The 56,010-nt window shown below is 71.1% G+C and carries 50 protein-coding genes and 1 riboswitch (2 of these 51 only partly in view); of the genes, 34 read left to right on the plus strand and 16 right to left on the minus strand.

All coding sequences use genetic code 11. The features are described from left to right. From J2S22_RS14645 to J2S22_RS14670, 6 genes are all read left to right on the plus strand, one after another. Nucleotides 1–945 carry the 3' portion of an amino acid ABC transporter substrate-binding protein gene (locus J2S22_RS14645; protein ID WP_272778055.1) on the plus strand. The gene continues 81 nt to the left of window position 1, outside the view, so only the last 945 of its 1,026 coding nucleotides appear in the window; its start codon lies off the left edge, out of view; its stop codon occupies nucleotides 943–945. Between the two features lie 153 nt (nucleotides 946–1,098). Beyond that, complete coding sequence (locus J2S22_RS14650; protein WP_272778054.1) at nucleotides 1,099–2,256, plus strand: alpha/beta hydrolase; 1,158 nt, start codon at nucleotides 1,099–1,101, stop codon at nucleotides 2,254–2,256. Nucleotides 2,257–2,544: 288 nt separating this feature from the next. Beyond that, nucleotides 2,545–3,423, plus strand: coding sequence for a manganese catalase (locus tag J2S22_RS14655; RefSeq protein ID WP_272778053.1), 879 nt, complete (start codon nucleotides 2,545–2,547; stop codon nucleotides 3,421–3,423). A gap of 209 nt (nucleotides 3,424–3,632) precedes the next feature. Next, a complete protein-coding gene (locus J2S22_RS14660) occupies nucleotides 3,633–5,003 on the plus strand; it encodes a caspase family protein (RefSeq protein ID WP_272778052.1) in 1,371 nt (456 codons plus the stop codon). A gap of 101 nt (nucleotides 5,004–5,104) precedes the next feature. Further along, nucleotides 5,105–6,307 carry an MFS transporter gene (locus J2S22_RS14665; RefSeq protein WP_272778051.1) on the plus strand — a complete coding sequence of 401 codons (1,203 nt, stop codon included), beginning with the start codon at nucleotides 5,105–5,107 and terminating at the stop codon, nucleotides 6,305–6,307. 151 nt (nucleotides 6,308–6,458) lie between these two features. Continuing rightward, entirely contained in the window at nucleotides 6,459–7,601 is a 1,143-nt protein-coding gene (locus J2S22_RS14670) for a transporter substrate-binding domain-containing protein (RefSeq protein ID WP_272778050.1), read from the plus strand. A gap of 166 nt (nucleotides 7,602–7,767) precedes the next feature. Here J2S22_RS14670 and J2S22_RS14675 read toward each other — a convergent pair whose 3' ends face one another. Further along, nucleotides 7,768–8,061 carry a hypothetical protein gene (locus J2S22_RS14675; protein ID WP_272778049.1) on the minus strand — a complete coding sequence of 98 codons (294 nt, stop codon included), beginning with the start codon at nucleotides 8,059–8,061 and terminating at the stop codon, nucleotides 7,768–7,770. A gap of 201 nt (nucleotides 8,062–8,262) precedes the next feature. Between J2S22_RS14675 and J2S22_RS14680 the strand changes: the two genes are divergently transcribed. Further along, nucleotides 8,263–8,922, plus strand: a complete 660-nt coding sequence (locus J2S22_RS14680) for a 3'-5' exonuclease (protein WP_272778048.1) — start codon at nucleotides 8,263–8,265, stop codon at nucleotides 8,920–8,922. 18 nt (nucleotides 8,923–8,940) lie between these two features. On the opposite strand, the gene J2S22_RS14685 is transcribed toward J2S22_RS14680, so the two are convergent. Both J2S22_RS14685 and J2S22_RS14690 read right to left on the minus strand, forming a co-directional pair. Then, complete coding sequence (locus J2S22_RS14685) at nucleotides 8,941–9,552, minus strand: GNAT family N-acetyltransferase (RefSeq protein WP_272778047.1); 612 nt, start codon at nucleotides 9,550–9,552, stop codon at nucleotides 8,941–8,943. Nucleotides 9,553–9,557: 5 nt separating this feature from the next. Beyond that, nucleotides 9,558–11,915, minus strand: a complete 2,358-nt coding sequence (locus J2S22_RS14690) for an Orn/Lys/Arg family decarboxylase (protein ID WP_272778046.1) — start codon at nucleotides 11,913–11,915, stop codon at nucleotides 9,558–9,560. Between the two features lie 262 nt (nucleotides 11,916–12,177). On the opposite strand from J2S22_RS14690, the gene J2S22_RS14695 reads away from it, so the two are divergent. Then, a complete protein-coding gene (locus J2S22_RS14695) occupies nucleotides 12,178–12,996 on the plus strand; it encodes an LssY C-terminal domain-containing protein (RefSeq protein WP_272778045.1) in 819 nt (272 codons plus the stop codon). A 176-nt stretch (nucleotides 12,997–13,172) separates the two neighbouring features. On the opposite strand, the gene ugpB is transcribed toward J2S22_RS14695, so the two are convergent. Beyond that, nucleotides 13,173–14,531 (minus strand): sn-glycerol-3-phosphate ABC transporter substrate-binding protein UgpB, encoded by a 1,359-nt coding sequence (gene ugpB / locus J2S22_RS14700; RefSeq protein WP_272778044.1) that lies wholly within the window; start codon nucleotides 14,529–14,531, stop codon nucleotides 13,173–13,175. Between the two features lie 245 nt (nucleotides 14,532–14,776). Here ugpB and J2S22_RS14705 point away from each other — a divergent pair, with 245 nt between their 5' ends. After that, nucleotides 14,777–16,018 carry an ABC transporter substrate-binding protein gene (locus J2S22_RS14705; RefSeq protein WP_272778043.1) on the plus strand — a complete coding sequence of 414 codons (1,242 nt, stop codon included), beginning with the start codon at nucleotides 14,777–14,779 and terminating at the stop codon, nucleotides 16,016–16,018. 164 nt (nucleotides 16,019–16,182) lie between these two features. Here the strand turns inward: J2S22_RS14705 and cobF are convergent, their stop codons facing one another. The 3 genes from cobF to J2S22_RS14720 are packed head-to-tail and all read right to left on the minus strand — an operon-like array spanning nucleotide 16,183 to nucleotide 19,102. Then, nucleotides 16,183–16,980: a precorrin-6A synthase (deacetylating) gene (cobF, locus tag J2S22_RS14710; protein WP_272778042.1), complete on the minus strand. Its 798-nt coding sequence runs from the start codon at nucleotides 16,978–16,980 to the stop codon at nucleotides 16,183–16,185. After that, nucleotides 16,977–17,849 (minus strand): hypothetical protein, encoded by an 873-nt coding sequence (locus tag J2S22_RS14715; protein ID WP_272778041.1) that lies wholly within the window; start codon nucleotides 17,847–17,849, stop codon nucleotides 16,977–16,979. The genes cobF and J2S22_RS14715 overlap by 4 nt, the downstream gene beginning before the upstream one ends. Next, nucleotides 17,849–19,102 carry a BLUF domain-containing protein gene (locus J2S22_RS14720; RefSeq protein ID WP_272778040.1) on the minus strand — a complete coding sequence of 418 codons (1,254 nt, stop codon included), beginning with the start codon at nucleotides 19,100–19,102 and terminating at the stop codon, nucleotides 17,849–17,851. Before J2S22_RS14720 ends, J2S22_RS14715 begins: the two co-directional genes overlap by 1 nt. 99 nt (nucleotides 19,103–19,201) lie before the next feature. Beyond that, a riboswitch (cobalamin riboswitch) is annotated at nucleotides 19,202–19,406 on the minus strand. 185 nt (nucleotides 19,407–19,591) lie between these two features. Between J2S22_RS14720 and recA the strand changes: the two genes are divergently transcribed. The 4 genes from recA (at nucleotide 19,592) to J2S22_RS14740 (ending at nucleotide 27,298) form a co-directional block, all read left to right on the plus strand. Beyond that, on the plus strand, nucleotides 19,592–20,674 hold the full coding sequence (recA, locus tag J2S22_RS14725) for a recombinase RecA (RefSeq protein ID WP_272778039.1): 1,083 nt from the start codon (nucleotides 19,592–19,594) through the stop codon (nucleotides 20,672–20,674). A 404-nt stretch (nucleotides 20,675–21,078) separates the two neighbouring features. Further along, on the plus strand, nucleotides 21,079–23,190 hold the full coding sequence (locus tag J2S22_RS14730) for a hypothetical protein (protein WP_272778038.1): 2,112 nt from the start codon (nucleotides 21,079–21,081) through the stop codon (nucleotides 23,188–23,190). Between the two features lie 147 nt (nucleotides 23,191–23,337). Beyond that, on the plus strand, nucleotides 23,338–25,989 hold the full coding sequence (gene alaS, locus J2S22_RS14735) for an alanine--tRNA ligase (protein WP_272778037.1): 2,652 nt from the start codon (nucleotides 23,338–23,340) through the stop codon (nucleotides 25,987–25,989). A gap of 76 nt (nucleotides 25,990–26,065) precedes the next feature. Beyond that, nucleotides 26,066–27,298: a cyclic nucleotide-gated ion channel gene (locus tag J2S22_RS14740; RefSeq protein WP_272778036.1), complete on the plus strand. Its 1,233-nt coding sequence runs from the start codon at nucleotides 26,066–26,068 to the stop codon at nucleotides 27,296–27,298. Nucleotides 27,299–27,332: 34 nt separating this feature from the next. Here J2S22_RS14740 and pcaQ read toward each other — a convergent pair whose 3' ends face one another. After that, a complete protein-coding gene (gene pcaQ / locus J2S22_RS14745) occupies nucleotides 27,333–28,295 on the minus strand; it encodes a pca operon transcription factor PcaQ (protein ID WP_307155840.1) in 963 nt (320 codons plus the stop codon). A gap of 277 nt (nucleotides 28,296–28,572) precedes the next feature. Between pcaQ and J2S22_RS14750 the strand changes: the two genes are divergently transcribed. The 5 genes from J2S22_RS14750 to J2S22_RS14770 all read left to right on the plus strand — a co-directional run bounded on the left by J2S22_RS14750 (nucleotide 28,573) and on the right by J2S22_RS14770 (nucleotide 33,056). Next, nucleotides 28,573–30,111 carry a DASS family sodium-coupled anion symporter gene (locus J2S22_RS14750; RefSeq protein WP_272778035.1) on the plus strand — a complete coding sequence of 513 codons (1,539 nt, stop codon included), beginning with the start codon at nucleotides 28,573–28,575 and terminating at the stop codon, nucleotides 30,109–30,111. Between the two features lie 78 nt (nucleotides 30,112–30,189). Next, nucleotides 30,190–31,029, plus strand: coding sequence for an alpha/beta fold hydrolase (locus tag J2S22_RS14755; RefSeq protein ID WP_272778034.1), 840 nt, complete (start codon nucleotides 30,190–30,192; stop codon nucleotides 31,027–31,029). Further along, entirely contained in the window at nucleotides 31,026–31,634 is a 609-nt protein-coding gene (locus J2S22_RS14760) for a DUF4286 family protein (protein ID WP_272778033.1), read from the plus strand. The genes J2S22_RS14755 and J2S22_RS14760 overlap by 4 nt, the downstream gene beginning before the upstream one ends. Before the next feature lie 13 nt (nucleotides 31,635–31,647). Continuing rightward, nucleotides 31,648–32,484 (plus strand): alpha/beta fold hydrolase, encoded by an 837-nt coding sequence (locus J2S22_RS14765; protein ID WP_272778032.1) that lies wholly within the window; start codon nucleotides 31,648–31,650, stop codon nucleotides 32,482–32,484. A gap of 2 nt (nucleotides 32,485–32,486) precedes the next feature. Further along, the gene (locus J2S22_RS14770; RefSeq protein WP_272778031.1) at nucleotides 32,487–33,056 is read left to right on the plus strand and encodes a carboxymuconolactone decarboxylase family protein; all 570 of its coding nucleotides are present in this window, start codon (nucleotides 32,487–32,489) and stop codon (nucleotides 33,054–33,056) included. Nucleotides 33,057–33,068: 12 nt separating this feature from the next. Here J2S22_RS14770 and J2S22_RS14775 read toward each other — a convergent pair whose 3' ends face one another. Together J2S22_RS14775 and J2S22_RS14780 are read right to left on the minus strand one after the other, a co-directional pair. Next, nucleotides 33,069–33,548, minus strand: coding sequence for a DUF3455 domain-containing protein (locus J2S22_RS14775; protein WP_307155841.1), 480 nt, complete (start codon nucleotides 33,546–33,548; stop codon nucleotides 33,069–33,071). 275 nt (nucleotides 33,549–33,823) lie between these two features. Then, nucleotides 33,824–36,046 carry an NADP-dependent isocitrate dehydrogenase gene (locus J2S22_RS14780; protein WP_272778029.1) on the minus strand — a complete coding sequence of 741 codons (2,223 nt, stop codon included), beginning with the start codon at nucleotides 36,044–36,046 and terminating at the stop codon, nucleotides 33,824–33,826. 664 nt (nucleotides 36,047–36,710) lie between these two features. Between J2S22_RS14780 and J2S22_RS14785 the strand changes: the two genes are divergently transcribed. From J2S22_RS14785 to J2S22_RS14800, 4 genes are all read left to right on the plus strand, one after another. Continuing rightward, nucleotides 36,711–36,920 (plus strand): cold-shock protein, encoded by a 210-nt coding sequence (locus J2S22_RS14785; RefSeq protein WP_272778028.1) that lies wholly within the window; start codon nucleotides 36,711–36,713, stop codon nucleotides 36,918–36,920. A 121-nt stretch (nucleotides 36,921–37,041) separates the two neighbouring features. Continuing rightward, nucleotides 37,042–37,392, plus strand: a complete 351-nt coding sequence (locus J2S22_RS14790; protein WP_272778027.1) for a YkgJ family cysteine cluster protein — start codon at nucleotides 37,042–37,044, stop codon at nucleotides 37,390–37,392. Between the two features lie 43 nt (nucleotides 37,393–37,435). Next, a complete protein-coding gene (locus tag J2S22_RS14795) occupies nucleotides 37,436–38,632 on the plus strand; it encodes a TrmJ/YjtD family RNA methyltransferase (protein ID WP_272778026.1) in 1,197 nt (398 codons plus the stop codon). Between the two features lie 128 nt (nucleotides 38,633–38,760). After that, complete coding sequence (locus J2S22_RS14800) at nucleotides 38,761–39,321, plus strand: cytochrome b (protein ID WP_272778025.1); 561 nt, start codon at nucleotides 38,761–38,763, stop codon at nucleotides 39,319–39,321. Between the two features lie 90 nt (nucleotides 39,322–39,411). Here the strand turns inward: J2S22_RS14800 and J2S22_RS14805 are convergent, their stop codons facing one another. After that, the gene (locus J2S22_RS14805; protein WP_272778024.1) at nucleotides 39,412–39,735 is read right to left on the minus strand and encodes a DUF1476 domain-containing protein; all 324 of its coding nucleotides are present in this window, start codon (nucleotides 39,733–39,735) and stop codon (nucleotides 39,412–39,414) included. A gap of 342 nt (nucleotides 39,736–40,077) precedes the next feature. Between J2S22_RS14805 and purC the strand changes: the two genes are divergently transcribed. The 4 genes from purC (at nucleotide 40,078) to purQ (ending at nucleotide 42,945) form a co-directional block, all read left to right on the plus strand. Further along, nucleotides 40,078–40,845 carry a phosphoribosylaminoimidazolesuccinocarboxamide synthase gene (gene purC, locus J2S22_RS14810; protein WP_201160186.1) on the plus strand — a complete coding sequence of 256 codons (768 nt, stop codon included), beginning with the start codon at nucleotides 40,078–40,080 and terminating at the stop codon, nucleotides 40,843–40,845. Between the two features lie 416 nt (nucleotides 40,846–41,261). After that, nucleotides 41,262–41,837 (plus strand): Uma2 family endonuclease, encoded by a 576-nt coding sequence (locus J2S22_RS14815; protein ID WP_272778023.1) that lies wholly within the window; start codon nucleotides 41,262–41,264, stop codon nucleotides 41,835–41,837. Nucleotides 41,838–41,975: 138 nt separating this feature from the next. Next, nucleotides 41,976–42,218, plus strand: coding sequence for a phosphoribosylformylglycinamidine synthase subunit PurS (gene purS, locus J2S22_RS14820; protein ID WP_272778022.1), 243 nt, complete (start codon nucleotides 41,976–41,978; stop codon nucleotides 42,216–42,218). Nucleotides 42,219–42,249: 31 nt separating this feature from the next. Further along, nucleotides 42,250–42,945, plus strand: a complete 696-nt coding sequence (gene purQ, locus J2S22_RS14825; RefSeq protein ID WP_272778021.1) for a phosphoribosylformylglycinamidine synthase subunit PurQ — start codon at nucleotides 42,250–42,252, stop codon at nucleotides 42,943–42,945. A 56-nt stretch (nucleotides 42,946–43,001) separates the two neighbouring features. Here purQ and J2S22_RS14830 read toward each other — a convergent pair whose 3' ends face one another. Then, complete coding sequence (locus J2S22_RS14830) at nucleotides 43,002–43,646, minus strand: glutathione S-transferase family protein (protein WP_272778020.1); 645 nt, start codon at nucleotides 43,644–43,646, stop codon at nucleotides 43,002–43,004. A 260-nt stretch (nucleotides 43,647–43,906) separates the two neighbouring features. On the opposite strand from J2S22_RS14830, the gene J2S22_RS14835 reads away from it, so the two are divergent. The 8 genes from J2S22_RS14835 (at nucleotide 43,907) to J2S22_RS14870 (ending at nucleotide 52,566) form a co-directional block, all read left to right on the plus strand. Then, the gene (locus J2S22_RS14835) at nucleotides 43,907–44,680 is read left to right on the plus strand and encodes a motility protein A (RefSeq protein ID WP_272778019.1); all 774 of its coding nucleotides are present in this window, start codon (nucleotides 43,907–43,909) and stop codon (nucleotides 44,678–44,680) included. A 33-nt stretch (nucleotides 44,681–44,713) separates the two neighbouring features. Next, nucleotides 44,714–45,541 carry an OmpA/MotB family protein gene (locus J2S22_RS14840; protein ID WP_272778018.1) on the plus strand — a complete coding sequence of 276 codons (828 nt, stop codon included), beginning with the start codon at nucleotides 44,714–44,716 and terminating at the stop codon, nucleotides 45,539–45,541. A gap of 222 nt (nucleotides 45,542–45,763) precedes the next feature. Then, nucleotides 45,764–47,689, plus strand: a complete 1,926-nt coding sequence (locus J2S22_RS14845) for a potassium transporter Kup (RefSeq protein WP_272778017.1) — start codon at nucleotides 45,764–45,766, stop codon at nucleotides 47,687–47,689. A gap of 225 nt (nucleotides 47,690–47,914) precedes the next feature. Then, nucleotides 47,915–49,843: a potassium transporter Kup gene (locus J2S22_RS14850; RefSeq protein ID WP_272778060.1), complete on the plus strand. Its 1,929-nt coding sequence runs from the start codon at nucleotides 47,915–47,917 to the stop codon at nucleotides 49,841–49,843. 220 nt (nucleotides 49,844–50,063) lie between these two features. Then, nucleotides 50,064–50,399, plus strand: coding sequence for a rhodanese-like domain-containing protein (locus J2S22_RS14855; protein ID WP_272778016.1), 336 nt, complete (start codon nucleotides 50,064–50,066; stop codon nucleotides 50,397–50,399). 141 nt (nucleotides 50,400–50,540) lie between these two features. Continuing rightward, nucleotides 50,541–50,828 carry a DUF3551 domain-containing protein gene (locus J2S22_RS14860; RefSeq protein WP_272778015.1) on the plus strand — a complete coding sequence of 96 codons (288 nt, stop codon included), beginning with the start codon at nucleotides 50,541–50,543 and terminating at the stop codon, nucleotides 50,826–50,828. Nucleotides 50,829–50,859: 31 nt separating this feature from the next. Continuing rightward, complete coding sequence (locus tag J2S22_RS14865; protein WP_272778014.1) at nucleotides 50,860–51,981, plus strand: polyamine ABC transporter substrate-binding protein; 1,122 nt, start codon at nucleotides 50,860–50,862, stop codon at nucleotides 51,979–51,981. Nucleotides 51,982–52,101: 120 nt separating this feature from the next. Beyond that, the gene (locus J2S22_RS14870; RefSeq protein WP_272778013.1) at nucleotides 52,102–52,566 is read left to right on the plus strand and encodes a hypothetical protein; all 465 of its coding nucleotides are present in this window, start codon (nucleotides 52,102–52,104) and stop codon (nucleotides 52,564–52,566) included. Between the two features lie 42 nt (nucleotides 52,567–52,608). Here the strand turns inward: J2S22_RS14870 and J2S22_RS14875 are convergent, their stop codons facing one another. The 4 genes from J2S22_RS14875 to J2S22_RS14890 all read right to left on the minus strand — a co-directional run. Continuing rightward, complete coding sequence (locus J2S22_RS14875; protein ID WP_272778012.1) at nucleotides 52,609–53,547, minus strand: lipid A biosynthesis lauroyl acyltransferase; 939 nt, start codon at nucleotides 53,545–53,547, stop codon at nucleotides 52,609–52,611. A 10-nt stretch (nucleotides 53,548–53,557) separates the two neighbouring features. Next, a complete protein-coding gene (locus J2S22_RS14880; protein ID WP_272778011.1) occupies nucleotides 53,558–54,580 on the minus strand; it encodes a zinc-binding dehydrogenase in 1,023 nt (340 codons plus the stop codon). Nucleotides 54,581–54,625: 45 nt separating this feature from the next. After that, on the minus strand, nucleotides 54,626–55,387 hold the full coding sequence (locus J2S22_RS14885; protein ID WP_272778010.1) for an SDR family oxidoreductase: 762 nt from the start codon (nucleotides 55,385–55,387) through the stop codon (nucleotides 54,626–54,628). A 151-nt stretch (nucleotides 55,388–55,538) separates the two neighbouring features. Continuing rightward, on the minus strand, nucleotides 55,539–56,010 hold the final stretch of the coding sequence (locus J2S22_RS14890) for a beta-ketoacyl-ACP synthase (RefSeq protein WP_272778009.1). 806 nt of this gene lie beyond the right edge of the window; the window shows 472 of its 1,278 coding nt (coding positions 807–1,278); the start codon falls outside the window, past its right edge — the gene reads right to left on this strand; the stop codon is at nucleotides 55,539–55,541.

The following is a 56,010-nucleotide window of genomic DNA, read 5'->3' on the forward strand; positions in this document are numbered from 1 at the left end:
ACCCTCGACGCCGTCAAGGCGCGCGGCACCCTCGTGTGCGGCGTCAGCGAGGGGCTTCCCGGCTTCTCGGCCAGGGACGACAAGGGCGCCTGGAAGGGCTTCGACGTCGACTTCTGCCGCGCGCTGGCGGCGGCGATCTTCGACGACCCGGCCAAGGTCCGCTTCGTGCCGCTCGACGCCGACACGCGGTTCGCCGCCCTGAAGGCGGGCGAGATCGACGTGCTGTCGCGCAACTCGACCTGGACGCTCGCCCGCGAGGCCGAGCTGAAGATCGTGTTCCCGGCCACGACCTACTACGACGGCCAGGGCTTCATGGTGCGCCGGAGCCTCGGCGCGCAGTCGCCGCTCGACTTCAAGGACGTCAAGGTCTGCGTCCGCGAGGGCACCACCAATGTCCGCAACGCGACCGACTGGTTCCGGGCGAACGACGTCAAGGCGACGCTGGTCCCGGTGGCGAACGCGCGCGAGGCCGCGCGGGGCTACGACGAGGGCCGCTGCCAGGTGCTGACCAGCGACATCTCGCAGCTCCACGCCGAGCGCGCCGGCCTGAAGACGCCGGCCGATCACGTCATCCTGCCCGACGTGATCTCCAAGGAGCCGCTCGGTCCGGCGGTGCGCCAGGGCGACGACCGCTGGGCGCTCCTGGTCAAGTGGGTGCACTTCGCCATGCTGAACGCCGAGGAGCTCGGCGTGACGGCGCAGACGCTCGACCGCGCCCGGGCATCCGAGAAGCCCGAGATCAAGCGCCTCGTCGGCACCGACGGCGATCTCGGCGGCCAGCTCGGCCTGACCCGGGACTGGGTGGTGCGGATCGTGCGGCATGTCGGCACCTACGGCGACGTGTTCGAGCGCAATGTCGGAACGGCGACGCCGCTCGGCATTCCGCGCGGTCTCAACCATCTGTGGACCACGGGCGGAATTCAGTACGCGCCGCCGCTGCAGTAAGGCGACGGTAAGGTTTTAGGACGACCACGCGTGACGTTCTGCGAGCCCGATGATCGGGCTCGCCCTGCTCTCGCCGCGATCGGAGACCAGGAAAGAGACGGGGAACGACCGTGGCGCTCGGGGCGTCGCGGTGGCACGCGGGATACGAATTCGATGGAGTCGAACCACACGGCGATGTCGCGCCGGGGATTTGTGCGCGCCTGCGGCGCGGCGGGAGCCGCGCTGGCGCTCGCCGGCTGCGCCGGCATCGGCACCGATGCGCCGGCCTACGACGCGTCCGCCCTGACGACGCAGCCGACCCTGATGGTCGCCACCAACCGTCGTGCCGCCAACGGCGCCCAGGCGGCGCCGTGGTTCGGCACCGAGCGCGGGCCGATGACCATCGCGCGCGCCCGCCTCGTGCCGCCCGACTCCAGCCGCTTCTCGCTCGCCTCGGTCGGCCTGTCCGACTGGAAGCTCGCGGGAATCGACCGGGTCGGGCAGGTCGACGACCTGTTCCGCGGCATGCCGACCGGGCGCGACATACTGCTCTACGTCCACGGCTACAACACCACCTTCGAGACCGCCGCGCTCGACGCCGTGAAGCTCTCCGACGGCGTCAGCTTCCGCGGCGCCACCATGCTGTTCTCGTGGCCGTCGCGGGCCAAGCTGCTCGACTACGGCTACGACCGCGAAAGCGCGATGTGGTCGCGCGACTCGCTCGAGCGGGTGCTCGACCAGATGATCGTCAGCCCGACGGTCGGTCGCATCAACATCGTGGCGCACTCGATCGGCACCATGCTGACGCTGGAGGCGCTGCGTCAGGTCTATGCGCGCCGGGGCGACGATCTCGTCACCCGCATCGGCGCCATCGTGTTCGCCTCGCCCGACATCGACATGGACGTGTTCGTCTCCTCGGTCGGGCGGATCGGCGGCCTCGCCGAGAAGATCACCGTCGTGACGGCGACCAACGACCGCGCGCTCGCGGTGTCGCGGATCATCGCCGGCGGCGTCACCCGGGTCGGGGCGGCCGAGAAGGCGCAGCTGGAAGGCATCGGCATCCGGGTCATCGACGCCTCGGAGACGGGCTTCGGCGTGATCAACCACGACCTGTTCCTGTCGAACGAGTCGATCCGCGGCGTCATCCGCCGCGCGATCGAGCAGGGAACCTACGGCAGCGTACCGATGTCGGGCGGTCCGGTGCCGGGCGGTCCCGCCGGCAGCTATGGCGGCAGCGCCTACGGTGGTGGTGGCGGATACGGCGCCGCCACGTCCGGCAGCGCCCATGCGGAGCCGCCGCGGCCGGGCGCCGCCGCGCTGCAGCCCTACTGATCACACCGCGTCCAGACTGCATCTGATCACGACGCCGCCGGCGCGCCGGGCGGTACGGCCGTGCGACCGCGCCGGTGCCCGAGCGCCGCGCCCGGTCTCATCATGCCGTGGCGAAGCGCGGACGGGCTTCGCCGCCGTTCCGTCGCCGCACCGCGCCCGCCCGATTCCGCCCTCCGACCGCTCGACGCACGGAACGCCGCTCCCGACTTTGGATTGATCTCACGGCGAGGCGAGCCCGCCACATCCGGACAATCCATCGCGTACGACGCGCAGACGAGGAGAACGGCTTTGTTCCTGCATCAACGCAAGCTGCAATACAACGCCCGGCCGGACGCGCCGGACCCGATCTTCGCCAAGATGCTGCAGGAGCCGCTCGGCGGGCAGTGGGGCGAGATCAGCGTGATGATGGCCTATCTGTTCCAGGGCTGGAACTGCCGCGGCCCGGCCAAGTACCGCGACATGATCATCGACATCGCCACCGAGGAGATCGGCCATGTCGAGATGCTCGCCACCATGATCGCCCGCCTGCTCGAGACCTCGCCCGTCGAGGCGCAGGAGGACATGGCGAAGAACTCCCTGGTCGGCGCCGTGATGGGCGGGGCCCGTATCGAGGACGCGATCGTCGCCGGCATGAATCCGCAGCACGTCATCGTCTCCGGCTCCGGCTCGCGGCCGACCGACTCGATCGGCAACCCGTGGACCTCGACCTACATCGTCGCCAGCGGCAATCTCCTCGCCGACTTCCGCTTCAACGTGACGGCCGAGAGCCAGGGCCGCCTGCAGGTCTGCCGGCTCTACAACATGACCGAGGACAAAGGCGTGCGCGACATGCTGTCGTTCCTGATCGCGCGCGACACCATGCACCAGAACCAGTGGCTCGCCGCCATCGCCGAGCTCGAGGCGGAGGGCTTCGACGAGACGCCGGTGCCGGCCAAGTTCCCCCAGGAGCTGGAGAAGGGCGACGTCGCCTACCAGTTCATCAACGCCTCCGACAGCGGCGAGAGCAGCAAGGGCCGGTGGGCCAAGGGGGCCTCGGTGGACGGCAAGGGCCAGTTCAGCTTCACCAAGATCAAGCCGCTGACCGACGACGACGGCCGGCTCGGCCAGGTCGATCCGCGCACCTACGGAACGCCGGCCGTGCCGGTGCCAGCCAAGGCCGCCGAGTAGCCTCCGACTCGGTCGTCCGGGGCAGGGGATCGGCCCGCGCGGCCGGTCCCCGCTCTCTCGTGCCGCACCCGCATTGTCGACGCTGCGGGTGCTCGTTATGGTTCCGTGCCGGCCCGTGATCCGCATTCCTGCGGCGGGCCATCCGCACGGGGCGCCTGATGCCGAGTTCCATCGGACCACGACCCAGCCGGGCCGCGATCCGGTCTGCCTTGCTCGGTCTCCTGCTGATCGCCGCCACGGCCTTCGCCCTCCTGGCTCCGGCCCGGGCCGCGCGGGCCAGCGAGGCGCGCACCGCCCTCGTCGTCGGCAACGGCGCCTACGGCTTCGCCCCGCTCGCCAATCCGGCGAACGACGCGACCGACGTCGCGGCGGCGTTGCGCGGCGCCGGCTTCGACGTGACGCTTCTCACCGACACGGACCGGGCGGCCCTGGAGGCGGCGGTGCGGCGCTTCGGCCAGCGGCTGAAGGAGCGCGGTGGCGTCGGCCTCTTCTTCTTCGCCGGGCACGGCGTCCAGGTCGGCGGCGAGAACTACATCGTCCCGGTCGGTGCGCGCGCGCCCGCCCCGGAGGAGCTGAGGTCGGCCTCGCTCGCCGCCTCCGAGGTGGTGGACGCCATGGCGGAGGCCGGCAACGCGCTCAACATCGTGGTGCTGGACGCCTGCCGCGACAACCCGATTCCCGGCACCGACACCAAGGGGCTGTCGCGCATCGACAGCGGCGCGCGGCTGTTCGTCTCCTTCTCGACCTCCCCGGGGGCGGTCGCACTCGACGGCGAGGGACGCAACAGTCCCTACAGCAAGCATCTCGTCCAGGCGCTGCAGACGCCGGGCCTCGCGCTCGAGGACACCTTCAAGCGCACCCTCAAGGGTGTGTACCAGGAGACCGGCGGCCGGCAGACGCCGTGGCTCTCGTCCTCCTTCTTCGGCGACTTCGTCTTCCGCGACGCTCCGGCGGCGGGCGGTGCATCGTCCACCGCGGACCGGCGGGAGCGGCCTGCGGTCCGTCCGGGCGTCGCCCCGCAGGTCGCCGGCATCTACCGGGCGGAGGGCCGCAACCCGGACGGCACGCGCTACCGCGGCATGGCGGCGCTGCAACCGGACGGCGCGCGCATGCGCTTCACCTGGTGGATCGGCAACCAGGTCTATCGCGGGACCGGCGAGTTCGCCGGCCGCATGCTGGTGGTCGACTGGGGCGAGAAGCATCCGGTCGTCTACACGCTCGATTCCGGCCCCGTGCTCGAGGGCGAGTGGGCCGACGGCACGGCGACCGACCGGCTCGTCCCGTTCGGCCTCGCCGCCGGCACTCCCGTGGCACCCCCGCAGGGCCGCTATCGGGTCGCCGGGCGTAACGCCGACGGCAGCCGCTACAGCGGCAGCGCGACGCTGCGGCCCGACGGCGACCGCATCCGGCTGAGCTGGCGGGTCGGGTCGGGCTACCAGGGTACGGGGCGGCTCGCCGGCAACGTGCTCACCGTCGACTGGGGCGGGGCGACCCCGATCGTCTACGGGCTCGGCGCGGACGGCATCCTCCGGGGGCTGTGGGACGCCGGCCGGGCCGAGGAGGTTCTGACCCGCGAGTGAGCCGGTTCGAGCGGCGGTCATGCCGGCCCTGCCATACGGAGGCCCCAGGGCCTGCCGCGATGTGCTATCGGACCCGCGTCCGCCGCGCGCTGGAGACCCCCGTGTTCCGAAACGCCGACGTCAACCGGCTGGCCGTGCATGCCGGGCTGCGCCAGTTCGCCTGGGGGCTCGCCGGGATCTTCTTCTTCGCCGTGCTGCTGCGGGCCGGTCTTTCGCCGGCCGCCGCCTTCCTGGTCCTCGCCGCGATGCTGGCGCTGCGCTTCGCCACCCGGCCGGTCGCCTTCGCCCTGATCCGCGGCTTCGGCGTGCGAACCGCCATGCTGGTCGGCTGCGTTCTGTTCGCTGCCCAGTTCCCGGTGCTGGCGCTGGTCGATGCCGGCCGGATGTGGACCATCGCCGCCTATGTGCTCGCGGTGGCGCTCGCCGACGTCACCTACTGGACCTGCTATCACGCCGTGTTCGCGGCGGCCGGCGATCTCGGCGAGCGCGGCGCCCAGGTCGGGGTGCGCACCGTCGTGATGGTCGCGGCCGACACGGTCGCCCCGGTGGTCGGCGGCCTGCTGCTGACCTGGCATCCGGCCGCCGCCTTCGCGGCGGCGACCATTGTCGCCCTCGTCGCCATCGTGCCGTTCCGGGCGGTTCCGGCGCCGCCCGTCGACCTCTCCGGCGATCACGGCGTTGCGCCCTTCCGCGACGGGGTGCGGCTGTTCGCCACCGACGGCTTCCTGATGTGCGGCTTCGCCGTCACCTGGGGCCTGATCATGTTCGAGGCGTTCGACCGCCGCTTCGACGCCTTCGGCGGGCTTCTCGGCGCGGCGGCGCTCGCCGGGGCGGTCGGCGGCCTGCTGCTCGGCCGGCTGATCGACGCCGGCCACGCGGCGCGGGCCGTTTGGCTCAACCTCGCCGCCATGACGGTCGTGGTGCTGCTGCGCGTCGGTCTCGCCGGCACGCCGACCGGGGTCGTGGTCGCGGCACTCGCCTCGATGGCGCTGTTCGGCCTCTACGTGCCGACCGTGATGACCGCCGTCTACAACGCGGCCAAGACCTCGCCCTGCGCGGTGCGGTTCCACTATCTGGCGGAGGCCGGCTGGGACCTCGGCGGCATCGCGGCCTGCCTGGTGACCGCCGGAGCGCTCGCCGCCGGCGTCCCGGCGCGGCTCCTGCTCCTCCTGGCACTGCCGGCGCTCGCCCTCCAGGCCTGGTGGCTGCAGCGGCGCTACGCCGACGAGAACGACGCGCGGCAGCAGGTCGCGGCGGGTGGCGATACGCATCACAGTACCATCCTGGCCGGCCGAATCGATTGAGCGGATCGGCGGCGTCGGTCGCCCGGCGCCCTCGCGAAGCGTCCGGGAGCCTGCGGCAGCGCGGCCGTGCGACCGGGCCCGTGCGTCACGATCCTGCAATCGGTGATCGGCAGCGTGCTCCGCCACCATCGTCGCAGACCCGGATCGTTCGATGCCCAGCGTCCTTCGCTCTCTGCTGCCCGCCGTTCTTCTGATCCTCTCGGCTCTCGCCGCGTCGCCCGCCCCGGCCCAGCCGGCCGCTCCGACCCCCTCGACGCCGCAGGGCGCCGCGGCCCCACCGGAGCTGAAGGTGGCGACCCGGGTGCTGCCACCGCTCGTCGTCGACCAGCATGGCCAGCTCGGCGGCTTCAGCATCGACCTGTGGAACGCGATCGGCGAGCGTCTCGGCGCCAGGACCGCGCTCCAGGTGGCGCCGGACGTGCGGGCGCTGCTGGAGATGGTCCGGTCCGGCAATGCCGACTTCGGCATCTCGGCGATCTCGATCACGGCGGCGCGCGAGAAGGAATTCGACTTCTCGCAGCCGATGCTCAATGCCGGCCTGCAGATCATGATCCGCGGCCAGGGCGCCGGGCAGGGGCAGGACGGGGAGGCCGATCCGCTGCGCGACCTGCTCGGTCTCCTGTTCTCGAAGGCGATCCTGGTCTGGCTCGGCATCGCACTGCTGCTGATCCTGGTGCCGGCCCACGTCGTCTGGCTGCTGGAGCGGCGGCAGAAGGACGGCATCATCCCGACGCCGAGCTACATTCCCGGCATCTTCCATGCGCTCTACTGGGCGGCCGGCACGCTCGTCGCCCAGGGCGAGCAGCAGCCGCGCCAGTGGCTCGCCCGCATCGTCGCGCTGCTGTGGATGTTCACGGGTGTCGTCTTCGTCGCCTTCTACACGGCGCAACTGGCCGCCACCCTCACGGTGCAGCAGATCCAGAGCGGCATCCGCGGTCCCGACGACCTGCCGGGCAAGCGCGTCGCCACCACGCGCGGCAGCACCGCCGCCACCTATCTGCGCCAGATGAACGCCCAGGTGATCGAGGTCGGGCGCATCGACGAGGCCTTCACGGCGCTGGTCGACCGCGAGGTCGACGCCGTCGTGTTCGACGCGCCCGTGCTGCAGTACTACGCGGCGAATGCCGGCAAGGGGCGGGTCCAGATGGTCGGCCCGCTGTTCCGCAAGGAGGACTACGGCATCGTCTTCCCGCAGGGGAGCGCGCTGCGCAAGCAGGTCAACGCCGCGCTGCTGGCGTTGCGCGAGGACGGCACCTACCAGCAGCTCCACGACAAGTGGTTCTCGGTCAAGTAGCCGTGTCTCGGACGGCCTCCGGCTGTTCGATCCGGTGGCCACTGTCGGGCGGCGCGCAGCCCCGAACCCGAAAACCAGCCCGGGCCGGAAAGCTCGCCGTCGGTCCCCCGGGGCTCGACGTCGGCGCGCCCCGGACCGGCGGCGAACGGATCGCCCGAGCCGGGCCTCAGGCCGCGCGCCCGGAATAATGGCCGAGCGGACCGTGCCCGTGCGGCCGGTGATGGTGCGGCCCGTGACGGTGCGCGAACAGCTGCCAGGCGGCGGCCGCGATGGCGGCGACGATCAGGAGCGCGGCCGCGGCCAAGCCGATCTGCGACCAGTCCACGGCCGGAAGGTCCTCCGGGTGCTTCGCCACCAGAAAAGCGAAATGGGTGAGCCGGGCGACGAGGAACAGGCCGCCGATGCTGCCGACGAACACGAGCAGGCCCGCGACGAGTCCGGGTGTCCGATCCGCGTTCATTCCGAAACCTCCGGGATCGACCGGGCCGCTTCGGGCGGCCCGAAGACGATCAGGATGCTAAGCCACGCGGGTGAGGCCGCACATCCGGAGTTTTTGGGAGGCAGCGGCGCATTTTCGAACGGGTGGCCCCACACCGCCGGCCTGCGCAATAATGGTCCGTGATCACGACAGCGGCGGCGACCGGCCGCCAGGGAGGCACGGATGCACGCGCCGGGATTTCTGGATTGTTTCGATCGGCTGGTCGCCTTCGACGCGGAGACCACCGGCAAGCGCGCGCCGGAGGTCGCCTTCGTCCGACGGCAGCCCTCCGGCTGGCGGGCGCCCGGCCTCGTCATCGAGGTCGGCTTCGTCGAGCTCGTCCGCGACGGCGACGGCTGGCGCAAGGGCGACACCTGGCGGACGCTGGTCAATCCGGACGCGCCGATCGAGCCCGCCGCCATCAAGGTGCACGGCATCAAGCCCGCCGACCTGAAATCGGCGCCGCGCTTCCCGGCGATCCTCGACCGGCTGCGCGACTTCGTCGGCGAGGCGCCGATCGTCGCCCACGCCTCGGAGAACGAGCAGAGCTTCCTCGACTACGAGTTCGCCCGCGCCAAGGCGATCGGCTGGGGCGAGAGCGCCTACGAACCGACCCGCTACGTCTGCACCCAGCGGCTCTATGCGCACCTCTTCCCCGGCGCCTCGACCTCTCTCACCGCCATGTGCGACCGCCTCGCCCTCGACGCCAGCGCCCGCGACGACCGCCACGGCGCGCTGCTCGACGCCGACATGACGGCCGACGCGCTGATCCTGCTCGAGCGGATGCTCAAGGACGGCGTCGCGGCCAGCGCCGCGCCGCGCACCTGGACGTTCGGCGGCTGAGGGCGGGCGACCGGAACCTCAATCGTCGTCCGGCGGCGGAACCAGCCAAGCGTCCGGCGGTGCCGTCCCGCCGGCGCCGAGCGAGCGCTGGACCATCACGACGTCGGTCCACCGGCCGTATTTGTAGCCGACCGCCGGCAGGTATCCGACCTGGCGGAAGCCGCAGCGCTCGTGCAGCCGGAGCGAGGGCGCGTTGGCGGAATCGATGTAGGCGATCATCTGCCGATAACCTGCCGCCGCGCAGGCGTCGATCAGGGCCGGCAGCAGGATTCGTCCGATGCCGGCGTGCAGATGGTCCGGATGGACGTAGATCGAGTGCTTGACCGTGTAGCGATAGGCCGGGCGCTTGCGAAACAGCACCGCATAGGCATAGCCGACCACGCCGCCGCCCTTCTCGGCGACCAGATGCGGCAGGCGGTGCCTGCGCATGTTGCGCCGCCGCCGCTTCAGGTCGTCCGGCAGCAGCACGCCGTCCTGTCCCAGGAAAGACGGATCGAGGCCGCGGCGGACGTGGTGCCGGTAGATCGCCAGCATGGTCTCGATGTCGGCATCGGCGGACGGGCGGATGCGGATCGGCTCCGGCGTCGCGGTGGCGGCGGTCGCGGCCGCCGACGGGGCGGGGTCGGGCATGGACGTCACTCGCGAACCACGTAGGTATGGAAGCGGATCGCACCGCTCGCATCGATCTCGCGATAGACGCCCTGGATCTCGGCCTCGAAGCCCGGGAACAGGTTTGCGCTGCGTTCGAATGTCCTCAGATAGTCGATCATCGGGGCGGCCCGGTCGTCCAGGCGCTCGCCCGGGACCACGGTGGCGATGCCGGGCGGATAGACGACGAACAGCGTCGTCGCGATCCGCCCCTGGATGGCATCGATCGGCAGGTAGTCGACATTGTTGCGGACGAGCTCGCGGGCCGCCTCCCGCGGCGTCATCGCCGGCTCCGGCAGATGGCCGGTCGTGAACTGCGCCCGCTGCAGGGCGCTCACGTCGGCGGACCGGAAGAAGGCGTGCATGTCGGCACACAGATCCCGCAGCCGCACCCCGCGATAGCGTCGCGGCCGCGCCGCGACGAACTCCGGCATCGCCTGGTCGAGCAGGACGTTGTCGTCGTGTAGCCGCTTGAACGCGACCAGCGCGCTGACGAGCGTGCCCGCCTTGCTGGCCTCGACGCCCGGGGTGAGGAGGAAGAGCAGCGAGTTGAGGTCGTTCTTCTCGGGCACCACGCGGTTCTCGCGCAGATACTGGGCGACGATCGGGGCCGGGACGCCGTGCGGCTCGTACTCGCCGGTCACGCGGTCGAAGCCCGGCGTCAGCAGCGTCAGCTTGTTCGGATCCGTGATGGCGAATCCGGGCGCGACATGGGAGAAGCCGTGCCACGCCGCGCCGGGCTCGAGCTCCCAGAACCGCGCATGGCCGGCGAGCGCGTCGGTGGCGACGCTCTCCCAGGCGACCTCGTGGAAGCCGCCGCCGGTCGCCGCGTCGGGAAGGCGGACGCGGTCGGGCACGAACGGATCGAAGAACCAGCGGCGCGCCGGGTCGGCCTCCTTGCGCTCGAACTCGGCCCGCACCGCCCGGAGCTTCTTGCGCAGCTCGATGCCGAGCCGGATCGTGTCGTCCCACAGGACCTCGCCGGAGCGGCCCTTCATCATCTGGGCGCCGACGTCGAGCGAGGCGAACAGCGGATAGAACGGCGATGTCGAGGCGTGCTGCAGGACGCTCTCGTTGAAGCGCCGGTGCTCGACGCGACGCCGCTGGCCGCGGATGTGGTTGTCCTTCACGTGGATCTGCGAGGCCTGCGAGAAGCTGGCGAGCTGCTTGTGGGTGGATTGCGTGGCGACGATGCCGGGCGCGCTGTCGTCGAGCCCCTGCAGCCCCATGGCGAATCGGCCGGCGTAAATGGGGTGGAACTTCATGAAGCCGGCCCAGGCCTCGTCGAACAGGATGTAGTCGCACAGCGGCGCGAGCCGCGAGAGGACGAGCTGCGCGTCGTGAATGGTGCCGTCGTAGGTGCACTGCTCGATCACGGCGGCCCGGAACGGCCGCTCGCGCCGCCACGCCTCCGGGTCCCTCACCAGCGGATTGCGGCGGATCGCCTCCCGGATCGCGGTCTCGTCGAGCGCCTCGGGATGGATCGGCCCGATCAGGCCGTAGGCGTTGCGGTCGGTCGGCAGGTAGACCGGGATGCCGCCGCCGAGCAGCAGCGCGCCGTGATGCGCGGCCTTGTGGTTGTTGCGGTCGAACAGCACGAGGTCGCCCTCCGCGACGAGCGCGCCGAGCACGATCTTGTTCGAGGCCGAGGTGCCGTTGAGGACGAAATAGGTCCGCTCGGCCCCGAAGATCGCGGCGGCCTCCTTCTGGGCCTGCAGGGCCGGGCCCTCGTGGGTGAGCAGGTCCCCGAGCTCGAGCACCGAGTTGTCGAGGTCGTCGCGGAACACCGCCTCGCCGAGATGCTCCATGAAAATCCGGCCGACGGGGCTGCGGCTGTAGAAGATGCCGCCGTTGTGGCCCGGGCAGGTCCACAGCTGGTTGCCTTCCTCGGCGTAGTCGACCATGGCGCCGAAGAACGGCGTCTTCAGCGTCTGGGCGTACTGGGTGAGCCGGCTGACCAGGTTGCGTGCGATGAACTCCGGCGTCTCCTCGGCGAGGAAGACGTAGCCGTCGATGAAGTCGAGCACCTCGACCGGCACGTCCTCGAAGCGGGTGCGGCGGACCAGGAGCACGATCGGCATCTCCAGGCCGCGCCGGCGCATCACGTTGATGAGCGACGCCGCCTTGCCTTCCAGCCCCTTCTTGCCCCAGTCGACCACCAGGCAGCCGATGGCGGCATCGGTCTTCACCGCCATCTCGGCGTCCTCGATCCGGCGCGCCCGGACGACCTGGAAGCCGGAGCGCTCGATCGCCGTGATGATCTGCTGGATGCGGAGCCCTTCGAGGTCCTCGGCGTCGAAGCTCGGGGCGGAGAACAGGAACGTGAACCGCTGGATGAAGTTCATGATGGGTGCCGCTCTCGGGGTGGGCCGCACCGTCCCGGGTGAGCATGACAGACGTGTGACGGGTGGGAGCGCCTCTGCTACGCTTGCCGCGGCGACCTGCGATCCGGGCGGGCCGGACGGAGCCGGCCACCCTGCGCCGACCGGCTCACGACGCGATCGGGGGCGGTCGTGGGGGCGGGCGATCAGGCGACGGTGGTCCGGCACGGCGGTCCGGCACGGCGGTCCGGCACGACGGTCGCGCGGGGCTCACGGGGGGCTCGGGGTGAGACGGCTGATTCGGCTGATGCAGCGCCTGCTCGTCCTGGCGCTCGGCGTCCTTACCGTCTGGCTTATCGTCTTCGTCGTGTTCGACACGGCGGACCAGCGGCTGCCGTGGATCGCCGCGGTCGCCGTCACCTATGCGGTCGCCGCCTACGTGATTCTGCCGCGGGCCGTGCGCACCGGCCTGAAGATCCTGCAGCGCAAGAGCATCCCGAGCTTCACCGTGACCGGGGACGGCCTGCCCGCCGATCCGGTCAATCTCGTGCTGGTCGGCACGCTGGCGGAGCTGCGCGAGGCCTTCTCGGCCGCCGGCTGGACCGAGGCCGAGCCGCTCACCCTGACGAGCTCCTGGCGCATGGCGCGGGCCTTCGTGCTGAACGAGCCCTATCCGGCGGCGCCGTTCAGCACCCTGCATCTGTTCGGCCGCGGCCAGGACATCGGCTTCCAGCGGCCGATCGGCGACAGCCCGCGCCAGCGCCATCACGTCCGCTTCTGGGCGCTCGGCCTCGAGCGTGCCGAGATGCCGCTGTCCACGCCGGAGTTCTGGCTCGGCACCGACCGGCCGCCGGAGGGCGACCGCGTGCTCTGGGTCGGCGCCGCCACCCGCGACACCGGGCTGTCGCTGACCCGGCTGACCTTCCAGATCACCCACGCGACCGACGACGACACCAACGCGGAGCGCGACTTCATCGTCGCCGAGCTGACCGAGCGGCGGCTGATCGAGGACGTCACCTGGGTCCGCGCCGGCGAGGCACTGCCGGTCCGCCGCGTCAACCACTACACGGCCGACGGCGAGATCACGGTGGCGCGGCTGGCGTGAGCATGGCCATCGTTCCGGGGCGGCGTCATCGGGGCAGGCCTTCGCCCGGCCCGGCGACAGGCTCCGCGCCGAACCCGGACTCCAGCCCCACTCTCGGTGTGTGTCGCTGGAGTCCGGGTTCGCGCGCTGTCGCGCGCGTCCCGGAATGACCAGAAACGGATCACGCGGCTCTCGCTTCACCTCGCGCCGGACGCGCTGAGGTTCTGGGCGGCGAAGTCGCGCAGAACGGCGTTGCCGCGGGCCACGGCGGACGTCAGTGCCGCGGCCGGGGTCTTGGTGCCGGCGAGCGCCTGCTCCATCTCCTCCTCGACGATGTCGCGGATCACCACGTAGGAGCCGAGCCGCAGCCCCTTGCGGCCGGCGGCGGGCGGCTCGAGGCCGAGCTGGCGGATGGCGATGTCGGCGCCCGGGTTCTTGCCGTAGAAGCCGCTCTTGCGGCTCGCCTCGTACGCCGCGCGGGTGATCGGCAGGTAGCCGGTCGTCTGGTGCCAGCGCGCCTGCACGGCCGGCTGCGACAGATAGGCGAAGAACTTCGCCACCCCGGCATATTCGGCGTCCGGCCGGCCGCGCAGCACCCACAGGCTGCCGCCGCCGATCAGCGGCGGGTGCGGGGCGCCGCGCACGTCCGGCCAGTAGGGCAGCGGGCCGAAGCCGACCTTGAAGGTGGCATTGTTCAGCATCTCGGCCCGCGAGGCCGACGAGCCGAGAAAGATCGGGCATTCGCGGCCGAGGAACTTGGCCTCCGCCTTGGTGGCGCGGCCGCCATAGGCGTAGAGGCCGGCCCTCTGCCACGCCACCAGCGCCTCCAGGTGGCGGAGCATCAGCGGGTTGTCGAGGGCGAGCTCGGCGTCGAGCCCGTCGAAGCCGTTGCCCCTGGTCGCCACCGGCAGGCCGTGGACGGCGGAGAAGTTCTCCACGTTGATCCACGACGGCCAGTCGGTGGTGAAGCCGCAGGTCTGGCCGGCGCCGCGCAGCCGCTTCGCCGCCGCCTCGACCTCCGGCCAGGTCTTCGGCGGCGCCTCGGGGTCGAGCCCGGCCGCCTGGAACTTGTCCTTGTTGTAGAAGAGGATCGGAACCGACGAGTTGAACGGGATGGAGAGCATCTTGCCGCTGCCGTCGGTGTAGTAGGCGGCGACCGCCGGGATGTAGGCGGCGGGATCGAACGGCGCCTTCTCCTGGCGCATCAGCGCATCCACCTCCACGACGGCGTCGCGCCGCGTCATCATGGTGGCGGTGCCGACCTCGGCGATCTGCACGATCGCCGGCTGCTCGCCGATCCGGGTGGCGAACAGGGCGGCCAGCATGGTCTGGGTGTAGAGGCCCTTGAACACCGGCACGATGCGATAGTCCGGCTGCGAGGCGTTGAAGCCGGCGACCAGGTCGTCGAGCGGATAGGCGAGCTCCCCCGGCATGCCGTGCCAGAACTGGATGTCGAGGGCGCGGGCCGGCCGCGTCGCCGCGGCGACGACGAGCAGGGGCCCGGCGAGCAGAAGCCCGGCGATCAGAAGGCCGAAGATCCGCTTCGACGACCGCATCGGTCCCACAGGACGTCCTCCCCTTGCGCGCCGCGGCGGCGACGGCCTGGCCGTGGTCCGCGAGCGGGGCGATCCTACAGGAGACCGGGCCGGGACCGGAACACCGCCGTTCGGGCGGCCGGCCGGGCTGCCCAAGATGATGGCATGCCAAGGGCGAGCCGGCTTGCTAGGATCGGCCGGTCATTCCCGGTCCGTTCCGGACGTCGCGGGACGGACGTGCACGCGTTTCTGCAGGATCATTGCCCATGTCGTTCCAATCCATCGCCCGGCCGAGCCGCCGCCGCGTGCTGGCCGGGGCCGCCGCGGCCGGTGCCGTTCTCGCCGCCCCCGCCGTCGTGCGGGCCCAGTCCAAGGCCCTCAAGGTCGCCGTCGTGCTGCCGCGCTCGGGCCTGTTCGCCGCCGCCGGCCAGGCCTGCCACCGCGGCGCCGTGGTGGCCCCGAAGGTGCTGGCCGACCTCGGCTTCGCGGTCGAGCTGATGCATGTCGATTCCGAGTCGAACGTCGACATCGCCCGCACCCAGGCCGAGCGGGCGATCTCGGAGGGCGCGCAGTGCGTGGTCGGCGCCTTCGAGTCCGGCGCGACGCTGGCGATCGCCCAGATCTGCGAGCAGCGCAAGGTGCCGCTGATCGTCAACATCGGCTCGGTGCCGCAGCTCACCGAGCAGGGCTACACGTATCTGGTGCGCAACTTCCACACCAACGTGATGGTGGTGACGAGCGGCCTCGCCCTCGTCAAGGCGCTGATCGCGGCGACCGGCGTGCAGTTCAAGACCGCCGTCTTCGTCCACGCCAACGACACCTTCGGCACCGCCCAGCGGGCCGCGATGGACAAGCTGTTCCCGGCCTCGGACATGCCGTTCCGCCTGCTCGAGTCGATCGCCTACGACCCGAAGGCGCAGGACCTCGCCGTCGAGGTGACCAAGATCCGGGCGCTGGCGCCCGAGCTCGTGCTGTCGACGACGCGCTCCTCCGACGCCATCAAGCTCATCCGCGACATGGTGCGGCAGCGCTTCGAGCCGAAGGCGATCATCTCGCCCGGCTCGCCCGGCCTCTACGACGAGGAGTTCTACCAGGCGCTCGGCCCGCTCGCCGACTTCCACATCACCAACCTGCCGTGGGCGAATCCCAAGTCGGCGGTGACCCGGGCCCTCGCCGCGGCCTTCAGGACGGCGCATCCGAGCAACCGCTTCGAGGTCGACTGCTTCAACGCCGGCTTCACGTTCGAGGCCATCATGGTGGCGGCGGACGCCTTCAAGCGCGCCGGCACGGCCGAAGGCCCGACCCTGATGAAGGCCGTGAAGGCGACCGACATCGCCGAGCACGTGATGACGGGCGGCCCGATCCGCTTCGACGAGAAGGGCCAGAACAACAACATCCAGGCCGCCGTGGTGCAGAACCGCAACCGCACCCCGACCGTGGTGCTGCCGCCCGAGTTCGCCGTCGCCGCGCCCGTCGTGCCGATGCCGCCGTGGCAGGGCCGCGCCTGACGCCGTCGGGCGCCGGCCGGCGCCCGACGCATGATGGTCGGCGGGCGCCCGCGACAGCGGCTCGCCGCCTGCGACCGTCCCGCGGGCGGCGGCGCGGCTCGGTCGGTCCCGCAGCGTGCCGGCTGCGCTTCGTCACGCCGTGACGGCGCGGGCCGGCCGCGCGGTCAGGGCGTGCGGGGCTTCTTCAGCACGAACACGTCCATGACCCAGCCGTGCGCGTCGCGGCAGGCCTGCCGCTCGCGCGCGATGGTGTCGATCACGTCGCCGACGCGGCCGGCGACCAGCCGCTCGTCGGCGGTGCCGAGGCAGGCGCCCCAGAACACCTCGTGATCCGGATCGACCGCCCGCAGGCCGTCGCCGCGGTCGAGCATCACCACCACGGTCTCGGCGCCCGCGGTTCCGGCGACATCGGCCGCGCCGGCGGCGAGGCGGCGACCCGTCGTGATCAGGATCGAGCCGCCGATCTCGGCGAGCGGGATGCGGTGCTTCGCGGCGAGCGCCTGCACGCTGCCGATGCCGGGGACGACGTCGAAGGCGAGCGCGATCTCGCCCGCCGCTTCGACCCGGTTCAGCACCCGGATGGTGCTGTCGTAGAAGGCGGGATCGCCCCACACCAGGAAGGCGCCGCGCTCGCCGTCGCCGAGCTCCTCGCGCAGCAGCCGCGTGAACGTCGCGGCGAGGCCGGTGTGCCAGTCGGCGACGGCGCTGCCGTAGTCGCCGGTGTCGCGCCGGGCCGGCACGGCATAGGCGACGGTGCGCAGCGGCCGGTCGCCGGCGAAGCGGGCGCAGATCGCCTGCCGCACCTGCGCGAGCTCGGCCTTGCCGGCGCCCTTCTCGGGAACGAACACCACGTCGGAGCGGCGGAGCGTGTCGATCGCCTGCAGGGTGATCTGGTCGGGATCGCCGGAGCCGATGCCGACGACCGACACGGTGCGGACGGGGCGGGGAGGGGGTTGTGTCATGCGGCCGGGGTCTCCTCGAAGGGGCGCGCCGAAACCAGCGGGCCGAGCGCGGTCCAGACCTCCGCGGCCCACAGCTCCGCCGCGCGCTCGTCCGCCTCGGCCGTGTGGCCGGGGCGGGCCGGCGGACCGGGGCGCCACGTCACGCGCCGGCCGAGCCGGCGCGCCGTCTCGAAGTCGACGCTGCCGGGCAGCGGCGCGAGATCGACGATCACGGCGCGGTCCGGCAGGCGGGCGAGGATACGCCCGTCGACGAAACTTGTGAGATCGGTCGAGACGACCAGATCGAGCCGCGGCGCCAGCGCCGGCAGGTCGGCGAGGCGGTGCGGCACCGCGCCTTCCGCCTGCAGGCGTGCGTGATCCTCGGCGGTCGCGGCCGTGACATGGGTGCGGGCGCCGTGGGCGATGAGCCGGCGGACGAGTGCCGCGGCGTGCGCGTCCTCGCCGAGCACGCAGGCCTGCCGTCGCAGGTCGGCCGGGCCGCCGGCCTCGCGCCCGGCCGCGGGAGCGACCACCGGGATGCGGGGGCCCGGGCAGCCGTGCCCGAGCGTCATCGGCGGCGGGTCGGGTTCGGTCGTCAGCCCGGGCCCCGTGGCAGCACACCGGCCGGAGCGCCGCGCCGCGGCGTCCGGATGCGCGCCGCGCAGGACGATCCAGGTCGCCGCCGCCTCGAGCCAGCGCAGCACGGCACGGCCGAGCCGCTCCCGCAGGCCGGCCGCCCGGGTCCGCGGCCGCGGCGGTCGCGGCGCGATCGCCGCCGAACGCCGCGTGTGAAAGCCGGCGGCTCCGCCGGCGCGCGGCATCGCCGCCGGGGAGCCGGCCTCGCCGCCGCGGTCGGCGGCGCGGGCGGCGCGATCGGGCACGGTGTCCATCAGCGCACCCAGAACCAGCCGGGTGGGATCTCCGCCGGACGGCGCGGCGGTTCGGTCTCGGATCGGCCGGCCGGGCGGCCTGCCGGAGACTGCCGCGCGGCCCGCCGCCCGAGCAGGTCGGCGGCCTTCTCGATCGCGTCGGGCGCCGTGGTGAAGGCGGCATCGGCGCCGACGATCGCGGCGAGGCTGTCCGGGCGGTCGAGCGCGATGCGGCCGCCGACCAGCACGACGAGATCGCGGGCGCCCGCCGCGGCGCGGGCGGCCCGGATGTGCGCGGCGACGCCGTCGAGCGCGGCCGGATGGCGGGCGATGTCGCCGAGCAGCAGCACGAGCACGTCGCAGGGCTCCGCCCGCACCGCCGCGCACAGATCCGCGGCGTCGTGCGGGAAGGCGACCTCGACGCACCAGCCGGCATCGCGGAAGACGTCGCCGACCAGCGTCACTCCGAGCACGCTCGGCTCCGCCCGGTGGGCGGCGACCAGCGCGGTGCGGGCGGCGGCCGCGGGCGATCCGTCCGGCGGCACCGCCGCGCCGAGCCGGCGGGCGCCCTGCTGCAGATGCGCGAGCGCCAGCGTCGTCTCCATGTCGCAGCAGTGGTCCGCCTCGCGCCAGTCGCCGATCCGCCGCGCCGCCGGCTCGATGATCGCGCCGCGCAGCGTCCGCAGGTCACGGCCGGCGCGCAGCTCGCCGTCGAGCAGCGATTCCACGGCCCGGCCCGCGCCGGCCATCGCGCAGGCGGCGAGGTCGGCCACGATGGCGTCGAGGTCGCTGCCGCCCGCCTCCGGCGCGTCGGCGCCGCGGCCGAGGATCTGCAGGTCGCCGAACATCCGAACCGGCGTCGGGCTTTCGCCGAGCAGCTCGGCGGCCGCCAGCCGCGGATCGGTGCGCGCCGCGCGCCAGATCGCCCGCACCGCGTCGGGCGGTCCTTCGAGCCAGTGGAAGACGGTGCCGCGGTCGTGCAGCAGCAGCCCGCCGATGCCGAGGCCGCGGAGCCGCTCGCCCGTTGCCGCGAGCCCGGCCTGCAGGGCGGTCGCGTCGGCCGCCGCCGCCCGGGTGCGGAAGGCGAGCGAGAGCAGGGCGCCGGGCGGCGGCGGCTCCGGTTCCGCGGTCGGATGGAGTGGGGCGAGTGCGTCTTCGGCCCGCGGGCCCTCGGCGCGCGGGCGTCCGGCCCCGGTGCCGGGAGCGCCGGAGCCTCGCGGATCCGGGGCTCGCGCACCCGGTCCTTCGGTCGAATCGGTGGTGTCGGTCGGCATCGAGATCCCCGCCTCGCTGCGGCGGGGAGAGGGCGGGCGCAGGGACGCGGACGCGCAGGACGGCGCCCACCCATGCGTTCCGCCGGTGCACCCCGCCCGTGAACGTCGTCCGTCGTGGCAGGTCTCCTGGCTCGCGGGTCGTCACCCCTGTCTCGCCTTCCCGACGGCATCCCGTCAGTGGCTTCGGTCGACAGCGGCTCGCCGCTCACAGTTGCGGGGGCAGCTCCGGATTCGCGCGACGCTCACCGGATTCCCTCTTCGCCTCCGGGATCGCACCCGGAGGACCACGACCCGGCAATTCTCCACCCCCGGAGGCCGGCGTCAAGCCGGAGCGCGGCAATCTGCGGTGGTTCCGCGTCAGGGTTGGTAGCGAAGGCGGTGGCGCCTTCGGGAACATATTGCGAACGGAGAACAGATGGTGTACATAGGGACATGGAGGCGCGGCTTGCGTTGTCGACCCTCCGAATCCCGGGCATAGAGGAGGCGTTGATGGCGTCGGCCCCCCTGCGAGTCGTAGAGAATACCTCCATGGACAAGACCAAGGCCCTGGATGCCGCGCTCACCCAGATCGAGCGCGCCTTCGGCAAGGGCTCGATCATGCGGCTCGGCAAGTCGACCAAGCCGCTCGAGGTGGAGACGGTGTCGACCGGCTCGCTCGGCCTCGACATCGCGCTCGGGGTCGGCGGGCTGCCGCGCGGCCGCGTGGTCGAGATCTTCGGGCCGGAATCCTCGGGCAAGACGACGCTGGCGCTGCACACCGTGGCCGAGGCGCAGAAGAAGGGCGGCATCTGCGCCTTCGTCGACGCCGAGCATGCCCTCGATCCGGTCTATGCGCGCAAGCTGGGGGTCAATCTCGACGACCTTCTGATCTCGCAGCCGGACACCGGCGAGCAGGCGCTGGAGATCGCCGACACGCTGGTGCGCTCGGGCGCCGTCGACGTGCTGGTGGTCGATTCGGTCGCCGCCCTGGTGCCGCGCGCCGAGCTCGAGGGCGACATGGGCGACGCCCAGCCCGGCATGCAGGCGCGGCTGATGAGCCAGGCGCTGCGCAAGCTGACGGCGTCGATCAGCCGCTCCAACACCATGGTGATCTTCATCAACCAGATCCGCATGAAGATCGGTGTGATGTACGGCTCGCCCGAGACCACGACGGGCGGCAACGCGCTCAAGTTCTACGCCTCGGTGCGGCTCGACATCCGGCGCATCGGCGCCATCAAGGAGCGCGACGAGGTCACCGGCAACCAGACCCGCGTCAAGGTGGTGAAGAACAAGCTCGCCCCGCCGTTCAAGCAGGTCGAGTTCGACATCATGTACGGCGAGGGCGTCTCCAAGCTCGGCGAGATCATCGACCTCGGCGTCAAGGCCGGGCTGGTCGAGAAGTCGGGCGCCTGGTTCTCCTACGACTCGACCCGCATCGGTCAGGGTCGCGAGAACGCCAAGGCGTTCCTGCGCAACAATCCCGACGTCGCCGGCAAGATCGAGCAGGCGATCCGTCAGAACGCCGGCCTGATCGCCGAGCAGATCCTCGCCGGCGAGCCCGAGGCGGACGACGAGGAGGGCGCGGAGGAGTAGGCCTCCCGCCTTCGAGCCGCCGCCTCGCGGGCGGCGCCGGTATGGACGACCGGAGCGCGATCCACCCGCAGCGGGACGGAGCGCGCTCCGTCCTGTCTTCGAGAGCTGAGCCTCCGTGGTGGGATGGCCAGCGGACGTCTCCGCCCGGCGGTCCCCGGACCGTGGGCGGAGACGTTCGGACCCGCCGTGGTCCGGAGGCGGTCCCGCGATCCCGAGGTCCGCCCCGCGACGTGGTCGCGTTCTGATCCGCGGCGCGCGAGCCCGCGGCAGTCGATCCGGGCCCCGCTCCCCGCCCCCCAGGTCCCCCGTTGCCTCGGAGACCCGCCGCCTCGGCGCCGGGAGGCCGGGCGGGTGCCCGGCCCGTCGGGATTGCCCCGCGGACGCTCCTCCGCTAGGCCGGCGGCATGTGGACGACACCCCGAGCTTCGGCCGATCCGGCCGCCGTCCGGCCGGCCCGGCCGGCCGGCGTCTTCGGCGCCGGCGGGCCGGCGGCCGAGCCCCCGGTGCTCGGCGGGCTGTGGAGCACCGCGACCGCACGGCCCGGCGCGGCCCCGCCCGCCGGCCCGTCCCGGCTCGGCGCGCTCGGCTGGATCGCGGTCGCGGCCGTGGCGGCGATCGCCCTGGCCACGGCGGTCGCGACGTTTCTCGCCTATGCGGCCGCTCCCGACGCGCTGTGGGTCGACGTCCACCACGACCGCAACGGTCATTTCGGCTTCGGCCTCGACCTTGCCCTCGCGCTGCGCGGCGGCGACCCGGTCGCCTTCGTGTCCCACCTCGCCAAGGCGGTGGTGTGGCCGCCGGTGAACGGCCTCGTTCTCTCCGGCGTGCTGCTGGTCGGCGGCCTCGACCACCGGCTCGCCATCCTGCCGAGCCTCCTCGGCTGGAGCGCCACCGTGATCCTGACCGCGATGCTGGCGCGCCGGCTGCTCGACCCGCCCCGGACCGGATCGGCCGATCCGGCACCCGCCGCCGGCGCGTCCGCCGCCGTCGCGGCGGCGGTCGCCGGGGCGCTGGCGCTGTCGAGCCCGGCCTTCGCGCTGCTCGGTGCGGACGTCATGCTGGAGGGACTCGGCGCCGCGCTCTCGGCCCTGGCGCTGCTCTGTTTCGCCCGCGCCATGGACGCCCCCGCGGACCGGGCGCGCTGGCGCGCCCTCGGGATCGTCCTCACCGTCCTGTTCTTCCACAAGGGCAACTACTGGGGCCTGGTGCTGGTCGCGCTCGCCGTGACGGCCGCGATCGGCGCCCGCGCGCCGCTCGGCCGGCTGCTCCGCGATGCTCTCGCCTGGGCCGCGGCGCGGCGGCCCGGCCGCGTGCTCGCGGGACTCGCCCGGGACCCGCTGCTGATCGCCGCGTTCGTCCTCGCGGTGGCGATCGCCGCCCTCTACCGCCGCGGCCCGACCAGCCTCGACCTCTTCGGCCGCAGCGTCTCCCTCTACCCGCCCGAAAACCTCGTCACGGTCGCCTATGCGTTGGTCTTCGCCCGGCTGGCGATCGCCTGGATCCGGCTCCGCCCGGCGCTCGCGCCGCGCCTCGGCGTGCCCGGCCTTTCGATTCTCGCCTGGCACGTGCTGCCGGTCGCGGTGTCGTTCCTGATCCCCAAGCGGCTGTCGGCCTTCCTGTGGTTCATCGGCCCGTCAAACGCGCCGGCCGGGTCCGGCTTCGACCCGCTGCAGGGCGCGACCTACTATGCCGGCGTCGCCGCGACCGCCTTTCACGCCAGCCCCGGCGCGGCGATCGCCGCGGCCGCCCTGTTCGTCGCCGGCCTGCTCGGCTGGCGCCGCTGGAGCCCGGGCGGTCGCGCCGCCTTCGTCCTCGCCCTGGTCGGCGCCGCCGGCGTGGCCGTCCATCCGTACCATCAGGGCCGCTTCCTCGCCTCCTGGTTGTTTGCCGTCTGGATCGGAGCCGGCGCGGGCGCCGGCCTCCTGGTCGGCCTCGCCGCCCGGCAGGCGCCGCTCCTCCTGCTGCGGGCCGGGCTGGCGGTGGGGCTCTCCACCACCGTCCTGGCCGCGGCGGTGCTGTGGCGGGCGCCGCCGACCACGGCCGTCCTGGCGGCGGCCAACCGCTATCCGGGCCCCTCGGCCCTCGCGCTGGTGCGCGGTGCGCAGCCGGCGCTCGCCGGCGCCCGGCTGATCGGCGTCGCGTCGACCACCGGCCGCACGCCCTTCTTCGCCTGGGCCCTGCATGTCGGCTGCCGCTGCGCCGTGCCGGTCGAGTCTCCCTGGCTGGTCGCCGGGGCGCCCCGTGACGCGGTCGCCCGCACCGTCGCCGGCTGGCTCGCGACCACCCCGGCCGACCGGCTGCTGGTGGTCGACGTCCCGCTGTCCGCCCAGAGCCTGCCGGAGCCCGGCTTCCTCGGGGTGCTCGACGCGGTCGCGGCGCAGACCCGCTTCGTGCCGCGCGCCCGCCTCGCCGTTCCGGACCAGGCCGCCACCGTCACGGTGTGGGAGCGTCGCGATGCCGTTCCGGCGCCGTCCCCGACCCCCACGCCGTCCCCGGATTCCGCCCGGCGGGACTGATCTGCGTGCCGCGCCGGCGGCGCCGGCGCCGCCGTCCTGGACAGCCCCGAGCCGCACCGCTAAAACGACCGTGAATTGCAAAGGCAGGACCGTCGCTTAGCTCGCCCGGGGAGGCGCGGTCGCGCGTCACCAGGAACAGAGCTTTCGATGAGCGGCGTCAACGACATCCGGTCTGCGTTCTTGAACTTCTTCGCGAAGAACGGCCACGAGATCGTGCCGTCCTCGCCGCTCGTCCCGCGCAACGACCCGACCTTGATGTTCACCAATGCCGGGATGGTGCAGTTCAAGAACGTCTTCACCGGCCTCGAGAAGCGCCCCTACAGCCGCGCCGTGACGGCGCAGAAATGCGTGCGGGCGGGCGGCAAGCACAACGACCTCGACAATGTCGGGTACACGGCGCGCCACCATACCTTCTTCGAGATGCTGGGGAATTTCTCCTTCGGCGACTACTTCAAGGAGCGGGCTATCGAGCTCGCCTGGACCCTGGTCACCAAGGAGTACGGCCTGCCGGCCGACCGCCTCACCATCACGGTGTTCGCGGACGACGACGACGCCTTCACTCTGTGGAAGAAGATCGCCGGCCTGCCGGATCGCCGCATCATCCGCATCGCCTCCTCGGACAATTTCTGGGCGATGGGCGACACCGGGCCGTGCGGCCCGTGCTCGGAGATCTTCTACGACCACGGCGACCACATCCCGGGCGGCCCGCCCGGCTCGCCCGACCAGGACGGCGACCGCTTCATCGAGATCTGGAATCTCGTGTTCATGCAGTACGAGCAGCTGCCGGACCGGCGGCTCGACCTGCCGCGGCCGTCGATCGACACCGGCATGGGGCTGGAGCGCATCGCCGCGGTGCTGCAGGGCACCCACGACAACTACGCCATCGACCTGTTCGGGGCGCTGATCCAGGCCGTGGTCGACCGCACCGGCGTCGACGCCGACGGCCCGATGAAAGCCTCGCACCGGGTCATCGCCGACCACCTGCGTGCGTCGTCGTTCCTGATCGCCGACGGCGTGCTGCCCTCCAACGAGGGCCGCGGCTACGTGCTCCGTCGCATCATGCGCCGCGCCATGCGCCACGCCGAGCTGCTCGGCGCCCGCGAGCCGCTGATGTGGAAGCTCGTCCCGGTGCTGGTGCGCGAGATGGGCCAGGCCTATCCGGAGCTGGTGCGGGCCGAGGCGCTGATCACCGAGACGCTGCGCCTGGAGGAGACGCGTTTCCGCAAGACGCTGGAGCGCGGACTCGCCATCCTGGAGGACGAGGCGCGCGATCTCGCGCGCGGCGACAAGCTCAAGGGCGAGGTCGCCTTCACGCTGTACGACACCTACGGCTTCCCGCTCGACCTCACGCAGGACGCGCTCAAGTCGCGCGGCGTCGAGGTCGACACGGCCGGCTTCAACGCGGCGATGGAGCAGCAGCGCGCCAAGGCGCGCGCCTCGTGGGCCGGCTCCGGCGAGGCGGCGACCGAGACGGTCTGGTTCGCGCTGCGCGAGAATCTCGGGGCGACCGAGTTCCTCGGCTACGAGACCGAGACGGCCGAGGGCGAGGTGCTGGCGCTGGTCAGGGACGGCGTCCAGGCGACCGAGCTGAAGGCCGGCGAGACCGGTGCCGTCGTCCTCAACCAGACGCCGTTCTATGGCGAGTCCGGCGGCCAGGTCGGCGACACCGGGACGATGACGGGCGACGGCGTGCGCTTCCGCGTCACCGGCACCAACAAGAAGGCCGGCGACCTCTTCGTCCATTCCGGCACCGTGGAGGAGGGGACCCTGAAGCCCGGCATGGCGCTCGCGCTCGAGGTCGACCACGCGCGCCGCTCCGACATCCGCCGCAACCATTCGGCGACCCATCTGCTGCACGAGGCGCTGCGCCTCGTGCTCGGTGATCACGTCGCGCAGAAGGGCTCGATGGTGGCGCCCGACCGGCTGCGCTTCGACTTCTCGCATCCCAAGAAGATGTCCGACGAGGAGATCGCCCGGGTCGAGGAGATCGCCAACGCCCAGGTGCTGGAGAACACGCCCGTCGTCACCCGCCTGATGGCGGTCGACGACGCCATCGCGTCCGGCGCCCGCGCCCTGTTCGGCGAGAAGTACGGCGACGAGGTGCGGGTGGTGGCGATGGGCGAGGCGTCCAACGCGCTCGGCTGGTCGGTCGAGCTGTGCGGCGGCACTCATGTGAAGCGCACCGGTGACATCGGCCTCGTCTATATCGACCAGGAGGCGGGCGTCGCCGCCGGCGTGCGCCGCATCGAGGCGATGACCGGCGCGGCCGCGCGCCGCCGCCTGAGCGAGGCCGACCGCCGCGTCGCCGCGCTCGGCCAGCTGATCCGGGTGCAGCCGGCCCAGGTCGAGGAGCAGGTGACCAAGCTGCTCGACGAGAAGAAGCTGCTCGAGCGCGAGCTCGCCGACGCCCGCCGCAAGCTCGCCATGGGCGGCGGCGGCAAGGCCGGGGCGGACGACGGCGTCCGCGACCTCGGTGGGGTCAAGTTCCTCGGGCGTGCCGTCTCCGGCATCGAGATCAAGGACCTCAAGAGCCTCGCCGACGACGGCAAGAAGCAGGTCGGCTCCGGCGTGGTCGCCTTCGTCGGCGTCACGGCCGAGGGCAAGGCCGGCCTGGTGGTCGGCGTGACGGCCGATCTCACCGGCCGCTTCAGCGCCGTGGATCTGGTGAAGAAGGGCGCCGAGGCGCTGGGCGGCAAGGGCGGCGGCGGCCGGCCCGACATGGCCCAGGCCGGCGGTCCGGACGGCGGCAAGGCCGACGCGGCGCTCGACGCGATCGCGGCGGCGATCGGGCAGGGGTGACGTCGCAGCTGTGACGGTGACGCCGCGGTAACGTCGCTCGGCCATGATGATGGACGCTCCGCGGGAGGGGCGCACCATGCGGGCGCGTGCCAGGCGTGCGAGCGAGCTGAGACGGCGGGTCGGCGAGATCCTCGACCACGGCGTCGGCGCCGACCGTGCCAGCGTCCTGGTCGACCGCACGCTGATTCTGCTGATCCTGCTCAACCTGATCGGCGTCGTGCTGGAGTCGGTGCCGGACATCGACGCCCGCTGGCACCCGGCCTTCGTGACGATCGAGATCGTCTCCATCGTCGTGTTCACGGCCGAGTACGCGCTGCGCATCTGGAGCGCGCCCGAGCACGCGCTGACCCGCGCGCTGTCGCCCGGCCAGGCGCGCTGGCGCTACGCCACCAGCGCGGTCGGCATCGTCGACCTGCTCGCCATCCTGCCGTTCTGGTTCATCTTCGCGGTGCCGGAGGATCTGCGCGTCATCCTGGTCTTCCGGGTGGTGCGCTTCCTCAAGCTCGGCCGCTACTCGCCGGGCATGCGCTCGCTGCTCGACGCCCTCTACAACGAGCGCCGGGCGCTCGCCGCCTGCCTCGTCATCTTCTTCGGCACAACGCTGTTCGCCGCCGTGTTGATGTACCTGGCCGAGCGCCACGTCCAGCCGGACCGGCTCGGCACCATCCCGGACGCGATCTGGTGGGCCTTCGTGACGCTCGGCACCATCGGCTACGGCGACGTGGTGCCGGTGACGCCGATCGGCAAGGTGATCGCCGGCGCCACCATCCTGATGGCGATGGCCATGGTGGCGATGCCGGTCGGCATCATCGCGACCGCCTTCGCCGAGGAGATCCACCGCCGCGACTTCGTCGTCACCTGGGGCATGGTGGCGCGGGTGCCGCTGTTCGCCGGGCTCGACGCCGCCGCCATCGCCGACATCATGCGCTACCTGCGGGCCCAGACCGTCGACGCCGGCGACGTCATCGTGCGGGTCGGCGATCCGGCCCACTCGATGTACTTCATCGCCCGCGGCGCCGTCGACATCGACCTCAAGGGCCGCCATATCACGCTCGGGGTCGGCCACTTCTTCGGCGAGATCGCGCTCCTGCGCCGCGCCCACCGCTCCGCGACCGTCACGGCCCTCACCCGCGCCAACCTGCTGGTGCTCGACGGCGAGGACCTGCGCCGCCTGATGGAGCGCGACCCGCGCATCGCCGAGCGCATCCAGGAGGTGGTGCGCGAGCGGGTCGGCGCCGACATCGTCGGCAGGCGCGGCGATCTGGTCGGCGAGGAGATCGCCCAGGGGCGGGAGCACAAGGCAGACTGAACCGACCTTCGGGTTCCGGCGTCGACTGGGCGGATCACGCCGGCGAGCGGCCCCAGGCGTCGATGCCTTCGGCGAACCGCACGGCAACGACGTTGCGGACCGCCTGGGCGACCATCTGGACCGCCAGCGACGGCACCATGTCGGTCCGGGTGGTGAAGCCGACCGGACCCATCGTGTCGGAGGTGTCGATCGGCAGGCGGACCAGCGTTCCCTGTTCGACGTCGCCGGCTGCATTGCTCCACGAGATAATCCAGATCGCGTCCGTCATCCGGACGTAGCTCCGTGCGAACGCGGCCGACACCGTCTCGATCATGCTCGGGAACGGCCCGATCGCATGCGCGGTGAGAAAGCGGTCGACGGTCGGCCGTACGATCGAGCCGGCCGGCGGCAGCAGCACCGGAAAGTCGCCGAGCGCCCCCACGTCGAGAAGAGGGGGTGTGAGGAGCGGATGGCCCGGCCGTACGACGACCGCGATCTCCTCGGAATACAGCGGCTCGAACGACAGTCCCCGCATCGAATCGGGCTCCGCCATGCGGCCGATCACGAGGTCGACATCCCCGTCCCGGAGCTGCGACACGAGAACCGACAACGGTCCGTCGACGACCCGCAGCGTCACCGCGAAGCCCTGCGTGCTGAACTGCCGGATCGCGGCCGGGAGGATGCTGCCCGAGACCGTGCCGGCAGCCCCGATCGCCGCCACCGGTTCGGTGCGGGTCAGCGATCGGACGCCCTGCTTCAGGGTCGCGAGGCTGGTTCCGGCGTATCGCAGGAACACCTCGCCGTAGCCGGTCGGAACCAGGGTTCGCCGGGTCCGGTCGAACAGCGGAACGCCCAGGATGTCCTCCAGCTCGTGCAGGGTCTTGGAGACGGCCGGCTGGGTCACGCCCAGCAGCTCGGCGGCGCGGCCGACGCTTTTGAGCCGGGTCACTTCGAGGAAACAGGTGAGGTGCCGCAGCCTGATCCGCGGGTCCAGAATGTCGTCGCGCCGGCGCATCATAACCTCAGAGTTATATAGACGGTCGAATAGCTCATTTTACATGAATTGCAAGAGCTCTTAAGCGTCCTCTCATCGCGATGGTGTCGCCGGTGAGAGTCGGGCGCCGTGACCAGCGTCTCGGCTCTCGACTCTCTCGGCAGCATTCCCGGCCATCCGTGTCCGCGTCGGTCGCTCCCCGGCCGCCGCTCCGATCACCCCCGACACCGCCATGGCGCCGGGATCGACCGCAAGGCGGTTCCGGCGTCCCACCTGTCCCCACACTGTCGAAGACATGGCCATGACGTTCACTGTCGGAACGGTTCCTCCGGGCGGCGCGGCGACGCAATCCCCGGCTGCGGCGACGCCCGCCCCCGGGACGTCGCTCTCCACCTCGTCGATGCTGTCGCTGGGCGCGGCCCTCGTCGTTCTCGTCGGCATCTGCATGCTGCCGCTGCCGGACGGCCTGAGCCGCGCCGGCCTGCACATGATCGCGGTGCTCGCCTTCGCCATCGTGCTGTGGCTGACCGAGGCGGTCAGCTACGAGGTCAGCGCCTTGTTCATCTCGGTCGTGCTCACCTTCCTGGTCGGCATGGCCTCGGCCGGACCGGGCGGCACCGGCAGGGCGTTCGGCACCGCTAAGGCGCTCAACGCCGCGATGTCGGGCTTCTCCAACTCGGGCTTCATCATGGTGGCGGCGGCGCTGTTCATCTCCACCGCCATGATCATCACCGGCCTGGACAAACGGATCGCCTACACGATCCTCTCGAAGGTCGGTGCCTCCAGCCGTCGCATCATCGTCGGCATCATCGTCGTCGTCGCGCTGCTCGCCTTCATGGTGCCGAGCGGCACGGCGCGCACCGCCTGCATGCTGCCGATCGTCATCGGCCTCATCTCGGCCTTCGGCACCGGTCTCAACTCCAATCTCGCCGCCGCCCTGATGCTGGTGGTGCCGCACACCACCCAGCTGTGGAACATCGCGGTGCAGACCGGCGCTGCCCAGAACCTCCTGATGGTCGGCTTCATGGACACGCTGCTGCACCAGCGCGTCACCTGGGCCGAATGGTTCGTCGCCGGCATCCCGTGGTCGCTCGGAATGTCGGTGGTGCTCTATCTGGTCGTCACCCGCCTTTTCCCGCCCGAGGTGGAGGAGCTGCCCGGCGGCCGGAGCGTCATCGCCAAGACGCTCGAGGAGATGGGGCCGATGACCGGCCCGCAGAAGCGCCTTCTCCTGGTGACCGTGGTGTTGCTCGGCTTCTGGATGACGGAGAAGACGCTGCACAACTTCAACACGACGGCCACCACGCTCGCCGGTCTCGCCCTCCTGCTGGCACCGGGCTACGGCGTGATGACCTGGAAGGAGCTGCAGCAGCGCACGGCCTGGGGCACGATCGTGGTGTTCGGCGCCAGCCTCGGTCTCGGCTCCGCCCTCCTCGCGACCGGCGCCGGCCAATGGCTCGGCCACTGGCTCGCCACTGCCACCAATATCACGTCCTACGGGCCGTTCGGCGTGTTCATGATCGGCAGCCTGTTCCTCATCGTCGTCCACATCGGCTTCGCCAGCGTCACCAGCCTGACGGCCGCGTTCATGCCGATCATCATCGCGATGCTGCAGACGATCGACGGCATCAATCAGCTCGGGATGACGATGTTCCTCGGCTACATCATGAGCTTCGGCTTCATTCTGCCGATCAACGGCGCCCCCAACATCGTGGCAATGGCGACCGGGGCGTTCAACAGCCGCCAGTTCATCATGTCGGGAGTCGCGATTACGATCGTCGGCTACGCCCTGATGATCCTGATGGCCCTGTTCTACTGGCCGATGCTCGGCTGGATGTGAGCGGATGCGACGGCGCGCCGCCCTCCGGCGGCCGCCTCCGATCCTGCACGGCTGTTCCGAGACAACACGGACTTTCTCATGTCGACGATCGATTCCGGCTGCGAGGCCGACACAGGGGCGTCGCCGCGCGGCCTGCACTGGGTGCGGGCCGGCCGCGGTCCGCTGGTGGTCCTCGTCCACGAACTGGGCGGCTCGCTCGCCAGCCTCGACGGAGTGGCGGCGGCGCTACGCCCGATCTTCACCGTGCTGCGTTACGACCAGCGCGGTCACGGCCGCTCCGTCAGGGTGGCGGACGGCTACGACCTGGAGAACCAGATTCTCGATCTGCAGGACGTGCTCGCCGCCGCCGGGCATCGCGGGGCGTTCTGGCTCCTCACCGTGGCGGCGGCGTCCCCGATGGCGGTGACGCTGGCGTCGCGGTCCGCCGACGTGGGCGGGCTGGTGCTCTGCTCGCCTGCCGTCGCCATGGACGAGCAGCGCGCGGCCGGCCTGTGCGCCCGCGCCGACGAGGTCGAGCGCGACGGCATGGCGGTCGTCGTCGACAGCAGTCTGGAGCGCTCGTATCCGCCCGAGGTCCGCGGCGACGGCGCGGCGTTCGCCCGCTACCGGTCGGCGATGCTGGAGAACGATCCGCGCTGCTACGCGCAGGCCAACCGCGCCCTGGCGGCGACCCGAACCGCCGAGACGGCCCGCCGTCTGCGCTGCCCGGTGCTCTGCATTGCCGGGCGCCACGACCGAGTGCGCCCGCCGGCGCTGATCCGCGAGCTCGCGGCCAGCATTCCCGACAGCCAGTTCGCCGAGATCGAGGGCGCCCATCTGCTGCCCTACCAGAATCCGACCACCGTCGCCGCGCTCGCCGGCGAGTTCATCGTCCGGCGGTCCAGTCCGCGGCTGTTCGCTCGAGGAGTCCTATCGTGACACGTGCCCTGCTGATCGTGACCATGGAGCCGCCGCCCGGATTGGCGGAGGAGTTCGACGACTGGTACGATACCGAGCATTTTCCCCAGCGCGCCAGGCTGCCGGGCTTCGAATCGGCCTCGCGCTGGGTGTGCCTGGACGGCTGGCCGCGCTGGATCGCCGTCTACGACATGACGTCCGCGGCGGCCGTCACCACGCCCGAGTACAAGGCGGTGTCAGGCGCGAACTCGACGCCCTGGAGCAAGCGGGTGCTGGCCCGCACCATCGGCCGGCAGCGCCACGTCGCTGTGGCGGTGGGCGACCAGCCGTCCCTGCAGGCGCAGGGGCCGGCCGTGTCGCGTCTGCTCGCCGCCGAGTGGGCCTGCCCGCAGGGCGAGGTGGCCTCCTTCGCGCGGGCGCTCCGCCGGACAGCGGGCGATCTTCCGGGCGCCGTCCAGGTCCGCGTGTTCGCCGTTGACAAGGGCGAGACCGCGCTCGTCTGGCTGTTCGTGACGTTCGATGCGCCGGTGGTCCGCGCCGATCTCGGCCCGGTCGCCCGGGTGGAAGGCCGCGGCGCCCGGACCTTCAATCTCTATGCGCCGTATTTCCGCACGTCCGGGTACTGATCGGGGATTCGAGATGCTCACGAGAGCAGATACGTTCACGGCCGCCGTGAACGGCACGTCGCTTCGCGTCCGGCTCGACGGTCCGGCCGGCGCCCCCTGGCTGGTACTCAGCAACTCGCTGGCCACGGATCTGCGGATGTGGAACCAGCAGGTGGACGCCCTGAAGGACCGCTTCCGGATCCTGCGCTACGACCAGCGTGGCCACGGCGGCTCGGCGCCGCCGCCGGCCGGCACCGACTTCTGCGCGCTGACCGCCGACCTCGTCGCGCTGCTCGACCATGTCGGCGTCGAGACCGCGGTCCTGGTCGGCGTCTCCATGGGCGCCGTCACGGTGCTGCGCTGCGCCGCCGTGGCGCCGTCGCGCTGTCGCGCCGTGGTCGCCTGTGACGGGCAGTGGACCGCGCCGCCGACCGCGATGGCGGCCTGGGGCGAGCGGATCGCGCTGGCCGAGACGAGCGGCATGGCCGCGCTGGTCGAGCCCACGGTCTCGCGCTGGTTCCTGCCGGACTTTCCGCTGCGGCAGCCCGCCAACGCGGCGCTCGTCGCCGAGATGATCGCGGCGACGCCGGTTACCGGCTATGTCGGATGCGCCCGCGCCCTGCAGTCCTACGATTTCCGCGCTGACTATCCTGGGCTGACGGTTCCGGTTCACTACGTCGTCGGGGAGAAGGACGGGCTGTTGCCGTCCGTGATGGCCGAGATGGCGCGAGTCACCCCCGGCAGCCGCTTCGTCACGGTGCCGGCGGCCGGGCACCTGCCGAACCTGGAGCGTCCGGATGAGTACCAGGCGGTGCTCGACGCCATTCTGTCAGGGCTGCCGACGGCCGCTCCGGTGCGGACGGAGATTTGACCATGCGGCTCGGCCCGCTCGATCCGGCGACACTCGATCCTCATCAGAAGGCCGTCTACGAAACGGTCGCCGGCGGCCCACGCAAGGGGGTGCGGGGGCCGATCGCCGTCTGGCTGCGCCGCGCCGCCCTCGCCGAGCCGGCCCAGGCGCTGGGCCGCTACTGCCGCTACGAGACCTGCCTGCCGCCGCGGCTCTCGGAGCTCGCCATCCTGCTGACCGGCCGCCACTGGCGTGCCGCCTACGAATGGGCCGCGCACGCGCCGGTCGCGATCGCCGCCGGCCTCGACCAGGCGGTCGTCGAGGCGATCCGGGTCGGCGCGACGCCCTGCTTCGAACGCGACGACGAGGCGCTGGTGCACGCATTCGTCACCACCCTCTACGCCGCCGGAAGGATCGACGACGCCCTCTACGCCCGTGCCGTCGGGACGCTGGGCGAAGACGGCGTCGTCGATCTGACCGGCCTGCTCGGCTACTACGCGTTGATCTCGATGACCATCAACGTGTTCGACATTCCCGCCGCCGGAGGCGCGGCGGGAGTCGATCCGTTCGGGCCGGCCGCGCCGGCGTCGTGACCCCGCGGGGCGTCACGGCGCCTTGCGCAGGAAGACGTAGTCGGCCGTGTAGGCGGCGCCCTGCACGGCGCCGGGCGTCTCGCACGCTCCCTGCAGCACGCCGCCGCGCGTGTTGATCCGCTGCACCTGGACGACGTCCGCCAGGACGCCGGCGCCGCGCTTCTCCACCGCGTCGGCCTTCAGCCAGGGGATCGCACCGTCCGGCGACGGGGCGCTGGCCACCGCCTTGATCACCACGGCGCTGCCGTCCTGGTGCTCGAAGGTCGGGCCACGATAGTGCCGGCCGACCGTGGCGCCGTCGCGCATCAGCGATGCCACCGGCTCGCGGAACGTCCAGGCGAGCTTGCCGTCCTGGCCGGATTTGCACTCGTAGATCTGGGCGCCGGCGGCGCCGACGGTGAGAACCGGGCTCAGGCCGGGCGCTTCGATCGCCGCCGGCAACTCGGCGCGCGCCGCGCCGGCGAGCGTCGCGACGACGAGGGCAGGGATCACGGATCGGATCGGCGGCATCGGGGGGACTCCTCCAGCGATGGTGCCGGGAAGAGATCACCCGGTTTCGTTGCGGGCAAGTCGCGCTGTCGTGATCGCGAGCCGCCGGTCCGGCGGATCAGGGGCCGGTGCCTCGCGCCGGCCGGAACGACCGGCCGGCGATCGGGCGCGTCAGCAAGGACCGGCCATTGCCGTTTGGTGCCGCGACGACGGCGCAAAAAAAAGGGCGCGCCGGAGCGCGCCCTTTCGACCCGACAGGCGGTCGTGCCGCCCGCCCCTCAGAGCGCCGCGATCGCGGCGTTCAGGGTGGGGCTCGGCCGCATCGCGGCCGACGTCTTGGCGTCGTCCGGCACGTAGTAGCCGCCGGTGTCCACCGGCTTGCCCTGCGCGGCGATCAGCTCGGCGTTGATCTTCGTCTCGTTCTTGGCGAGCGTCTCGGCCAGCGGCTTGAAGCGGGCCTGCAGCGCCGCGTCCTCGGTCTGGGCGGCCAGCGCTTCCGCCCAATAGAGGGCGAGGTAGAAATGGCTGCCGCGGTTGTCGATCTCGCCGACCCGGCGGGCCGGATTGCGGTTGTTCTCGAGGAACTTGCCGATCGCCGTGTCGAGCGTGTCGGCGAGCACCTGGGCCTTGGCGTTCTTGTAGGTCTGGGCCAGATGCTCGAGCGAGGCGCCGAGCGCCAGGAACTCGCCGAGCGAATCCCAGCGCAGATAGCCTTCCTCCTGGAACTGCTGAACGTGCTTGGGCGCCGATCCGCCGGCGCCGGTCTCGAACAGCCCGCCGCCCGCCAGCAGCGGCACGATCGACAGCATCTTGGCCGAGGTGCCGAGCTCCATGATCGGGAACAGGTCGGTGAGGTAGTCGCGCAGCACGTTGCCGGTGACCGAGATCGTGTCCTGGCCCTTGCGGATGCGCTCGAGCGAGAACTTCATCGCCTCGACCGGCGCCAGGATGCGGATGTCGAGCCCCGACGTGTCCTCGTCCTTCAGGTAGGTCTCGACCTTGGCGATGACCTGGGCGTCGTGCGCGCGGTTCTTGTCGAGCCAGAACACCGCCGGGGTGTTGGTGAGGCGGGCGCGGCGGACGCCGAGCTTGACCCAGTCGCGGATCGGCGCGTCGCGGACCTCGCACATGCGGAAGATGTCGCCGGTCTCGACCGGGCGCTCGACCAGCACCGTGCCGTCCGCGGCGACGACCCGGACCGTTCCGTCGGCGGGCACCTCGAACGTCTTGTCGTGCGAGCCGTACTCCTCGGCCTTCTGCGCCATCAGGCCGACGTTCGGGACCGAGCCCATGGTCGTGGGATCGAACGCCCCGTTCGCCTTGCAGTCCTCGATGACCGCCTGGTACAGCGTCGCATAGGCGCGATCCGGGATCACGGCCTTGGTGTCGTGCAGCTTGCCGTCGGCGCCCCACATGCGGCCCGAGTCGCGGATCATCGCCGGCATCGACGCGTCGACGATCACGTCCGAAGGCACGTGCAGGCAGGTGATGCCCTTGTCGGAGTTGACCATCGCGAGGCCCGGACGCTTCGCGTACTCGGCCGCGATGTCGTCCTTGATCGCCTTCTTCTCGGCCTCCGGCAGCGTCTCGATCTTCGCCAGGAGATCGCCGAAGCCGTTGTTGAGATTGACGCCGAGCGTCTTCAGGGTGGCGGCGTGCTTCTCGATCACGTCGGCGAAGAACTCGGCCACGACATGGCCGAAGACGATCGGATCGGCGATCTTCATCATCGTCGCCTTGACGTGCAGCGAGAACAGCACGCCCTGCTTCTTCGCGTCCTCGATCTGCTCGGCGAAGAAGGCGCGCAGCGCCTTGCGGCTCATCACCGCCGCGTCGATGATCTCGCCGGCCTGGAGCGGCGTCTTCGCCTTCAGCACCGTGACGGTGCCGTCCTTGCCGACCAGCTCGATGCGCGCGTCGGTCGCCGCCGGGACCGTGGTCGAGACCTCCGAGCCGTAGTAGTCGCCGGCCGGCATGGTGGCGACGTGCGACTTGGAGTCCTTGCTCCAGGCGCCCATCTTGTGCGGGTTCTTGCGGGCGTACTGCTTCACGGCGCCGGCGGCGCGGCGGTCGGAGTTGCCCTCGCGCAGCACCGGGTTCACGACGCTGCCGAACACCTTGGCGTAGCGGGCCTTGATCTCCTTCTCGGCGTCCGTCGTCGGATTGTCCGGATAGTCCGGGACGTCGTAGCCCTTGCTCTGCAGCTCCTTGATCGCGGCCTTGAGCTGCGGGATCGAGGCGGAGATGTTGGGCAGCTTGATGATGTTGGCTTCGGGCCGGGTCGCCAGCTCGCCGAGCTCGGCGAGCTCGTCGTTGATCCGCTGCGCCGGGGTGAGCTTCTCGGGGAAGTTGGCGATGATCCGGCCGGCCAGCGAGATGTCCTTGAGCTTCATGGACACGCCTGCCGCGCCGACGAAGGCTTCGACGATCGGCAGCAGGGAATAGGTCGCGAGCGCCGGGGCTTCGTCGACCTTCGTCCACACGATTTCGAGATCAGGCATGCTTGCACCTCTGGTCGTCGCCTTGTTCAGGCCGAGCGGAAAGTTGGGCCGAGCGGAAGCAGAGCATTGACGGCGCGGGGGTCTGGCGTCTCCCTCGCGCCCTCGCAGGAATCGGTCTCGCCGCCGCGTCCCCCAGCGCCACGCCGCTGCAGGACACCCGGCAGGGGGCGTGCGCCCCCGTCCAGCGGGCGCCGTATAGCATCCGCGACCCGGCTGTGAAAGCCGGCAATCGGAATTATGAAGCAAGATTCGCACGGCGGGGCAAACGGCCCGAATCCGGCCGCCCGGACCGGGTCCGTCGAAAAATCTGAAATTATTCTCGTGGCTTGCCACTGAAATAGCGGTTCGCACCTTCAGGGCCGCGATCGCCATCCTGTGAACGGCGGACCGCCGTCTCGGCGAGCCGGGTCCGACACCGGCCGGCCCGCGGCTTTTGCCGGATGACCTGCGGCTCTTGCCGGAAGAACGGTGCTCGACTCCGGCTTGTGCGGGGGCCCGCCGAGGTGTATAAACGCGCATCGACATTTGGCCGGACAATCGGGCCGTTTCGCCTTCGCTGAATGCGGGCGCACGTTCAGACTCTCTCCAAAGATCGAGACACCGGACCGGACCGTGCGTGCACGGGACCGGACCACCTGCATACGCACAGCGAAAGGACGCTCCCATGACCCGGGGCACCGTGAAGTTCTACAACGACCAGAAGGGCTACGGCTTCATCGCGCCGGACGACGGCAGCAAGGACGTGTTCGTCCACGCGACCGCGCTCGAGCGCGCCGGCCTGCGCAGCCTGCACGAGGGCCAGAAGGTCGAGTTCGACACCCAGGCCGATCGTCGCACCGGCAAGATCGCCGTCGGCACCATCCAGGCGGCGTGATCCGACGCGTCGACCCGCCGGCCAGCCCCTCGCGGGCGGCCGGAGGGGCTCGACCCATGGCTCGCACGAGCCGAGAGAAGCCGCCTTCCGGGCGGCTTTTCACGTTTTCGGGGCTCGCGCCGTGATCGACCCGAACGACGATGGCCCGGCACACCGGCCGGAGTGGTCGTGCCAGGCCTGCGGGGCCTGCTGCGCCACCTCGGCCGAATGGCCGCGCTTCTCGCTGGAAACCGAAGCGGACCTCGCCCGCATCCCGGCCGCCCATGTCGACGACGGCGCCGGCCGGATGCGCTGCGAGGGCGACCGCTGCACGGCGCTCGCCGGCGAGGTCGGCAAGGCCACGGCCTGCTCGGTCTACGCGGTGCGGCCCCTGGTGTGCCGCGAGTGCGAGCCCGGCGACCCCGAATGCCTGATCGCGCGCGCGCGCTGGGGGCTGCCGACCGCGGTCGACACCCGGGGCGCGATCGGCTAGGGGAACGCGCCCCCGCGAGCCCCTGTTCGAGAATCCCGAGACGATGCCCGGCGCCGGAACCGACAAGACCAAGACCTGGGTGGTCGCCCCGGGCCCCGTGATCGTGCTGGTCGAGCCGCAGATCGGCGAGAACATCGGCGCGGCGGCGCGCGTGATGGCGAATTTCGGCCTGTCGCGGCTGCGCCTCGTCGCGCCCAGGCAGGGCTGGCCGAACGACAAGGCCCGGATGATGGCGGCCGGCGCCGACCGGGTGCTCGAGGACGCCGTGCTGTTTCCCGACCTGAAGGCGGCGATCGCCGACTGCACCTTCGTCGCCGCCTGCACGGCGCGCGGCCACGACCAGGCGAAGCCGGTCGTCTCGCCCGAGGCCGCGGCGCAGCGCTTGGTGCCATTGGTCGCCGGCGGCGAGACCACGGCCGTGGTGTTCGGCCGCGAGCGCAACGGCCTGGAGAACGACGAGGTCGGGCTCGCCGACGCCATCGTCACGTTTCCGGTCAATCCCGCCTTCGCGTCGCTCAATCTCGCCCAGGCGGTGGCGCTGGTCGCCTACGAGTGGTTCAAGCACGCCGGCACCGGCCTGCCGTTCGGCATGCCGGTGCGCTCCGGTCCGGCCCCGAAGGAGCAGATTCACGCTTTCTTCACCAATCTCGAGCGCGAGCTCGAGAAGGTCGAGTTCTTCCGGCCGCCGGAGAAGCGCGAGACCATGACGGTCAACCTGCGCAACATCTTCTCCCGCATGCAGCCGACCCGGCAGGACATCCAGACGCTGCACGGCGTCGTCATGGCGATCGCCGAAGGCCGCAAGGGCCCGGCGCGGGGCGGGGTCCTGGACGGCGACGAGGCGGCGCTGCTGCGCCGGCTGCTGGCCGAGCACGGCGACGGACGCGTGCCGTCCGAGCGCGGCCCGGTGCGCGGGCTGTCGCGGCTCCTGCGCCGCAACCCGACCGAGGCGGAGCGTGCCCTGTGGGCCGTGCTCGTCGCCGACCGCCGCTTCGCCGGCCGCGGCTTCAAGCGGCAGGTGCCGGTCGGCCCGCACATCGCCGACCTGGTCTCTTTCCCGCTGCGTGTCGTCATCGACATCGCGCCCGCCGACGAGGCGGTGGAGGCGGCGCAGGCCCGCACGGAGAAGCGCGCCTGGCTCGCCGCGCGCGACTATCGCGTGGTGCCGCTCGACGCCGCCACGGTCGAGGCGGACGCCGCGGCCGCGCTGGAGAACCTCGCGGCCGCGCTCGGCCTGTGACGCCTCGCCGCGGCGCGTCGCCGCCCGCCTTGCTCTGAATCAAGGCGATCGCGGCGCCGCCGGCCCATACGTATTCACTTCCTGCTATCCATTCCGGAACGGGTTGTCCGGACACGAGGTCGATTGCGATGGCTCTGCGCAATTCTTACGAGGCTTACGGCGCGATGGCGCGCCTGTTCCACTGGCTCACGGTGGTCCTGGTGATCGCCGCGTGGGCGATCGGCATGTTCCGTGGCGGGCTTCCGGACGGAGCGGCGCGGGCGACCGCCATGTTCCTGCACTTCAATTTCGGCCTGGCGATCCTGGCGCTCCTGGCCGCCCGCATCCTCTGGCGGCTCGCCGATCCGGCGCCGCCGATGCCGAAGACCCCGCTCGGCCGGCTCGGCGAGATCGCCGCCGCCTCGGCCCACGGCCTCAGCTATCTGCTGCTGCTCGCCGTCCCGCTGATCGGCATCGCCATCGTGTTCGCGCGCGGCCGACCGCTGCCGGTGTTCGGGCTCGCCGAGATCGCCTCGCCGTGGGCGCCCGACCGCGACTTCGCCAACATGCTGAAGCCGTGGCACGGGCTGCTGGCGAACGCCCTGATGCTGATCGCCTTCCTGCATGCGGTGGCGGCGCTCGTGCACCACTTCGTGTTCCACGATCCCACGCTGCGGCGGATGATCGGCCCGGCGCCCGAGCGGCCCTGAGCCCGGCCGTCGGCGAGAGAGGCCGCGGGACGCCGCCGGTCGGCGTCCTGCGGAGGCGGGGCGCGGCCGTCCGCCGCGCCCGGAACCAGCCTATTTCGAGGCCTTCACGGACTCCACGGCTTGGTCCATCAGCTCCAGCATGGTGCGGCGGATCTGGTGGTCGGACTGGCTGACGCCCTTGGCGTCGAAATCCTGCCGCAGCTTCTGGAAGACGTCGTCCTCGCCGGGCGTGTCGAAGTCGGCGACCACCACCTCCTTGGCGTAGGCTTCGGCCTCGGCGCCGGTCAGTCCCAGCTTCTCGGCCGCCCACAGGCCGAGCATCTTGTTGCGCCGGGCCGTCGCCTTGAAACGAAGTTCCTCGTCGTGGGCGAACTTCTTCTCGTGGGTCTTCTCGCGGTCGTCGAAAGTATTCATGGCGTCCCTCGTAACGTCATCTGCTCTCGGTCGTGCTCGCAGTCGTTCTTGCAGTCGTTGCTGCCGTGCTTTCGCCCGGCAGAAATCTCGCCGGATTTTGGTCGCAAACGCGCCTTGCACACCGTCCGGATACGGTCAAGGGCGCCTCGACGCTCGCACAAGTCCTCATTGCACGGGCCGCCCCGGCGGTCTATGTCGATTGTGCTCGCCGCCCCCTTCGGATACGGTCCGCAGGAATCGTGACGAGCGTGTCTCGCGTATGCTCGAAGACGCCGCGGGCCTTGAACCCGGAACTCGGAGCCACGGCACCCTATGGATTTTCTCAAGCCACGGTACACCCCCATGAGCCGCCGCCGCCGCATCTACGAAGGCAAGGCGAAGGTCCTGTACGAGGGCCCGGAGCCGGGAACGTTGATCCAGCACTTCAAGGACGACGCCACCGCCTTCAACGCCAAGAAGCATCAGGTGATCGAAGGGAAGGGTGTGCTGAACAACCGCATCTCCGAGTACCTGTTCCAGCACCTGAACGACATCGGCGTGCCGACGCACTTCATCCGCCGGCTGAACATGCGCGAGCAGCTCATCCGCGAGGTGGAGATCATTCCGCTCGAGGTGGTGGTGCGCAACGTCGCCGCCGGCTCGCTGTCGCAGCGCCTCGGCATCGAGGAAGGCACCCAGCTGCCGCGCTCGATCATCGAATTCTACTACAAGAACGACGCGCTCGGCGACCCGATGGTGTCGGAGGAGCACATCACGGCGTTCGGCTGGGCGACGCCCCAGGAGATCGACGACATCATGGCGCTGGCCATCCGGGTCAACGACTTCCTGTGCGGCCTCTTCCTCGGCGTCGGCATCCGTCTGGTCGACTTCAAGATGGAATGCGGCCGGCTGTGGGAGAACGACATGATGCGGATCGTCGTCGCCGACGAGATCTCGCCCGACTCCTGCCGGCTGTGGGACATCAAGTCGAACGAGAAGCTCGACAAGGACCGCTTCCGCCGCGACCTCGGCGGCCTTCTGGAGGCCTACACCGAGGTGGCGCGCCGGCTCGGCATCATGAGCGAGAACGAGCGGCCGATCGGCAACGGCCCGGTGCTGGTGAAGGGCTGATACGGTTTTCGCCGGGCGTTTCGCCCGATGCCCAGGCTGAAAACGCCGCGCGAACCCTCGCGCGGCGTTTTTCGTTTTACGGGCCGGTGTCGGGGCGCGTGCCCGGACGCCTGTCCGGGCCGGTCGCGCCCGGGTCGTTCGTGCCCGGGCTAATCGTGGCTGGACCGTTCGTGCCCGGGCTGGTCGTGGCTGCGGCGAACCCATCGTGTGACCCCCAAAAGGCCGTCGCTCACCCCGATGTGGGGATCCTGCCACCGCCCGTCGAGGGGACGGCGCCGCGACACGGCGTCCGGGTGTGCCGGAGGGGAGGGTGGGCCCGGCCCGAGGCCCCCGGCTGGAGGTTCGTCCGCCGAGGCCCTATCTTCACGCGAGGCGAGGCGGTGACGCCGTCGGCCCGGGACGTCGGAGGAGCCGCGATGGGTGTTCCGAGAATCAGCGCCGCGCCGCAGACCATCGAGGAGTTCTACGACTTCACCGACCGCCAGCCGGACGAGGAGAAGTGGGAGCTGATCGAGGGGGAGTTCGTCCTGCAGGCGTCGCCCGGTTTTCAGCATCAGTTGATCGTCATGAACCTTTCCGTGGCGCTCAAGAATCGGCAGCGCGAGCACGACGCCTCGTGGGAGGTGCTGCCCGGCCTCGGGGTGCGCATCTCGACCACCAGCCGACCCGAGCCGGACGTGCTGATCCTGCCCAAGCTGCCGCCGCCGCTCGATCCGACGCTGCGCGACCGGGATGACGTCCTCGTCGTCTTCGAGGTCCTGTCGCCCTCGACGGCCGAGCGGGATCTGCGATGGAAGCGTGAGGCCTACACGTCGCTCGCCTCGCTCACCCACTATGTCGTGATCGCCCAGAACGCCTGGGATGTCGTGGTGTTCGCCCGCGACACCGACTTCGCCGAGCTGCGGCTTTCGGGGCGCGACGATGCGCTCGCCTTCCCGGCGCTCGGTGTCACCCTGCCGCTGTCGGAGATTTACCGCGACACCGGCCTGTAGGCGATCCGGCCGTCCGGCGACGGCCGGGATCCGCTCGAAAGACGTCCGCGGTTGACCTCGGCGACGCCGGACCCTAAGCACCCTCTGTCCGGCCGGACCGGCCCGGCCAGGACCGTTGCGATAGTCCCGAGGCGACCCATGAAAGCCCGCGTCACCGTCACCCTGAAGCAAGGCGTCCTCGACCCGCAGGGCAAGGCCATCGAGGGCGCCCTGAAGTCGCTGGGGATCGACGGCGTGGCGAGCGTCCGCCAGGGCAAGGTGTTCGACGTCGAGGTGCCGGGCGGCGACCGCGGCCGGGCCGAGGCGGCCCTGAAGGAGGCGGCCGAGCGGCTGCTCGCCAACACCGTCATCGAGGACTACCGGGTGGAGATCGTCGGTTGACGCCGGCGCGTCACCCGCGGCGAGGCACGTCATGAAATCCGCCATCCTGGTCTTCCCGGGCATCAACCGCGAGCACGACATGGCCCGCGCGCTGCGCCTGTGCGCCGGCAGCGACACCGCCATGGTCTGGCACACCGAGACGGCGCTGCCGGACGGCACCGACCTGGTCGTGCTGCCGGGCGGCTTCTCCTACGGCGACTATCTGCGCTGCGGTGCCATCGCGGCGCGCGCCCCGGTGATGGATGCGGTGCGGGCCTTCGCGGCCAAGGGCGGCCTCGTGCTGGGCGTCTGCAACGGCTTCCAGATCCTGTGCGAAGCGGGGCTGCTGCCGGGCGTGCTGATGCGCAATGCCGGCCTCAAGTTCATCTGCAAGGACGCGTATATCCGGGTCGAGCGGGCCGACACGCCGTTCACCCGCGGCTACAATGCCGGCCAGGTGATCCGGGTGCCGGTCGCCCACGGCGAGGGCAACTACATGGCCGATTCGGAGACCATCGCCCGGCTGGAGGGCGAGGGCCGGATCGTGTTCCGCTACACGGCGCCGGACGGCACCCCGTCACCGGAATGGAACATGAACGGCTCGATCTACGCGATCGCCGGCATCCTCAACGACCGCGGCAACGTGCTGGGCATGATGCCGCACCCCGAAAACCACGTCGAAGACCTGATGGGCTGCACCGACGGCCGCGGCCTGTTCGCCGGGCTGGGAGGGCATTTCGCCGCCTGAGCCGGGCAGGGCGGCCCTGGCCGCCCCCCGGCTCGTCGCGGGGCGCCGCCCGGCCGTCACCGCTTGAGCGGATGGCCCGGCATCAGCTCGTAGGGGGGCGCCCACCCCGGGAGGGCCTTCAGCCGCTCCAGCCAGGCGCCGATGTGCGGATACGCCGCCGGGATGTCGAAGCCGAACTCTTCGGCCGGGTAGTACAGGTAGCCGCACATCGACACGTCCGCGATGGTGGGCGCCTCGCCGAGCAGCCAGGGCCGGTCGGCGAGCCGCTTGTCGACGATGGCGAGCGCCCCCTTGGCGCGGCCCTCGAGGAAGCCGAGCACGGCCGGGTCGCCCGGCGTCTTGGCGAGCGTGCGCAGGAACCGGAACGGCCCCAGCATGCCGTTCACCTTCTGGTTGTCGAAGACGATCCAGCGCCACGCCTCCAGCTCCTGCTCCTCGCCCTGCGGCAGGTACTGGCCGGAGATGCGCGAAAGGTATGCCAGGCAGACGCTCGACTGGCTGAGTCGCCGGTCGCCGTGCCGCAGCACCGGCACCTCGCCCATCTCGTTGACCTCTCCGCGGAACTCCGGGCTGCGCGTCTCGCCGGCCTCGAAGAAGTCGACCCACACGGGCGCCCAGTCGGCGCCGATCAGGTTCAGCATCAGCGCCACCCGGTAGGCATTGCCGGATTGGGCGAAGCAGTAGAGCTCGTAGTCGGCCATGTCGGTTCCCCTCGCGGCGTGCCGCGGTCTGCTCCTGAGGCCCGGTCCGCCCGCCTCCGCGGCCTTCGGCGCGGCGCGGCCGCGGTCGCCGGACCGCGTCGAGCCGTTGCGCCCAAGTTGCCGAGGATGAACGAAGATCGTCCCGTGCCCCTACCCTTTTACGCTTTTTAGACGCCTTGCTCCTAGAGTTCGTTAGGCGTCCGGCGGGTATGCATCGGCCGGGGCGGGCGCGTCCGAAGCGTCATGTGCTGGAGTATCGTATGGACATCTCGACCGCGCTCGGCCTGATCTCCGGCCTGATCGTGCTCGTCACCCTGATCATGATGGGTGGCGATCTGCGGATGTTCCTCGACATCCACGCCTTCATCGTGATCTTCGGCGGTGCCTTCGCGGCGACCCTGATCCGCTTCCCGCTGTCCTCGATCTTCCACGGCCTGCCGCTCGGTCTCAAGTTCGCGTTCACGCTTCGCCGCATGACCCAGCGCGAGCTGATCGACGAGATCTCCAACCTCGCCGAGATCGCCCGCAAGCAGGGGCCGATCGGGCTGGAGAAGGTCGAGGTCGAGGACACGTTCCTGGCCAAGGGCGTCCGGCTGGTCGCCGACGGCTACGACGTCGACTTCATCCGCGACAATCTCGAGCGCGACCGCGACAACTTCCTGACCCATCTCGACGAGGGTCAGAAGATCTACCGCGCCATCGGCGACTGCGCCCCGGCCTTCGGCATGGTCGGCACGCTCATCGGCATGGTGCAGATGTTCGCCAACATGACGGACCCGTCCAAGCTCGGTCCCTACATGGCGGTCGCGCTGCTCGCCACCTTCTACGGCGCGGCGGTCGCCAACCTGTTCTGCCTGCCGATCGCCGACAAGCTGCACGGCAAGCTGGTCGACGAGGAGATCAACCGCACCCTGATCATCGACGGCGTGCTGATGATCCGCGACTCCAAGAGCCCGTCGGTGGTCCGCGAGATGCTGCTCGCCTACGTGCCCGAGAAGAACCGCGACGAGATGGCCGAGGCGGCCGCGGCCTGACCGGGCCGGAGCGAGGATCGGGGAAGTCGAGACATGGCGCGCCGCAAGGACGGAGGGCACGGCGGAGGGCACGGGTGGTTCGTCACCTTCGCCGACCTCATGGGCCTGCTGGTGGCCTTCTTCGTGATGCTGTGCGCCTTCTCGACGCAGGATCAGCAGAAGCTGCAGATCGTCGCAGGCTCGATGCGCGACGCCTTCGGCGTGCAGGCGAACATCCGCTACTCCGGCATCATCGAGATCCCCGGCCTGCCGACCCGCCCGAAGCTGAAGAACGCCGCCCACATCCCGCCCGAAGAGGCGTCCGCCAGCCCGAGCCCCGACCAGCACGACCGGCAGCGCAGCTCCGGCGCCCGGCTGAAGCAGGACAAGGCCTTCGCGCTCGCCGCCGCCTCGCTGCGACAGGCCCTGCAGGACATGCCGGAGCTGACCGAGGTCTCGAAGCACATCATGATCGAGGAGACCCGGGAGGGCCTCAACGTCGAGATCGTCGACCAGGACGGCCGCTCGATGTTCCCGGAAGGCTCGCGCGAACCCTACGAGCGGACCCGCCGGCTGATCGAGAAGCTCAGCGTGCCGCTGAAGTCGACCCCGTTCCGCATCTCGATCACCGGCCACACCTCGGCCACCCGGACGCCGTTCCGGCCGGGCTTCGGCCCCTGGGAGCTCTCCGCCGACAGGGCCAATGCGGTGCGCCGCATCCTGGAGGAGGAGGGGGTGCCGAGCGCCAACTTCTTCATGGTGGCGGGAAAGTCCGACAACCAGCCGCTGTTCCCGGACGATCCCTACATTGCGGCAAACCGACGCGTCACCATCACCCTGATGCGGGAGGAGCCGCCGATCCCCCTCGACTTCAATCCCTGACGGGTTCGCGCCGGTTTCCGGGCCCGCCCGGGCCGCCGCGCCCCGGTTCCATCGCACCGCACGCCGGTCATCCCCCGGTGGCGGCATAGCCCGTCCAACCCCGGGGCGGTTGTGCCGGCCCCCGGGCGTGCTATTGGCGTGACGAGGCGGCATGCCCGGACGTCCGACGGACGGACCGGCGGCCGCGGTGCGGCGCGATGGCGGGGACCGATCGGCGATACCATGAACGAGGCGACCCGCGTCACCGAGTCCCAGGACCGGCACGACCATTCCGCGCGCAGTGCCCACCATGACTCGTCGAGCTTCTGGGCGCTGACGCTCGGCAGCGTCGGCGTGGTCTACGGGGACATCGGCACCAGCCCGCTCTACGCGTTCCGCGAGGCGCTGCGCTCGGCGGTCGGCGACGGCCCGATCACCCAGACGGCGGTGCTCGGCGTGCTCTCGCTGATCCTCTGGGCCCTGACCCTGGTGGTCACGGTCAAGTACGTGCTGCTGCTGCTGCGCGCCGACAATCACGGGGAGGGCGGCACCCTGTCGCTGACCGCGCTCGCCTCGCGGGCGCTCGGCCGGCGCACGATGCCGGTCGTCACCCTCGGCATCATCGGGGCGGCCATGTTCTACGGCGACTCGGTGATCACGCCGGCCATCTCGGTGCTGTCGGCGGTCGAGGGACTGACCATCGTCACGCCCGCCTTCGAGCACGCGGTGCTGCCCCTGACGGTCGGCATCCTGGTCGTCCTGTTCGCCGTCCAGTCGCGCGGCACCGCGCGGGTCGCCGCCTTCTTCGGGCCCGTGATGGTGGTGTGGTTCGTGGCCCTGGCGGGGCTCGGCCTTCTCCACATCGCCGACGATCCGCACATCTTCTGGGCCGCGAACCCGCTGTACGGGATCTCCTTCGTGGTCGAGCATCCGCTGATCGGGCTGGTGACGCTCGGCCTCGTCTTCCTGGCCGTCACCGGCGGAGAGGCGCTCTACGCCGACCTCGGCCATTTCGGCTGCAAGCCGATCCGGACCGCCTGGTTCGGCCTCGTCTTCCCGGCGCTGGTCATCAACTATTTCGGCCAGGGCGCCATGGTGCTGGCCAATCCGGGAGCGCTGGAGAACCCGTTCTACCGCATGGTTCCGGAGCCCTTCCTGCTGCCCATGGTGATCCTCGCGACCGCCGCGACCGTGATCGCCAGCCAGGCCGTGATCACCGGCGCCTACTCGATCACCCGGCAGGCGATCCAGCTCGGCCTCATCCCGCGGCTGGCGATCCGCCACACCTCCGAGATCCATTCGGGCCAGATCTACATCCCGCGGGTCAACACGGCCCTGCTGGTCGGCGTGCTGCTGCTGGTCGGCATGTTCAAGACCTCGAGCGCCCTCGCCTCGGCCTACGGCATCGCCGTCACCACCACCATGGTGGTGGACGCGCTGCTCGCCTTCGTGGTGATCTGGAAGCTGTGGGGCTGGAAGCCGTGGTCGGCGGCGGCCCTCATCGTGCCGTTCGTGCTGATCGACGGCACCTTCTTCATCGCCAATCTGCTGAAGCTGTTCGAGGGTGCCTGGGTGCCGCTGCTGTTCGCCGGCGTCATCGTGCTGCTGATCATGACCTGGCGGCGCGGCTCGCGCCTGCTCGCCGCCAAGACGCGGCATCTCGAAATTCCGCTGGAAACGCTCGTCCAGACGCTCACCAAGAAGCCGCCCCACATCGTGCCGGGCACCGCCGTCTTCCTCACCGGCGATCCCGATTCGGCGCCCACGGCGCTGCTCCACAACCTCAAGCACAACAAGGTGCTGCATCAGCACAACGTGGTGCTGACCATCGAGAGCGCCGACACGCCGCGGGTGACCGAGGAGGACCGGGTGCGCATCACCCGCCTGTCGCCGCTGTTCAGCAAGGTTGTGCTGCGCTTCGGCTTCATGGAGACGCCGAACGTCCCCAAGGCGCTGGCGATCGCCCGCAAGCAGGGCTGGCACTTCGACATCATGTCGACGTCGTTCTTCCTGTCGCGGCGCCTGCTCAAGCCGGCCGCCCAGTCCGGCATGCCGAAGTGGCAGGACAATCTGTTCATCCGTCTCGCCAAGTCGGCGAGCGACGCGACCGACTTCTTCCAGATCCCGACCGGCCGCGTCGTCGAGGTGGGGACCCAGGTCACCGTGTGATCACGGGCGCTCGGCCGCGTCGTGGCGGCCGATCGCGGATGCGCGCCGTCGCGACGGCCCGCGACGCCCGCCGCCGACGGACCCGCGGCCGGTGCCGCCCCGCCGCGGCGCGAGCGGACCGGTCTCCACGGCCTCATGCGATCGCTGCAATGCCGCTACGCTCTGTCGCGTCCGCGGCGCGGTGCTATAAGCCCGCGCCGTGTCGGAAGAGGCGCGAGGCGCATGATGACCGAACGTATCGCGAGTGACGAGCCGTCCGAAGCGGTCGTCGCGGTCGACGCCCGCGGCCCCGGCGGCCGGGCTCCCGGCTCGCCCTTCGTCGCCCTGACGGTGGGCAGCATCGGCGTCGTCTACGGCGACATCGGCACCAGCCCGCTCTACGCCTTCCGCGAAGCCGTGACGGCGGCGGGCGGCGGGGTGGCGGATCGGGCCGCCGTGCTCGGCGTGCTGTCGCTGATCCTGTGGGCGCTGGTCCTGATCGTGACCTGCAAGTACGTGCTGATCCTGCTGCGCGCCGACAACAACGGGGAGGGGGGCACCCTCACCCTGATGGCCCTCGCCAGGCGTGCGGCCGGGCACGGGCCGGTGATGCTGGTCTTCGGCATCGCCGGGGCGTCGCTGTTCTTCGGCGACGCGCTGATCACGCCGGCGATCTCGGTGCTGTCCGCCGTCGAGGGCCTGAAGATCGTCACCCCCGCCTTCGACCACGCCGTCGTGCCGCTCACCGTCGCCGTCCTGGTCGTGCTGTTCGCGGTGCAGTCGCACGGCACCGCCCGTGTGGCGGCGCTGTTCGGGCCGATCATGACGGTGTGGTTCGTGGTCATCGCGGCGGCCGGTCTGGCCCACGTCGCCGACGATCCGGAGGTCTTCTTCGCGCTCGATCCGCGCTGGGCCGTGGCCTTCCTGTGGACGCACGGCCATGTCGGCTTCGTCACCCTCGGCGCCGTGTTCCTGGCGGTCACGGGAGCCGAGGCGCTCTACGCCGATCTCGGTCATTTCGGCCGGCGGCCCATCCAGACGGCGTGGCTGGTTCTCGTCCTGCCGGCGCTGGCGCTGAACTATCTCGGCCAGGCGGCGCTGGTGCTGGCCCGTCCCGAGGCGATCGAGAACCCGTTCTACCTGATGGTGCCGGACTGGGCGCTGATCCCGATGGTGCTGCTCGCCACCGTCGCCACCGTGATCGCCAGCCAGGCCGTGATCACCGGGGCCTTCTCGCTGACCCGGCAGGCGATCCAGCTCGGCCTGCTGCCGCGGCTCGAGGTGCGCCACACCTCCGATGCGCAGGAGGGGCAGATCTACATGCCGCGCGTCAACCACGCGCTGGTGCTCGGCGTGCTGTTCCTGGTCGCGCTGTTCCGCTCGTCGAGTGCGCTGGCCGGCGCCTACGGCATCTCGGTGACCGGCACCATGGTGGTCACCGCCGCCATGGCCTTCGTGGTGATCTGGAAGGGGTGGGGCTGGTCGCCGCTCGCCGCCGCCGCGCTGATGGCGCCGTTCTTCGCCATCGATCTCGGCTTCCTCTCCGCCAACCTGCTCAAGGTCGCCGACGGAGGCTGGGTGCCGCTGGTCTTCGCGATCTGCGTCGCCGTCGTGATGTTCACGTGGCGGCGCGGCACGCAGCTCCTGTTCGAGAAGACGCGCCGGCTGGAGACGCCGCTGGAGGCCCTGGTCGCCATGCTGGAGCGCAAGCCGCCCCAGCGGGTGCCCGGCACCGCGGTGTTTCTCACCGCCGACCCGGCGAGCGCTCCGACCGCGCTGATGCACAGTCTCAAGCACTACAAGGTGCTGCACGAGAAGAACGTGATCCTTCACGTCCTCACCCTGCACACGCCGCGGGTGAAGCCGTCGGATCGCGTCACCATCGAGCCGATCGGTCCGACCTTCTCGCGGGTGACGCTGCGCTTCGGCTACTCCGAGAGCCCGAACGTGCCGCGCGCGCTGGCCGTCGCCCGAAAGCTCGGCTGGCAGTTCGACATCATGTCGACCTCGTTCTTCCTGTCGCGCCGCCTGCTTAAGCCGGCCGCCCGCTCGGCGATGCCGCGCTGGCAGGACCGCCTGTTCATCACGCTCGCCCGCACCGCCAACGACGCCACCGAGTACTTCCAGATTCCGACCGGCCGGGTGGTCGAGATCGGAACCCAGGTGACGATCTGAGACGTGGTCTTGCGGATCGGCTCGGCACCGCCCCGAAACCACCGCCGGGGCGAACGGCCGGACACGGCAGGACCGGGGCGGGTGGCGCCAGCCGGCCCGCGGAACCCGGCCCGCTCTTGAAAGTGTCTCGCCGGTGCCCAAATCTGGCGGGCCGGAGGGGGGATCGCCGATTCGGCGCCCGGACCGGGCGTCGCCGCCGGATCTCGTGCTGGGAGGGCTCATGTTCGGACTGTTCGGACGCAGCGTGGTGCGCGATCTGAGCGCGGAGGAGGTTGCGGCCGAGCTCGCTGCCGACCGGGTGATGCTGGTCGACGTCCGCGAGCCGGGCGAGACCGCGCGCGAGCGCATTCCCGGCGCGGTGCTGATGCCGCTGTCGATGTTCGACCCCGCCGAGCTGCCCGATCCGGCCGGCCGCGAGGTAGTGTTCTCCTGCGCCTCCGGCATCCGCTCCGTGAAGGCGGCCGAGATGGCCCAGGCCGCCGGTCTGCCGTACCGGTCGCACCTCGCCGGCGGCATCGCCGCCTGGCGGCGGGCCGGCCTGCCGACCGAGCCGTGAACGGCCGCGGCGACGAAATCTTCGGAAACGAGGCCGCGGTCGTGCCCCGATGGACGGCGCGTGCCGGCGCGCCTATGAAGGGTGTCGTCTGAACAGTGTCCGCCCGGCCGTGGCCGGGACGCGACGTCGCGAGGAGGCGAGATGCGCGCGCTGCTGCTGGGAGCCGTCGTGGCCGTGACGCTGGCCGCCGGGGCCGGTCGGGCCGAGGCCGATCCCTTCGGGATCTGGTCGCCGCCGTCCTGGGCCACCTGGTATCCGTGGTGCGCCAAGCTCAACATCGGCTTCGAGCAGGTGAGCTGCGCCTACACCTCGTTCGAGCAGTGCATGGCGACCGTTCGGGGTGTCGGCGGGTTCTGCGACCGCAACCTCTATCCGCCGCCGCCCGGCCCGCCGCCGCGGGCCAAGCGCTCGCGCAAGCGCAGCCGCTGAGCGCGGCCGCGACGACCCCGAGGCGACCCCGATGCGCCCCGCCGCCGCCGCACCCCGTTCCGCCATTCTCGGCGTCCTCGCCGCCGTCCTGGCCGTACTCGCGCCGGTTCCGTCGGCGGTCGCCCAGGACCGCGTCGTCAACGTCTACAACTGGTCGGACTACATCGCGCCCGACGTCGTCGAGGCGTTCTCGCGCGAGACCGGCATCAAGGTCCGCTACGACACCTTCGATTCCAACGACACGCTGGAGACCAAGCTGCTGGCCGGCCGTTCCGGCTACGACGTGGTGGTGCCGAGCGCCTTCTTCCTGGAGCGGCAGATCAAGGCCGGCGTGTTCCTGCCGCTCGACACGGCGAAGCTGCCGAACCTGAAGAACGTCTGGCCCGAGATCGCGACGCGCGTCGCCACCCACGACCCCGGCAACCGCTACTCGGTCAACTATCTCTGGGGCACGGTCGGCATCGGCTACAACGTCGCCAAGGCGCGCGAGATCCTGGGGCCCGACGCCAGGATCGACTCCTGGGACGTCGTCTTCAAGCCGGAGAACCTGCAGAAGTTCAAGGCGTGCGGCGTCCATATGCTGGACTCGGCCGACGACATCATGCCGGCGGCGCTGCACTGGCTCGGCCTCGATCCCAACTCCACCGACCCGAAGGATCTGGAGCGTGCCGCCGAGGTCCTGGCCAAGATCCGCCCGTCGGTGCGCAAGTTCCACTCGTCCGAGTATCTGAACGCGCTCGCCGGCGGCGAGATCTGCCTCGTCGTCGGCTTCTCCGGCGACATCATGCAGTCGCGCAAGCGCGCCGCGGAGGCGAAGACCGGGATCGAGATCGGCTACGCGATCCCGAAGGAAGGCGCGCAGATGTTCTTCGACCAGCTCGCCATCCCGAAGGATGCCGAGCATGTCGCCGAGGCGCACGCCTTCATCGACTATCTGCTGCGGCCCGACGTGGCGGCCCGGACCTCGAGCGCCCTCTCTTACGCCAACGGCAATCTCGCCAGCCAGCCGTTGATCGACAAGGCCGTGCTCGAAGACCGGACCATCTATCCGGATCCCGCCACCATGGCGCGGCTCTACACCAACAAGGCGCGCGACGCGCGGACCACGCGGCTGATGAACCGCCTGTGGACCCGCATCAAGACCGGGCGGTGAGGGGTGCGGAGCAGAGAGCCGCGCTCGCATCCTTAAATGTTTAGCGGTCGCCACAAGCCGGATTTAGGCGCTCCGGGTCATGATGTTCCCGTCCTGCGTGCATGCGCTCGGGAGTTGACCATGGTGCGCTCGGGTTTCGATCCTGTCCTGGCCGGCCGCATCGCTGCGGCGGCCGCCGCTCTGCTGCTCGGCCTCGCCGCCGTCTCCACCCCGGCCGAGGCGCGCAAGCTGCGCCTCCCGGTCTGGCGGTCGAGCGCCACGCCGGCACCCCGCCCGGTTCCGGTCCAGTCGACGCCGGTGCGGCCGCACGCGACCGTCTACGTGACGTCGGGAACTCGTCCGGTCGCTCCGACCCGTGCCTCCGCCGCGGGCGAGGGCGACCTCGCCCGGCTCGCCGGCCCCGATGTCGCGAGCGCGGCAGCGAGCCCGGCGCTCGCCGGCGAGAAGACCCACGCCGAGGAGAAGAACGCCCATCGCAAGGCTTGGCTCGACTTCTGCCAGCCGAAGCTGTCGGCCCCCGATCGCTACGGCATCGAGCGCTGGGTCTACGCGCACGAGGGCTGCCAGTTCGGCCGCACCGAGTGACGCCGGCCATGGCAAGGCTCGTCGGGAAGGCCGGCGCGCGGCTCACCGCCAGCGGCGGTGCAGCCACAGCCATTGCTCCGGGTGCTCGCGCACCCAGGTCTCGACCACGTCGGTGATCGCCTGCATGGTGCCGGCGACGTCGATGCGGCCGTCGGCGTCGCGCACCGGGGCGACCGCGTCCGTGATCTCGCCCGTGAAGCAGCCCGCCGGCAGGCGGATGATGCGCACCCCGTGGATCGGGCACTCGTACTCGCGCGCCAGCTTGGCGATCAGCGGGCTCACCCGGCAGGGCCGGCCGAAGAACGTCACGACGACGCCCTTGGAGTCGTGCTGGTCGACCAGCATGCCGACGTGATGGCCGGTCTCCAGGCCGCGGGCCAGTCGCATCGGGGCGCCGAAGCCGGACGGCACCAGCGTGCCCATCAGGGGCTCGCGCATCTCGATCAGCACGTCGGCGACCGAGCGCATGTTGGGACGCCGGTAGAGCGCCATCGAGCGCAGGCCCTCGATGCCGGCGACCACGGCCGGCAGCTCCCAGTTGGCGAGATGCGCCGTGAAGATCACGGCCGGCCTCTCGGCGTCGCGCAGCGCCTCGAACTTCTTCAGCTCGCGCTCGCCGTAGGTGATGAACTGGCGCTCGCCGCGCGCCCCCTGGGCGGCGATGCGGTCGAGATTGATCACCTCGACGGCGACGCGGCCGAGATTGTCCCAGACGCCGGAGAGGATTCTCTCGATCTCCTGGTCCGACTTCTCCGGGAACGCCGCTTTCAGGTTGGCGCGGCCGATCCTGTGCTCGCGCAGCAACGGGCCGATCCGGCGCATCACGGCGCCGGCCTTGTCGCTCGCGCGCACGCGGTCGAGCCGGCGCAGCAGCCCGATCAGCGGCCGCACGGCGCCGCGCAGCAGCCGGTCGAAGCCGCGCTTGACCACCAGGCCGGAGCGCCAGGTCCAGTATTTCCAGTAGTGCAGGGGCGAGTGCATCGAACCGCGATCAGAAGGTGACGACCACCTTGCCGAACACCTGTCGGCCGGCGAGGCGATCGAGCCCGCGCTCGAACTCGGCGAGCGGCACCTCGGTGTCGATCACGGGCTTCAGGCCGGCGGCCATCTTGTCGAGCGACTGGGCGATGTTCCTCATCGTCGCGCCGAACGAGCCGATGATGCGGTACTGCTGCTGGAACAGCTGCATCAGGTTGAGCGTGATGCTCGGGCCCGAGGTGGCGCCGCAGGTGACGAGGCGGCCGCCGCGCTTGAGGCAGAGCAGCGAGCCGTTGAACGTGTCGGCGCCGACGTGCTCGAACACCACGTCGACGCCCTTCTTCTGCGTCAGCTTGCGGGTGACGCCCTCGAAGCGGTCGGTCTTGTAGTTGATCACGTGGTCGGCCCCGAGCGCCTTCGCCTTCTCGGCCTTGGCGTCGTCGCCCACCGTGGTGATCACGGTGCAGCCGATCTGCTTCGCCATCAGGATCGCGGCGGTGCCGATGCCGGAGCCGCCGGCATGCACCAGCACGGTCTCGCCGGGCTCGAGCTTCGCGTTGTCGAACAGCATGTGCTGCACGGTGGCGAAGCCGATCGGCGCGCAGGCGGCGTCGGCGAGCGACACGCCGGCCGGCACCGGGACGACGAGGCGCGCCGGCAGGTTGATCAGGTCGCGGGCGAAGCCGTCGATGTGGAAGCCCATGATGCCGCCGACGTTCTCGCACAGATTGTCGCGGCCCTCGCGGCAGGCCTTGCAGGTGCCGCAGGTGAGCGCGCCGTACATCACCACGCCCTGGCCGGGCGTGAAGCCGGTCACCCCGGAGCCGACGGCGGCGATCTCGCCCGACGCCTCGACACCGACCACGAGCGGCATCTTGCGCTTGGCGAAGGCCATCCCGCGATAGCCCCAAACGTCGAGATAGTTCAGCGCGACGGCCTTGACCCGCACCTGCACCTCGCCGCTCGCGGGCGGCGGCGGCGGATCGATCTCGGTCAGCTCGAGCTGTTTGTCGCCGAGCAGCATCAGGGCGCGCATGGAGAGAACCTCTGAGGACGGGCCGCGCCGCGGGGCGCTGGACGATCAGCGATGGACACCGATGGCGGCGGAGAGGCCGCCGTCGATCGGCAGCACGGCGCCGGTCAGGTAGGCGGCGGCCGGCGACAGCAGGAAGGCGACCAGGGCGGCGATCTCGTCGGGCCTGGCGAAGCGCCGCGCCGGGATCTGGCCTTCCATCTGGGCCCGGTACTTCTCGTAAGGCGCCATCATGGCGGTGTCGATGAAGCCGGGCGCGACGTAGTTGACGGTGACGCCGTTGCGGGCCGTCTCGATCGCCAGCGTGCGCACATAGGCGAGCAGGGCGGCCTTCGAGGCCGCGTAGGCGGCGTTGCCCTGGTTGGCCTGCAGGGCCGTGATCGAGCCGATGGCGACGATCCGCCCGGTCTTGGCGCGCATCATCGGCCGTGTCAGTGCGCCCACGAGACGGGTGAACGACCAGAAGTTCACCTGCATGGCCGCTTCGGCCTTCGCCTGGTCGAGCATCATGGCGAGCGCGTCGTAGCTCTGCCCGGCATTGTGGACGAAGCCGGCGAAGGCCGGCATGTCCGCGAGCGTCCCGGCGAAGCTTTCGACGGCGGCGCGGTCCGACAGGTCGAGCCTCTCCACGGCGACCTTGCGGTCCGGCGCGGCGGCGGACAGCTCGGCGATCAGCGCCTCGGCCTCGGCCGTGGCGGACCGCACCGTGAAGCTGACGTCGAAGCCGGCCGCGACGACGGCCCGCACGATGGCGGCCCCGAGCCCGCGGCCGCCGCCGGTGACGAGGACGTGTCCGCAAGAGGTGGTCATCGTGACTCCAGTCGAACCGTTCCGACGTCATTCCGGGCCGCGCGCCCGAGCGCGCGGACCCGGAATCCAGCCACCGCCTCCGAGCAGGCCGCTGGATTCCGGGTTCGCCGCTGCGCGGCGCCCCGGAATGACCGCGAGGAGCTGTCCGCCATCACGCCGGCTCCAGGCCCATCACCAGGGTGACGTTCTGGCCGCCGAAGCCGAAGGAGTTGGAGAGCGCGTGCGTGACCCGGGCGTCGCGTGCCACGTTCGGCACGACGTCGAGCGGGATCGCCGGGTCCGGAATCTGGTGGTTGATGGTCGGCGGGATGCGCTGGTTCATCAGCGTCATCACGGTGAACACCGCCTCCACGGCGCCGGCCGCCGACAGCGTGTGGCCGACCATCGACTTGTTGGACGAGATCGGGACCAGGGGGGCGCGCTCGCCGAACACGGCGGTGACGCCCAGGCACTCCATCTTGTCGTTCTCGGGCGTCGAGGTGCCGTGCGCGTTGATGTAGTCGATGTCGGCGATGGTGAGCCCGGCGTCGGCGATCGCCTGGTTCATGCAGCCGATGATCGGCTTGCCGTCCGGGCTGGTGCGGGTGCGGTGGAACGAGTCCGACAGCTCGCCGCAGCCCTCG

The sequence above is a fragment of the Rhodoplanes tepidamans genome (genome assembly GCF_030813915.1).
Classification (GTDB): domain Bacteria; phylum Pseudomonadota; class Alphaproteobacteria; order Rhizobiales; family Xanthobacteraceae; genus Rhodoplanes; species Rhodoplanes tepidamans.

Excerpts from the sequence above, each read along its gene's own strand:
- J2S22_RS14650 (WP_272778054.1), top strand. The coding sequence starts at position 1,099 with ATGGAGTCGAACCACACGGCGATGTCGCGCCGGGGATTTGTGCGCGCC.
- J2S22_RS14670 (WP_272778050.1), top strand. The coding sequence starts at position 6,459 with ATGCCCAGCGTCCTTCGCTCTCTGCTGCCCGCCGTTCTTCTGATCCTC.
- J2S22_RS14675 (WP_272778049.1), bottom strand. The coding sequence starts at position 8,061 with ATGAACGCGGATCGGACACCCGGACTCGTCGCGGGCCTGCTCGTGTTC.
- J2S22_RS14680 (WP_272778048.1), top strand. The coding sequence starts at position 8,263 with ATGCACGCGCCGGGATTTCTGGATTGTTTCGATCGGCTGGTCGCCTTC.
- J2S22_RS14685 (WP_272778047.1), bottom strand. The coding sequence starts at position 9,552 with ATGCCCGACCCCGCCCCGTCGGCGGCCGCGACCGCCGCCACCGCGACG.
- J2S22_RS14690 (WP_272778046.1), bottom strand. The coding sequence starts at position 11,915 with ATGAACTTCATCCAGCGGTTCACGTTCCTGTTCTCCGCCCCGAGCTTC.
- ugpB (WP_272778044.1), bottom strand. The coding sequence starts at position 14,531 with ATGCGGTCGTCGAAGCGGATCTTCGGCCTTCTGATCGCCGGGCTTCTG.
- J2S22_RS14705 (WP_272778043.1), top strand. The coding sequence starts at position 14,777 with ATGTCGTTCCAATCCATCGCCCGGCCGAGCCGCCGCCGCGTGCTGGCC.
- cobF (WP_272778042.1), bottom strand. The coding sequence starts at position 16,980 with ATGACACAACCCCCTCCCCGCCCCGTCCGCACCGTGTCGGTCGTCGGC.
- J2S22_RS14715 (WP_272778041.1), bottom strand. The coding sequence starts at position 17,849 with ATGGACACCGTGCCCGATCGCGCCGCCCGCGCCGCCGACCGCGGCGGC.
- J2S22_RS14720 (WP_272778040.1), bottom strand. The coding sequence starts at position 19,102 with ATGCCGACCGACACCACCGATTCGACCGAAGGACCGGGTGCGCGAGCC.
- recA (WP_272778039.1), top strand. The coding sequence starts at position 19,592 with ATGGCGTCGGCCCCCCTGCGAGTCGTAGAGAATACCTCCATGGACAAG.
- J2S22_RS14730 (WP_272778038.1), top strand. The coding sequence starts at position 21,079 with ATGTGGACGACACCCCGAGCTTCGGCCGATCCGGCCGCCGTCCGGCCG.
- alaS (WP_272778037.1), top strand. The coding sequence starts at position 23,338 with ATGAGCGGCGTCAACGACATCCGGTCTGCGTTCTTGAACTTCTTCGCG.
- J2S22_RS14740 (WP_272778036.1), top strand. The coding sequence starts at position 26,066 with ATGCGGGCGCGTGCCAGGCGTGCGAGCGAGCTGAGACGGCGGGTCGGC.
- pcaQ (WP_307155840.1), bottom strand. The coding sequence starts at position 28,295 with ATGATGCGCCGGCGCGACGACATTCTGGACCCGCGGATCAGGCTGCGG.
- J2S22_RS14750 (WP_272778035.1), top strand. The coding sequence starts at position 28,573 with ATGACGTTCACTGTCGGAACGGTTCCTCCGGGCGGCGCGGCGACGCAA.
- J2S22_RS14755 (WP_272778034.1), top strand. The coding sequence starts at position 30,190 with ATGTCGACGATCGATTCCGGCTGCGAGGCCGACACAGGGGCGTCGCCG.
- J2S22_RS14765 (WP_272778032.1), top strand. The coding sequence starts at position 31,648 with ATGCTCACGAGAGCAGATACGTTCACGGCCGCCGTGAACGGCACGTCG.
- J2S22_RS14770 (WP_272778031.1), top strand. The coding sequence starts at position 32,487 with ATGCGGCTCGGCCCGCTCGATCCGGCGACACTCGATCCTCATCAGAAG.
- J2S22_RS14780 (WP_272778029.1), bottom strand. The coding sequence starts at position 36,046 with ATGCCTGATCTCGAAATCGTGTGGACGAAGGTCGACGAAGCCCCGGCG.
- J2S22_RS14785 (WP_272778028.1), top strand. The coding sequence starts at position 36,711 with ATGACCCGGGGCACCGTGAAGTTCTACAACGACCAGAAGGGCTACGGC.
- J2S22_RS14795 (WP_272778026.1), top strand. The coding sequence starts at position 37,436 with ATGCCCGGCGCCGGAACCGACAAGACCAAGACCTGGGTGGTCGCCCCG.
- J2S22_RS14800 (WP_272778025.1), top strand. The coding sequence starts at position 38,761 with ATGGCTCTGCGCAATTCTTACGAGGCTTACGGCGCGATGGCGCGCCTG.
- J2S22_RS14805 (WP_272778024.1), bottom strand. The coding sequence starts at position 39,735 with ATGAATACTTTCGACGACCGCGAGAAGACCCACGAGAAGAAGTTCGCC.
- purC (WP_201160186.1), top strand. The coding sequence starts at position 40,078 with ATGAGCCGCCGCCGCCGCATCTACGAAGGCAAGGCGAAGGTCCTGTAC.
- J2S22_RS14815 (WP_272778023.1), top strand. The coding sequence starts at position 41,262 with ATGGGTGTTCCGAGAATCAGCGCCGCGCCGCAGACCATCGAGGAGTTC.
- purS (WP_272778022.1), top strand. The coding sequence starts at position 41,976 with ATGAAAGCCCGCGTCACCGTCACCCTGAAGCAAGGCGTCCTCGACCCG.
- purQ (WP_272778021.1), top strand. The coding sequence starts at position 42,250 with ATGAAATCCGCCATCCTGGTCTTCCCGGGCATCAACCGCGAGCACGAC.
- J2S22_RS14830 (WP_272778020.1), bottom strand. The coding sequence starts at position 43,646 with ATGGCCGACTACGAGCTCTACTGCTTCGCCCAATCCGGCAATGCCTAC.
- J2S22_RS14835 (WP_272778019.1), top strand. The coding sequence starts at position 43,907 with ATGGACATCTCGACCGCGCTCGGCCTGATCTCCGGCCTGATCGTGCTC.
- J2S22_RS14840 (WP_272778018.1), top strand. The coding sequence starts at position 44,714 with ATGGCGCGCCGCAAGGACGGAGGGCACGGCGGAGGGCACGGGTGGTTC.
- J2S22_RS14845 (WP_272778017.1), top strand. The coding sequence starts at position 45,764 with ATGAACGAGGCGACCCGCGTCACCGAGTCCCAGGACCGGCACGACCAT.
- J2S22_RS14850 (WP_272778060.1), top strand. The coding sequence starts at position 47,915 with ATGACCGAACGTATCGCGAGTGACGAGCCGTCCGAAGCGGTCGTCGCG.
- J2S22_RS14855 (WP_272778016.1), top strand. The coding sequence starts at position 50,064 with ATGTTCGGACTGTTCGGACGCAGCGTGGTGCGCGATCTGAGCGCGGAG.
- J2S22_RS14860 (WP_272778015.1), top strand. The coding sequence starts at position 50,541 with ATGCGCGCGCTGCTGCTGGGAGCCGTCGTGGCCGTGACGCTGGCCGCC.
- J2S22_RS14865 (WP_272778014.1), top strand. The coding sequence starts at position 50,860 with ATGCGCCCCGCCGCCGCCGCACCCCGTTCCGCCATTCTCGGCGTCCTC.
- J2S22_RS14870 (WP_272778013.1), top strand. The coding sequence starts at position 52,102 with ATGGTGCGCTCGGGTTTCGATCCTGTCCTGGCCGGCCGCATCGCTGCG.
- J2S22_RS14875 (WP_272778012.1), bottom strand. The coding sequence starts at position 53,547 with ATGCACTCGCCCCTGCACTACTGGAAATACTGGACCTGGCGCTCCGGC.
- J2S22_RS14880 (WP_272778011.1), bottom strand. The coding sequence starts at position 54,580 with ATGCGCGCCCTGATGCTGCTCGGCGACAAACAGCTCGAGCTGACCGAG.
- J2S22_RS14885 (WP_272778010.1), bottom strand. The coding sequence starts at position 55,387 with ATGACCACCTCTTGCGGACACGTCCTCGTCACCGGCGGCGGCCGCGGG.